This is a genomic window from Sphingopyxis sp. (assembly GCF_050725655.1).
Lineage (GTDB): Bacteria > Pseudomonadota > Alphaproteobacteria > Sphingomonadales > Sphingomonadaceae > Sphingopyxis.
In genome coordinates this window covers 1-50,685 of sequence record NZ_JBOHHT010000049.1, presented here as the reverse complement: position 1 = coordinate 50,685, position 50,685 = coordinate 1, and the positions used below count along the sequence as shown (strand labels likewise).

At 65.8% G+C, this 50,685-nt stretch carries 49 protein-coding genes and 1 tRNA gene; 30 read left to right on the top strand and 20 right to left on the bottom strand.

Translation table 11 applies throughout. The annotated features are described in order from the left end of the window. The 3 genes from ACREBX_RS06480 to ACREBX_RS06470 form a co-directional block, all read left to right on the top strand. The coding region (locus ACREBX_RS06480; RefSeq protein WP_431560934.1) for a YjbE family putative metal transport protein at nucleotides 1-496 on the top strand (496 nt) is incomplete at its 5' end. A gap of 86 nt (nucleotides 497-582) precedes the next feature. Next, the gene (locus ACREBX_RS06475) at nucleotides 583-966 is read left to right on the top strand and encodes a hypothetical protein (protein WP_431560933.1); all 384 of its coding nucleotides are present in this window, start codon (nucleotides 583-585) and stop codon (nucleotides 964-966) included. Nucleotides 967-997: 31 nt separating this feature from the next. After that, nucleotides 998-1,399, top strand: a complete 402-nt coding sequence (locus tag ACREBX_RS06470; RefSeq protein WP_431560932.1) for a DUF1489 family protein — start codon at nucleotides 998-1,000, stop codon at nucleotides 1,397-1,399. On the opposite strand, the gene ACREBX_RS06465 is transcribed toward ACREBX_RS06470, so the two are convergent. Further along, on the bottom strand, nucleotides 1,396-1,797 hold the full coding sequence (locus tag ACREBX_RS06465; RefSeq protein WP_431560931.1) for a nuclear transport factor 2 family protein: 402 nt from the start codon (nucleotides 1,795-1,797) through the stop codon (nucleotides 1,396-1,398). The two genes, ACREBX_RS06470 and ACREBX_RS06465, sit on opposite strands and share 4 nt — an antisense overlap. After that, entirely contained in the window at nucleotides 1,794-2,492 is a 699-nt protein-coding gene (locus ACREBX_RS06460; protein ID WP_431560930.1) for a dienelactone hydrolase family protein, read from the bottom strand. The genes ACREBX_RS06465 and ACREBX_RS06460 overlap by 4 nt, the downstream gene beginning before the upstream one ends. Nucleotides 2,493-2,599: 107 nt before the next feature. Between ACREBX_RS06460 and ACREBX_RS06455 the strand changes: the two genes are divergently transcribed. From ACREBX_RS06455 to ACREBX_RS06415, 9 genes are all read left to right on the top strand, one after another. Continuing rightward, nucleotides 2,600-2,896, top strand: coding sequence for a DUF6489 family protein (locus tag ACREBX_RS06455; RefSeq protein ID WP_431560939.1), 297 nt, complete (start codon nucleotides 2,600-2,602; stop codon nucleotides 2,894-2,896). Nucleotides 2,897-2,904: 8 nt separating this feature from the next. Beyond that, nucleotides 2,905-4,224, top strand: coding sequence for a tRNA uridine-5-carboxymethylaminomethyl(34) synthesis GTPase MnmE (gene mnmE, locus ACREBX_RS06450; protein ID WP_431560938.1), 1,320 nt, complete (start codon nucleotides 2,905-2,907; stop codon nucleotides 4,222-4,224). A 75-nt stretch (nucleotides 4,225-4,299) separates the two neighbouring features. Continuing rightward, nucleotides 4,300-6,168 (top strand): tRNA uridine-5-carboxymethylaminomethyl(34) synthesis enzyme MnmG, encoded by a 1,869-nt coding sequence (gene mnmG / locus ACREBX_RS06445; protein ID WP_431560929.1) that lies wholly within the window; start codon nucleotides 4,300-4,302, stop codon nucleotides 6,166-6,168. 33 nt (nucleotides 6,169-6,201) lie between these two features. Continuing rightward, complete coding sequence (gene rsmG, locus ACREBX_RS06440) at nucleotides 6,202-6,861, top strand: 16S rRNA (guanine(527)-N(7))-methyltransferase RsmG (RefSeq protein WP_431560928.1); 660 nt, start codon at nucleotides 6,202-6,204, stop codon at nucleotides 6,859-6,861. Beyond that, nucleotides 6,858-7,640: a ParA family protein gene (locus ACREBX_RS06435; protein WP_431560927.1), complete on the top strand. Its 783-nt coding sequence runs from the start codon at nucleotides 6,858-6,860 to the stop codon at nucleotides 7,638-7,640. Before rsmG ends, ACREBX_RS06435 begins: the two co-directional genes overlap by 4 nt. Continuing rightward, nucleotides 7,641-8,606, top strand: coding sequence for a ParB/RepB/Spo0J family partition protein (locus tag ACREBX_RS06430; protein ID WP_431560926.1), 966 nt, complete (start codon nucleotides 7,641-7,643; stop codon nucleotides 8,604-8,606). A gap of 285 nt (nucleotides 8,607-8,891) precedes the next feature. Next, nucleotides 8,892-9,389 (top strand): DUF4402 domain-containing protein, encoded by a 498-nt coding sequence (locus ACREBX_RS06425; RefSeq protein ID WP_431560925.1) that lies wholly within the window; start codon nucleotides 8,892-8,894, stop codon nucleotides 9,387-9,389. A 191-nt stretch (nucleotides 9,390-9,580) separates the two neighbouring features. Beyond that, nucleotides 9,581-10,405, top strand: coding sequence for a fimbrial biogenesis chaperone (locus ACREBX_RS06420; RefSeq protein ID WP_431560924.1), 825 nt, complete (start codon nucleotides 9,581-9,583; stop codon nucleotides 10,403-10,405). A gap of 34 nt (nucleotides 10,406-10,439) precedes the next feature. After that, nucleotides 10,440-13,223, top strand: a complete 2,784-nt coding sequence (locus ACREBX_RS06415) for a carboxypeptidase regulatory-like domain-containing protein (protein WP_431560923.1) — start codon at nucleotides 10,440-10,442, stop codon at nucleotides 13,221-13,223. A 371-nt stretch (nucleotides 13,224-13,594) separates the two neighbouring features. On the opposite strand, the gene ACREBX_RS06410 is transcribed toward ACREBX_RS06415, so the two are convergent. Beyond that, nucleotides 13,595-14,557 carry a patatin-like phospholipase family protein gene (locus tag ACREBX_RS06410; RefSeq protein ID WP_431560922.1) on the bottom strand — a complete coding sequence of 321 codons (963 nt, stop codon included), beginning with the start codon at nucleotides 14,555-14,557 and terminating at the stop codon, nucleotides 13,595-13,597. A 226-nt stretch (nucleotides 14,558-14,783) separates the two neighbouring features. Here ACREBX_RS06410 and ACREBX_RS06405 point away from each other — a divergent pair, with 226 nt between their 5' ends. The 4 genes from ACREBX_RS06405 (at nucleotide 14,784) to ACREBX_RS06390 (ending at nucleotide 20,549) form a co-directional block, all read left to right on the top strand. Then, a complete protein-coding gene (locus tag ACREBX_RS06405) occupies nucleotides 14,784-16,622 on the top strand; it encodes a hypothetical protein (protein ID WP_431560921.1) in 1,839 nt (612 codons plus the stop codon). Nucleotides 16,623-16,688: 66 nt separating this feature from the next. Then, on the top strand, nucleotides 16,689-18,224 hold the full coding sequence (locus tag ACREBX_RS06400; protein WP_431560920.1) for an NAD(P)/FAD-dependent oxidoreductase: 1,536 nt from the start codon (nucleotides 16,689-16,691) through the stop codon (nucleotides 18,222-18,224). A gap of 34 nt (nucleotides 18,225-18,258) precedes the next feature. Further along, nucleotides 18,259-18,681, top strand: a complete 423-nt coding sequence (locus ACREBX_RS06395; RefSeq protein WP_431560919.1) for a GtrA family protein — start codon at nucleotides 18,259-18,261, stop codon at nucleotides 18,679-18,681. Next, on the top strand, nucleotides 18,678-20,549 hold the full coding sequence (locus ACREBX_RS06390) for a hypothetical protein (RefSeq protein WP_431560918.1): 1,872 nt from the start codon (nucleotides 18,678-18,680) through the stop codon (nucleotides 20,547-20,549). Before ACREBX_RS06395 ends, ACREBX_RS06390 begins: the two co-directional genes overlap by 4 nt. Nucleotides 20,550-20,555: 6 nt before the next feature. On the opposite strand, the gene msrB is transcribed toward ACREBX_RS06390, so the two are convergent. The 4 genes from msrB to ACREBX_RS06370 form a co-directional block, all read right to left on the bottom strand. Continuing rightward, entirely contained in the window at nucleotides 20,556-21,041 is a 486-nt protein-coding gene (gene msrB / locus ACREBX_RS06385) for a peptide-methionine (R)-S-oxide reductase MsrB (protein WP_431560917.1), read from the bottom strand. 43 nt (nucleotides 21,042-21,084) lie between these two features. Continuing rightward, nucleotides 21,085-22,320 carry a cytochrome P450 gene (locus ACREBX_RS06380; RefSeq protein WP_431560916.1) on the bottom strand — a complete coding sequence of 412 codons (1,236 nt, stop codon included), beginning with the start codon at nucleotides 22,318-22,320 and terminating at the stop codon, nucleotides 21,085-21,087. 90 nt (nucleotides 22,321-22,410) lie between these two features. Beyond that, on the bottom strand, nucleotides 22,411-23,709 hold the full coding sequence (locus ACREBX_RS06375) for an ABC transporter permease (RefSeq protein WP_431560915.1): 1,299 nt from the start codon (nucleotides 23,707-23,709) through the stop codon (nucleotides 22,411-22,413). Then, on the bottom strand, nucleotides 23,706-24,662 hold the full coding sequence (locus ACREBX_RS06370) for an ABC transporter ATP-binding protein (protein ID WP_431560914.1): 957 nt from the start codon (nucleotides 24,660-24,662) through the stop codon (nucleotides 23,706-23,708). The genes ACREBX_RS06375 and ACREBX_RS06370 overlap by 4 nt, the downstream gene beginning before the upstream one ends. 67 nt (nucleotides 24,663-24,729) lie before the next feature. Here ACREBX_RS06370 and queG point away from each other — a divergent pair, with 67 nt between their 5' ends. Then, nucleotides 24,730-25,782, top strand: a complete 1,053-nt coding sequence (gene queG / locus ACREBX_RS06365; RefSeq protein WP_431560913.1) for a tRNA epoxyqueuosine(34) reductase QueG — start codon at nucleotides 24,730-24,732, stop codon at nucleotides 25,780-25,782. Nucleotides 25,783-25,789: 7 nt separating this feature from the next. Here queG and ACREBX_RS06360 read toward each other — a convergent pair whose 3' ends face one another. Together ACREBX_RS06360 and ACREBX_RS06355 are read right to left on the bottom strand one after the other, a co-directional pair. Continuing rightward, the gene (locus ACREBX_RS06360) at nucleotides 25,790-26,167 is read right to left on the bottom strand and encodes a hypothetical protein (protein ID WP_431560912.1); all 378 of its coding nucleotides are present in this window, start codon (nucleotides 26,165-26,167) and stop codon (nucleotides 25,790-25,792) included. Continuing rightward, complete coding sequence (locus ACREBX_RS06355) at nucleotides 26,164-26,847, bottom strand: EI24 domain-containing protein (protein ID WP_431560911.1); 684 nt, start codon at nucleotides 26,845-26,847, stop codon at nucleotides 26,164-26,166. The genes ACREBX_RS06360 and ACREBX_RS06355 overlap by 4 nt, the downstream gene beginning before the upstream one ends. Before the next feature lie 109 nt (nucleotides 26,848-26,956). Between ACREBX_RS06355 and ACREBX_RS06350 the strand changes: the two genes are divergently transcribed. Both ACREBX_RS06350 and ACREBX_RS06345 read left to right on the top strand, forming a co-directional pair. Beyond that, nucleotides 26,957-27,955, top strand: a complete 999-nt coding sequence (locus ACREBX_RS06350; protein ID WP_431560910.1) for an adenosine kinase — start codon at nucleotides 26,957-26,959, stop codon at nucleotides 27,953-27,955. Between the two features lie 55 nt (nucleotides 27,956-28,010). Beyond that, nucleotides 28,011-28,268: a hypothetical protein gene (locus ACREBX_RS06345; protein ID WP_431560909.1), complete on the top strand. Its 258-nt coding sequence runs from the start codon at nucleotides 28,011-28,013 to the stop codon at nucleotides 28,266-28,268. A gap of 3 nt (nucleotides 28,269-28,271) precedes the next feature. Here the strand turns inward: ACREBX_RS06345 and ACREBX_RS06340 are convergent, their stop codons facing one another. The 3 genes from ACREBX_RS06340 to tsaD all read right to left on the bottom strand — a co-directional run bounded on the left by ACREBX_RS06340 (nucleotide 28,272) and on the right by tsaD (nucleotide 31,928). Continuing rightward, nucleotides 28,272-29,813: a lipopolysaccharide biosynthesis protein gene (locus ACREBX_RS06340; RefSeq protein ID WP_431560908.1), complete on the bottom strand. Its 1,542-nt coding sequence runs from the start codon at nucleotides 29,811-29,813 to the stop codon at nucleotides 28,272-28,274. 76 nt (nucleotides 29,814-29,889) lie between these two features. After that, nucleotides 29,890-30,897: an NAD(P)H-dependent glycerol-3-phosphate dehydrogenase gene (locus ACREBX_RS06335; protein ID WP_431560907.1), complete on the bottom strand. Its 1,008-nt coding sequence runs from the start codon at nucleotides 30,895-30,897 to the stop codon at nucleotides 29,890-29,892. Further along, nucleotides 30,894-31,928 carry a tRNA (adenosine(37)-N6)-threonylcarbamoyltransferase complex transferase subunit TsaD gene (gene tsaD / locus ACREBX_RS06330; protein WP_431560906.1) on the bottom strand — a complete coding sequence of 345 codons (1,035 nt, stop codon included), beginning with the start codon at nucleotides 31,926-31,928 and terminating at the stop codon, nucleotides 30,894-30,896. The genes ACREBX_RS06335 and tsaD overlap by 4 nt, the downstream gene beginning before the upstream one ends. 64 nt (nucleotides 31,929-31,992) lie before the next feature. On the opposite strand from tsaD, the gene hemC reads away from it, so the two are divergent. From hemC to ACREBX_RS06305, 5 genes are read left to right on the top strand one after another with little or no spacing between them, the layout of a single operon-like run. Then, nucleotides 31,993-32,940, top strand: a complete 948-nt coding sequence (hemC, locus tag ACREBX_RS06325; protein WP_431560937.1) for a hydroxymethylbilane synthase — start codon at nucleotides 31,993-31,995, stop codon at nucleotides 32,938-32,940. After that, nucleotides 32,937-33,626: a uroporphyrinogen-III synthase gene (locus tag ACREBX_RS06320; protein WP_431560905.1), complete on the top strand. Its 690-nt coding sequence runs from the start codon at nucleotides 32,937-32,939 to the stop codon at nucleotides 33,624-33,626. The genes hemC and ACREBX_RS06320 overlap by 4 nt, the downstream gene beginning before the upstream one ends. 19 nt (nucleotides 33,627-33,645) lie before the next feature. Next, a complete protein-coding gene (locus ACREBX_RS06315) occupies nucleotides 33,646-34,542 on the top strand; it encodes a mitofilin family membrane protein (RefSeq protein WP_431560904.1) in 897 nt (298 codons plus the stop codon). 40 nt (nucleotides 34,543-34,582) lie between these two features. Continuing rightward, nucleotides 34,583-35,785, top strand: a complete 1,203-nt coding sequence (locus ACREBX_RS06310) for an acyl-CoA dehydrogenase (RefSeq protein ID WP_431560903.1) — start codon at nucleotides 34,583-34,585, stop codon at nucleotides 35,783-35,785. 19 nt (nucleotides 35,786-35,804) lie between these two features. Next, nucleotides 35,805-36,914, top strand: coding sequence for a CaiB/BaiF CoA transferase family protein (locus ACREBX_RS06305; RefSeq protein ID WP_431560902.1), 1,110 nt, complete (start codon nucleotides 35,805-35,807; stop codon nucleotides 36,912-36,914). A 47-nt stretch (nucleotides 36,915-36,961) separates the two neighbouring features. On the opposite strand, the gene ACREBX_RS06300 is transcribed toward ACREBX_RS06305, so the two are convergent. Continuing rightward, nucleotides 36,962-39,322, bottom strand: coding sequence for a TonB-dependent receptor (locus tag ACREBX_RS06300; protein ID WP_431560901.1), 2,361 nt, complete (start codon nucleotides 39,320-39,322; stop codon nucleotides 36,962-36,964). A 193-nt stretch (nucleotides 39,323-39,515) separates the two neighbouring features. Between ACREBX_RS06300 and ACREBX_RS06295 the strand changes: the two genes are divergently transcribed. Then, nucleotides 39,516-40,151: a TetR/AcrR family transcriptional regulator gene (locus ACREBX_RS06295; protein WP_431560900.1), complete on the top strand. Its 636-nt coding sequence runs from the start codon at nucleotides 39,516-39,518 to the stop codon at nucleotides 40,149-40,151. A 1-nt stretch (nucleotide 40,152) separates the two neighbouring features. On the opposite strand, the gene metW is transcribed toward ACREBX_RS06295, so the two are convergent. Next, nucleotides 40,153-40,737, bottom strand: coding sequence for a methionine biosynthesis protein MetW (gene metW / locus ACREBX_RS06290; RefSeq protein WP_431560899.1), 585 nt, complete (start codon nucleotides 40,735-40,737; stop codon nucleotides 40,153-40,155). Further along, nucleotides 40,737-41,858 (bottom strand): homoserine O-acetyltransferase MetX, encoded by a 1,122-nt coding sequence (gene metX / locus ACREBX_RS06285; protein WP_431560898.1) that lies wholly within the window; start codon nucleotides 41,856-41,858, stop codon nucleotides 40,737-40,739. Before metX ends, metW begins: the two co-directional genes overlap by 1 nt. Nucleotides 41,859-41,937: 79 nt before the next feature. Here metX and hisC point away from each other — a divergent pair, with 79 nt between their 5' ends. Continuing rightward, nucleotides 41,938-43,053, top strand: coding sequence for a histidinol-phosphate transaminase (hisC, locus tag ACREBX_RS06280; RefSeq protein ID WP_431560897.1), 1,116 nt, complete (start codon nucleotides 41,938-41,940; stop codon nucleotides 43,051-43,053). Further along, nucleotides 43,050-43,955 carry a prephenate/arogenate dehydrogenase family protein gene (locus ACREBX_RS06275; RefSeq protein ID WP_431560936.1) on the top strand — a complete coding sequence of 302 codons (906 nt, stop codon included), beginning with the start codon at nucleotides 43,050-43,052 and terminating at the stop codon, nucleotides 43,953-43,955. The genes hisC and ACREBX_RS06275 overlap by 4 nt, the downstream gene beginning before the upstream one ends. A 98-nt stretch (nucleotides 43,956-44,053) precedes the next feature. On the opposite strand, the gene ACREBX_RS06270 is transcribed toward ACREBX_RS06275, so the two are convergent. Genes ACREBX_RS06270 through ftsE form a run of 4 tightly spaced genes read right to left on the bottom strand, consistent with a single transcriptional unit; the run spans nucleotide 44,054 to nucleotide 46,956 of the window. Continuing rightward, nucleotides 44,054-44,785, bottom strand: coding sequence for a lysophospholipid acyltransferase family protein (locus ACREBX_RS06270; RefSeq protein ID WP_431560896.1), 732 nt, complete (start codon nucleotides 44,783-44,785; stop codon nucleotides 44,054-44,056). Then, nucleotides 44,782-45,312: a YdcF family protein gene (locus tag ACREBX_RS06265; RefSeq protein WP_431560895.1), complete on the bottom strand. Its 531-nt coding sequence runs from the start codon at nucleotides 45,310-45,312 to the stop codon at nucleotides 44,782-44,784. The genes ACREBX_RS06270 and ACREBX_RS06265 overlap by 4 nt, the downstream gene beginning before the upstream one ends. After that, complete coding sequence (locus ACREBX_RS06260) at nucleotides 45,309-46,214, bottom strand: cell division protein FtsX (protein ID WP_431560894.1); 906 nt, start codon at nucleotides 46,212-46,214, stop codon at nucleotides 45,309-45,311. The genes ACREBX_RS06265 and ACREBX_RS06260 overlap by 4 nt, the downstream gene beginning before the upstream one ends. A 10-nt stretch (nucleotides 46,215-46,224) precedes the next feature. After that, complete coding sequence (ftsE, locus tag ACREBX_RS06255; RefSeq protein ID WP_431560893.1) at nucleotides 46,225-46,956, bottom strand: cell division ATP-binding protein FtsE; 732 nt, start codon at nucleotides 46,954-46,956, stop codon at nucleotides 46,225-46,227. Nucleotides 46,957-47,115: 159 nt separating this feature from the next. On the opposite strand from ftsE, the gene ACREBX_RS06250 reads away from it, so the two are divergent. Next, nucleotides 47,116-47,895, top strand: a complete 780-nt coding sequence (locus ACREBX_RS06250; protein ID WP_431560892.1) for a zinc-ribbon domain-containing protein — start codon at nucleotides 47,116-47,118, stop codon at nucleotides 47,893-47,895. 31 nt (nucleotides 47,896-47,926) lie between these two features. Here the strand turns inward: ACREBX_RS06250 and ACREBX_RS06245 are convergent, their stop codons facing one another. Beyond that, complete coding sequence (locus tag ACREBX_RS06245; protein WP_431560935.1) at nucleotides 47,927-48,961, bottom strand: YeiH family protein; 1,035 nt, start codon at nucleotides 48,959-48,961, stop codon at nucleotides 47,927-47,929. Nucleotides 48,962-49,091: 130 nt separating this feature from the next. On the opposite strand from ACREBX_RS06245, the gene ACREBX_RS06240 reads away from it, so the two are divergent. Both ACREBX_RS06240 and ACREBX_RS06235 read left to right on the top strand, forming a co-directional pair. Continuing rightward, nucleotides 49,092-49,168 (top strand) — tRNA-Arg (locus tag ACREBX_RS06240). Nucleotides 49,169-49,521: 353 nt separating this feature from the next. Continuing rightward, on the top strand, nucleotides 49,522-50,670 hold the full coding sequence (locus ACREBX_RS06235) for an IS30 family transposase (protein WP_431560891.1): 1,149 nt from the start codon (nucleotides 49,522-49,524) through the stop codon (nucleotides 50,668-50,670). Nucleotides 50,671-50,685: the final 15 nt, after the last annotated feature.

The window sequence follows — 50,685 nt, the reverse complement described above, 5'->3', positions numbered from 1 at the left end:
GATCGGCGTGCTCGCCGCGCTGGTGCTGCGGATTGCCTTTGCGCTCGTGGTGCAGCAATTGATGGGGATCGTCGGGCTGATCTTCATTGGCGGCCTGCTGCTCGTCTGGGTCGCGTGGAAAATGTGGCGCGAGCTGCGTCACACCGGCCAGTCGCACGGTTCGCCCGAAATTGAAGGCGACGAGCATTCGGGGCTGAAGCCTGCAAAGAGCTTTGCCGGCGCCGCTTGGGCAGTCGCTATTGCCGACGTGTCGATGAGCCTCGACAATGTGCTCGCAGTCGCCGGCGCAGCGCGCGAACATCCGGGCATCATGATCGTCGGTTTGATTTTTGCCGTCGCCCTGATGGGCCTCGCGGCGAACATCATCGCCAAATATATCGAGCGCTACCGCTGGATCGCCTATGTCGGCCTCGCGGTGATCGTCTATGTCGCGGTCAAGATGATCTACGAAGGCTGGGTCGACCCCGGCGTCGGGATCGGAACTTTGTTCGGCTAGACAAGCTGCGAGGATCGTCGCATCGTCGGAGCATGTCCGACGATGCGATGGTTCCCATTGCCCATATATTGGGACGCGGTGAAGCCTTGACCGTCGCCGCGATGCTCGATGCGGCGGGTATCATCGTCCATGTTGGCAGCGAGCATTACACAAGCGTCGCGCCTGACCTCATTGCCGTAGGCGGCCTCCGCCTGACCGTCCCGGCGTGGCAATTCGACGATGCATCGCTCGTCCTTTCCGAAATGCTAGCAGCGCCCGCGCCCGTGCCGAACGACTACACGGTTCGGGCGCTCGGGCGATTCGCGCTGGCGACGATCGGGTTCGTCGGCGCTATCGCAATTCCATATGCATTTCTGCTGGGAATGAAGTCTTTTCTGGCCATTTTATACACGCCGTTGCTGCTCTTGCAGGTCCCGGCGAACGTCCAGGGGCGCAGCGAATATTATCACGTGGCCGCGCCGGGCGATTGAACCCCGGTCACGCTTCCCCATCTTGAGATCCATGCCCGCACTCCACATGACCCGCGTCGCCGTCGGCTGCGCTGACTATCCGGCGCTGGAGGCGCGGATCGCCAACTTTGCCCAGGATGGCGAAATCCGTTTCTCGACGCGATTTCGACCCAAACGCGCTGATGAGTTGGTCGGCGGCAAGTTGCACTTCATCGTGAAGCATACGCTCGTTGCGCGCGTTGAAATCCTGCGCTTCGACGATCGCAGCGACGGTCGCGTTGACATCGTGTGCGTCGCCGATCTCGAGCGCGTGCATCCGCAGCCGAAGCGCGCGCATCAGGGCTGGCGTTACCTGGCCGACGCCGATGCGCCAAAGGGCGTTGACGATCAAAGCGGTGTTGGCGCGCTACCGCCCGAACTCTATCGCGAGCTCGCCGAACTGATGCTGATCTAGCTCGCGCCTTGCGCCGCGAGCATCTCGCCCATTTTCTCCCAGACTTTGTTGATCGCCTTGAGGGGGCGAACCATCACCTTGAAATCGCTTATCTTTCCTTCTTCGTTCCAGGTGATGATGTCGACGCCGTTGATCTGGATTCCGTCGAGGACGCTCTGGAACTCGAGGCAAGCCTGGTTGCCGTCGACGATTTCGCGCAGATAGCGGAAATCGTCGCCGCCGAGGACCTGGCTCGCGGCATGGAGATAGGCGAAGACCTTGTCGCCACCTTCCTGCGGCGTGTGGACGACAGGCGAATGGAACACCGCACCCTCGGCGAGCAGGTCGCGAAGCGCCTGCGGGTCGCCGCCGCCCGCCATATGGGCGTGCCAGGCGGCGAGACCGGGATGGCCGCTCATCCGAGATGCTCGGCGAAGAAGGCGCGGGTGCGGCCGTCGGCGAGCTGTGCGCCTTCCTCATTGCGGCGATTGCCCATCGTCGCGGCAAAGCCGTGATCGAGACCCTGATAATCGTGGAGCGTCACCTTCGGATGCGGATCGAGCCCTTCGTGGATCTTCTTTTGCGCGTCATGGTCGACAAGATGATCCTCGGTCGGGATGTGGAGCATCAGCGGATGCGCGATGGCGTGGCTTTCGTTCAACATCTGGTCGATCATCACGCCATAATAGCCGACCGACGCATCGATATCGGTGCGCGCCGCCGTCATATAGGCGAGCCGGCCACCGAGGCAGAAGCCGACCGCGCCGACCTTGCTCGCGCCCTGGCTGTGGAGCCAGCGGATCGCGGCCTCGATATCCTTGACCCCGTCGTCGGCGTCATATTGGCCGAAGTAGCCAAAGGCTTCCTGCAGCTCGGCCTCGACATCGGGGTTGAGTTCGACGCCCGGCGCGAAACGCCAGAAGATGTCGGGCGCGATCGCCAGATAACCTTCGGCTGCCCAGTCGTCGCATTTCTTTCGAATACCCGCATTCACGCCGAAAATTTCGGGGATGACGATGATCGCGCGCGGGCTGTCGGCGTCGGGACGCGCGACATAGGCGGGGATTGTGCCGGCGCCATCGAGCGTCGGGATGTCGGTGTTCGTTGCGGCCATGTGGGGAGCTCTCCTGACTCTTGCTTCTTTGCGGTGAAAGCGCGAAGCTAGCGGCGCTGCGGGCGTGGCTCAAGCGGCTTACCGGCATTTCGGGGCGGAGACAGGCGATGAAGTTCAATATCGAGATCGATTGCACCCCCGAAGAGGCGCGGCGCCTGTTCGGCCTTCCCGACCTCGAGCCGCTGCACGACATCTATCTCGACCGCGTCAAGGAGTTGATGGCGAAGGGCATCACCCCCGACATGGTTCAGTCGATGGTCAAGACCTGGGTGCCGATGGGCGGCAGCGGACTCGAACTCGTCCAGTCATTGCTTGGTCAGTTCGGCGGCGGATTGATGGGCGGCGGGTCGAAATCGGCCGACAAGGACGACGACGACAAGTCCGCCAAGGGGCGCAAGAGCTGAACCAAGACATTGTAAGCGATACGATTTTTGCGTTGTCGAGCGGGATGCCGCCGGCAGCGATCGGCGTCGTGCGCATCAGCGGGCCTCAGGCTGGAGCGGCACTGAAAGCGCTGGCGGGGCGGTTGCCCGAACCACGTCATGCCTCACTCGCCGCGCTCAAAAACACCGATGGTACGCCGCTCGATAACGCGTTGATCCTGTGGTTCCGGGGCCCGCTGACGGCGACCGGGGAAGATCTCGCCGAACTGCATCTGCACGGCGGGCGAGCGGTGGTCGCGGCGGTCGAGGCGGCGCTTGGCGCGCTTCCGGGTCTGCGGCCCGCGGTCGCGGGGGAATTTACGCGGAGGGCGTTCGACAATGGCCGGATCGACCTTGCCGAGGCTGAAGGGCTTGCCGACTTGCTTGCTGCGGAGACCGAAAGCCAGCGGGTGCAGGCGCTCGGCATGGCGAGCGGGCATGTATCGCGCGCGGTCGCTGCGTGGCAGGAATCGCTGCTCGCGCTGATGGCAGGTGCCGAGGCCGAACTCAATTTTGCCGATGAGGATGATGTCGAAGTTGGCGAAGCTGTCGCGCAGCGTTTGATTGCGGGGATGGCGGCACTTTCGGGCGAGCTGGGTCAGTGGTTGGCGCGGCCGGCGGCCGAGGTGATCGCCGAGGGGCTGTCGGTGGTGATCGCGGGGCCGCCGAATGCCGGAAAATCGACCTTGATCAATGCCTTGGCGCAGCGCGAGCTGGCGATCGTGTCGCCGATCGAAGGAACGACGCGCGACGTGATCGAAACGCCGCTCGCGCTCGATGGGATTGCGATGCGCTTTTCGGATACGGCGGGGATTCGCGGTGAGGCGGCGGATGGTATCGAGGCGATCGGGATCGACCGCGCGAGGGCGGCGGTCGAGGGTGCCGACATCCTGTTATGGCTCGGCTCGCCGAAGGAGGCGCCTGCGCATGCACGGGCGATCCTGATTGCAGCGCAGGCCGATCGGTGGCGCGGCGATGCGGCGGCAGAGGCCGAAGCGGCGCATTGCGATCTCATCTTGTCGGCGGCGACGGGTGAGGGGATGGAAAAGCTCCACCATTATATCGTCGACATGGCGCGGACCTTGTTGCCGCGCGAGGGCGAAGCGGCGCTGCGCCAGCGTCAGCGCGCCGCGCTCGCTGAGGCGCGCGATTGGTTGACCATCGAGGCGGGATCGCGCGAGGCGCGCGATTTAGTCCTGCTCGCTGAGAGGCTTAGGCTCGCTGCGACGGCGCTCGATCGGATCACCGGGCGCGCCGGAGTTGAGGACATGCTCGACGCGCTGTTCGGGCGTTTCTGCATAGGGAAATGATGTTCCACGTGAAACATCGCGTCGGACGCAGCGCGGTGGATTCGATGCGCGCTTTGCGCTAAAGGCGCGGCAATCATGCAGAGTAAAGCGATTTTCGATGTCATCGTCGTCGGCGGTGGGCACGCTGGAACCGAGGCTGCGGCGGCCGCCGTGCGGCTCGGTGCGCGCGTCGCGCTCGTCAGTTTCGATCCCGCGCTGATCGGGACGATGTCGTGTAACCCGGCGATCGGCGGGCTCGGCAAGGGCCATCTGATGCGTGAGGTCGACGCGCTCGACGGGTGGATGGCGCGCGCCGCCGACAGCGCGGCGATCCATTACCGCATGCTCAACGCGTCAAAGGGTGCAGCGGTGCAGGGTCCGCGCATCCAGGCCGACCGGAAACTTTATCGCGAGGCGATCCAGAAATTGCTTGCGGCCGAGGGTGGTGTGACGGTCGTAGAGGGCGAGGCGGCCGCGCTGCGGCTGTCGGAGGATGGATGCGTCGAAGGGCTCGATCTTGCGGACGGCTCTGTTTTGAATGCCGGCGCGGTCGTGCTCGCAACGGGGACATTCCTCGGAGGCCGACTCTTCCGCGGCGAAGAGCGAATGGAAGGCGGGCGCATCGGCGAAGCGGGCGCGCACCGGCTTGCCGAACAATTGCGCGCGGCCGATCTGCCGATGGCACGGCTCAAGACGGGCACGCCGCCGCGCCTCGACGGGCGGACGATCGACTGGGCGCGGCTCGAGGAGCAGCCCTCGGATAGTGTAGAAAGGGCGCGCTGGACCTGTTCCACGTGGAACAGCGAACGGACGGTGCCGCAGGTTTTTTGCGCGATCACGCGCACCAATGCCGAAAGCCACGCGATCATCGCGGCGAATCTCGATCGCTCGCCTTTGTTTACCGGTGCGATCGGTGCGGCAGGGCCGCGTTATTGCCCGTCGATCGAAGACAAGATCCATCGCTTCGCCGATCGCGACGGCCACCAGGTGTTTTTGGAGCCTGAGGGTCTCGACTCGTTCCTCGTCTATCCGAACGGGATTTCGACCTCGCTGCCCGCCGACGTGCAGCTTGCGATGCTGCGCACGATGGAGGGGCTTGAAGCGGTCGAGATGGTCGTGCCGGGCTACGCGGTCGAATATGATCATATCGATCCGCGCGCGCTCGACCGGACGCTGCAGGTTCGCGCGATGCCCGGGCTCTGGTGCGCCGGACAGATCAACGGCACGACCGGGTATGAGGAGGCGGCGGCGCAGGGGCTGGTCGCCGGCGCGAATGCTGCGCTCGCCGTGCAAGGCCGCGATCCGCTGATCCTCGACCGATCCGAATCCTATATCGGCGTGATGGTCGATGATCTGGTGTTGCAGGGGGTGACCGAGCCCTATCGTATGCTCACCGCGCGCGCCGAATACCGGTTGCGACTCCGCGCCGACAATGCCGCAACGCGACTGACGCCAAAGGGGGTCGCGCTGGGGCTGGTGCGGTCCGCGACCGCCGCGCTGTTCGCGGCACGGCAGGCCGAACGGGCGCGAGCCGAAGCGTTGCTCGAAACGCCGGTCACGACCGCCGATTATGCCGCGCTCGGGCTGGCGCTTCCGGGCGACGGTATCGCGCGAAAGCGGATCGACCTGCTGCGCTATCCCGATATGACGATGGCCCGGCTCGGCGTGCTCGCACCCGAACTCGATCCGATCGATCCGGCGATCCTGTCCGAGATCGCCGAGGACGCGCATTATGCGCCCTATATCGCGCGGCAGGATGCCGAGCTGCGTGCGCTCGCCGCAAACGAGGCGATCACGCTCGATCTCGCGCTCGATTATGCCGCGATCGGCGGGCTGTCGCGCGAAATGGTCGAGCGGCTGACGAAAGCGCAGCCCGAGACACTGGGGCAGGCGGCACGGATCGACGGGGTGACGCCCGCGGCGCTGACTGCGATCATGGTGCATAGCCGGCGGCGCGCGGCATGAGCCTGTCGGCGTTCGAAAGCAGAGGATATGCGTGTGTCGGTTGAACTGCTCGATAATGAGGACGCGGCGCGCGCCTGGATCGGCGAGGCTTTTGAACCGACCGCCGGTCAATGGAAACAGCTTGAGCGGTTCATTGAACTGTTGATTGCCGAAAGCGCGCAGCAGAATCTGATCGCGTCATCGACGATCCCGACGATGTGGGTCCGCCATATCGCCGACAGCGCGCAGCTTTTGCCCTTCGACATCCGCGACGGTGACGGCCTCTGGATCGATCTGGGGAGCGGCGCGGGGCTGCCGGGGCTGGTTGTCGCCATATTGAGCGCACGCCCGATCCTGCTTGTGGAATCGCGAAAACGACGCTGCGATTTCTTGCGGACCGTCGCTGCGGAGCTTGGCCTTGCAAATGTCGAGGTCGTCGAAGCGCCCTTGGAGCGGATCGAGACGCGGCCTGCGGCGTCGATCAGCGCCCGCGCTTTTGCTCCGCTCGACAAGCTGCTCGACTTGTCCGCGCGTTTTTCCACCGAATCGACGCGCTGGCTGCTGCCAAAAGGCCGAAACGCGGTTAAGGAACTGGCTTTGCTGCCCCAGCCATGGCAGAGAATGTTCCACGTGGAACAGAGCCGTACGGACGCCGAGAGCCAGATATTGGTCGGCTCCGGAAAAATCGTGGCCAAACAGCGAGGAAAGCGATGATCCGCATTGCCGTGGCGAACCAGAAGGGCGGGGTCGGCAAGACGACGACTGCAATCAACCTGGCCACCGCGCTCGCGGCAACCGGCTGGCGCACGCTGATAATCGACCTCGATCCGCAGGGCAATGCGTCGACAGGACTCGGAATCAAGCAGTCGCAACGCGAATGTTCGAGTTATGAACTGCTGCGCGGCGACGCGACGCTCGCCGAGTGCGCGATTCCGACCGCGGTGCCGCGGCTCGACATCGTCACCGCGACGGTCGACCTGTCGGGGGCGGAGATCGAGCTGATCGAATTTCAGGATCGGCTGCACCGCCTGCAACAGGCGCTGTCGGGCGCCGAGGCGGGGCAGTGGGATATCTGCCTCATCGACTGTCCGCCGTCGCTTGGTATGCTGACGCTCAACGCGCTGATCGCCGCCGAATCGTTGATCGTGCCGCTGCAGTGCGAATTTTTTGCGCTCGAGGGGCTGAGCCAGCTGCTCACCACGGTCGAGCGCGTGCGCGAACGCTTCAACCAGAAATTGTCGATCCTGGGGGTCGCGCTGACAATGTTCGACCGCCGCAACCGGCTGACCGACCAGGTGTCCGACGATGTGCGCGAGGTGCTCGGCCCGGTCGTGTTCGAAACGGTGATCCCGCGCAACGTCCGCCTGTCCGAAGCGCCCAGCCATGGCTTGCCGGCATTGATCTACGATCATCGCTGCGCCGGATCCGCGGCCTATATCGCGCTCGCGCGCGAGATGATCGACCGGCTTCCTAACGTCCGCAAGGCTGCATAAATGCCTGATAATAAAGACGAAACGGGACCAGATTCAACACCAGCGCGCAAGCGCCCTTCGGGTCTCGGCCGCGGGCTCAATGCCCTGTTCGGCGATGTCGCGGTCGAGGCACCAGTGCTCGCGACCCCCGGGGCGGCGGCGAAGGCAACCCCGGTGACGGGCGATTCGGTGCAGCATGTCGCCGTCGGGGCGATTCGCCCGCTGCCGGGCCAGCCGCGCCGCCATTTCGACGAAAATGCGATCGCTGAGCTCGCCGATTCGATCGGACTGCGCGGATTGCTGCAACCGATCATCGTCCGCCGCTCGCCCGATGGTGAGGGGTATCAGCTCGTCGCCGGCGAACGGCGCTGGCGCGCCGCGCAGCGCGCGGGGCTGCACCAGATTCCCGCGCTCGTGCGCGAACTCGACGATGCCGCGACATACGAGATCGCGCTGGTCGAGAATATCCAGCGCCAGGACCTCAACGCAATCGAAGAGGCGAGCGCCTATCGCCGCCTGATCGAGGATTTCGGGCATAATCAGGAAGCGCTGGCGAAGCTGGTCGGCAAGTCGCGCAGCCATGTCGCGAATCTGATGCGCCTGCTCGACCTGCCCGAGAGCGTGCAGACGCTGGTCGGCGACGGATCGCTCGCGATGGGCCACGCACGCGCGCTGATCGGCGCCGCCGAAGCCGAGGCGATCGCACGCCGCGTCGCGAAGGAGGGCCTGTCGGTCCGCGCGGTCGAGGCGCTGGTGCGCGCGGGCAAGGGCGGCGATGCGCCGCGCAAGGCGCAGCTCGAGTATAAGAGCGCCGACGGCGGGCGCGATCCCGATATCGTCGCGGTTGAGCGGCACCTGTCCGAATTGCTCGGAATCGGTGTCGCGATTCAATATGCCGGCGAGGGCAAGGGCGCGTTGACGCTGAAATTCGCATCGCTCGACCAGCTCGACATGATCTGCCAGCGGTTGTCGGGCGAATCGATCTGATTTGCGCCTTGCCAGTGCGCTCGCGTTTCCTGTCCGGCGCCGCTTAATTTGTGCCAGTCCGGGCCGTTAATGAAGGGAACGCGGTCCCTGCGACCCGGTTTGTAAGGCGCTAAAGCCTTGATTTCGCCAGGTTACCTTGCGTGACGCGGGCCAGTCCTTGTTGCGCTGTTAACCAAGCTTGCTGTGAAAGCCTGAACAGGTCGCGCCGTAAAGGGGGCGGCGAATGGGGTGGGATATCCATTCGAATTTCGACTTCCAATTTTCGAAATCAAGGGACCAAATCATATGCGCAACTTTGGAATGAAGCGCGCCCTGCTGGGCGCCGCGATTGCTGCCGTCGCCATGAACGCCTCGGCGGCGCATGCAGCGTCGGCCACGGGTACGGCGACGGCCAAGATCCTGCGCCAGATCACGCTCACCAAGACGAGTGACCTGCAATATGCGACGATCATCAGCGGCGCGACCGCCTCGACCGTCGCAGTGTCGACCGCTGGCGCCGCGACCTGCGGCGCGGGCCTGACCTGCACGGGAACGACGACGGCGGGCAGCTATAATGTCCAGGGCACCAACGGCGCCGTGGTGCTGGTCGGCGGCGATTCGAGCGTCACGCTCAACGGTTCGCTCGGCGGCACGATGTCGTCGACGCTGACCTATTCTTCGCCGAACATCACGCTGGGCACCACCGGCGGCAGCTTCCAGGTCGGCGGCACGCTGAGCGTCGGCGCCAACCAGGCGTCGGGCGACTATTCGGGGACATTCAACGTCACCGCAAACTATCAATAGGGGTTGGGGGGCCTGGCGGGCCAAGATCCGCCAGGCGTTAAAATGGGGTCGCCGGGCATTGATCTGGCGACCCCTTTTTTGCGCAGGGCGCCGCGATGGTTAGCGAAATATCAACCATGTAAGTGCAGGCAGGATGCGACCATCGGGACGGTGTGGGGCCGTTTCCCGGACGATTGTGGGGATCGTATCCAATGCTTCGCTTTTTGAAGGCCGTTGGCCTGTTTACCGCGGCTGCGCTCGGCACCGCGGCATCGCCCGCAGAGGCGGCGGGCGACCTGCTCGTCGCGCCGACGCGCGTCATCCTTGATGGTGCGCGCGGGACCGAGGTGGTGCTGAACAATATCGGCACCGAGCCCGCGACCTATCGCATCAGCCTCGAGATCAAGCGGATGACCGCCGAGGGCGGGCTCGACGAGGTCGCCGAAGAGAATGTGACCGCGGCCGAGCGCACCGCGCTCGACATGATCGTGTTCAGCCCGCGCCGCGTCACCCTGCCGCCGAACCAGCCGCAGGTCGTTCGCGTCGGGGTGCGTTTGCCCGAAGGGACGCCGCCGGGCGAATATCGCGCGCATATGCTGTTCCGTGCGGTGCCCGACGCAGCGCCCGCGACCGCCGAGCCCAAGTCGGCGAGCGAGGGCGTGTCGATCGCGCTCACGCCGATTTACGGGATCACGATCCCGGTGATCGTCCGCGTGGGCGACCTCGGCGCCGAGGCGTCGATCGGCGAGGCGTGGGTGAGCGAGACGCAAGATGGGCCGGCGTTCAATTTCGACCTCGCGCGCACGGGAAACCGATCGGTCTATGGCGATATCGAAGTGACGCGGCCGGGGGTCGCCGAGCCCTTGCTCGTCGCGCGCGGCATCGCGGTCTATGCCGAGGTCGGTGCGCGCAAGGTATCGCTCCGCGTTCCGTGCGAGCTGGCGGCGAAGCTGAAGGGGCCGGTGCGTATTCGCTATACAGAGGATCGCGAAATCGGCGCCGGCACGATCGACGAGGCCGAGCGGGTGGTGAAGTGACGACATAGGCGCGCGGAGCGAAACGGGCGGGACGATGATCCGCGCGGCGCTCTCCCAATGGAAGCCGGCGATACTCGCCGGGCTGGCGCTGGCGGGGCTGCTCCCTGCCGGCGCCGAAGCTGTCGAGAAAAAGCCCGTTTCCATCGCGAGCGATAGCTGGGCGCCGAACGAGGACGACAGCTGGCTGTTCGATGTGCGCTCGGGGCCATATCGGCTCGGCGACGGGGTGAGCGGCTATCAGACGCCGCAGGGGATTTGCGTCGACCTGGGCGATGTCGTGCTCGCGCTCGACCTGGCGGTGCGCGTCGACAAGAAGTTGCGCCGCGCAACCGGCTGGGTGTTCGACGAGCGGCGGAGCCTGACGATCGACCGCGACGCCGGCGAAGTGCGTGCGGGAAGCCAGAGTTTTCGCCTGAACGCGACGACGATCCGCGACACGCCCGCGGGCTGGTGCGTCGACCTCGACAGCCTCAACAATTGGCTCGGCGTGCCGCTTGCCGCCGATCTATCGAATGCGGTGCTGCGGATCGATTCGAAGGACAAGCTGCCGTTCCAGCTCGCCGCCGAACGCCGCGCGCGCGCGGCTTCGATCCGCCCGCAGGCGCAGTTCGACCTCGCGAGCCTGCCGCAGGCGGCGCGGCCGTATCAGGCGTGGGCGACGCCGTCGGTCGACGTCGTCGCCTCGGCGGGCGTGGTGTCGGACAAACGCGGTGGATCCTATGTGCAAGGGCGCTACGAGATATTCGCAGCGGGCGAGGTTGCCGGCCAGAGCTTCGACGCGCGGCTGTCGTCAGACAATGAGGGCGTGCCCGACAGCCTGCGGATGCGGCTCTATCGCACCGATCCGCAGGGGCGGCTGCTCGGGCCGCTGAAGGCGACGCATTATGGGCTGGGCGATGTCAGCCTGCTCTCGACCGGCATCGTCGCGGCGTCGGCGCCGGGGCGCGGCGCGGTGCTCACCAATCGTCCGATCGAGCGGCCCGACGCCTTCGACAAGACGACCTTCCGCGGCGACCTGCCCGCCGGCTGGGATGCCGAGCTGTATCGCAACGGGCAATTGCTCGCTTTCACGAGCCCGAACGGCGACGGACGATACGAGTTCATCGACGTGCCGCTGCAATATGGCGCGAACCGCTTCGAGATCGTGCTGTACGGGCCGCAGGGCCAGATACGGCGCGAAATCCGGCAGGTGCAGGTGGGGATGGATTCGATTCCGCCACAGCAGACCTGGTATTGGGCGGGCTTCGCGCAGGAAAATGCCGACCTGATCGAATTCGGAGGCCAGCGGCGCGGGGCGTTCCGGCGCGGCTGGCGCGGGGCGATGGGGATCGAGCGCGGGTTCGATACGCGCACGTCGGTCGCGGCCTATTTCCACAGCCTGCTGATCGAGAATGTCCGGTACAATTATGGCGAGGTCGCGCTGCGCCGCTCGATCGGGCCGACCTTGCTCGAGGTGGGGGGCAGCTATGCCGACAATGGTGGCTTGGCCGCGCGCGCGACCTGGCTTGCGGCATTCGGGGAGACCTATTTGCGTGCCGATGTAATGCGCGGCTGGGGCGGATTCGTCTCGGACCGTTTGATCAATAATATTAATGGCATCTATTCGGTGTCGGTCGACCAGTCGGTCAAGCTGGGGCGAACGGTGCTGCCGCTGCATTTCGACGTGCGGCAGGTCGAACGATGGTCGGGAGTCGACAGTCTGGAAGCGAGCGCGCGTGCGTCGGCGAGTTTTCGCGCGCTGACCTTCACGGGGCAATTCGACTGGAGCCGGACCAAGGTGGCGGTCGGCCCCGATCCGTCCGACAATCTGACCGCCAGCCTGCTCGCCAACGCCCGCATCGGGCGCGTTCGCGTCCGTGGCGAGGCGCGTTTTGCGCTGTCGGGCGCCAATGCCGATTCGCGCATGACCTTGATCGGCGAATGGGCGGGCGCTGGACAAAGGGGGGGCGACGCCGAATGGCGCACCGAACTCGGCTATGACCGCGGGCTCGACCGCGCGCGGGCGGGGGTCGGATATACGCGCCGTTTCAACAAGTTGCAGCTGACGGGATTCGGCGAGGTCGCGAGCGACGGATCGGTCGCGGCGTCGCTGGCGATCGCTTTCAGCTTTGGGCCGAAAACAAACGGCGGCTGGCGCGTGTCGAGGGAGAAGCTCGCGAGCCGCGGGCAGGTGGTCGCCGAGGTGTGGATGGATGACAACGGCGACGGCGTCCGCCAGCCGGGGGAAGCGGTGCTGCCCGGCGTGCCGCTGACTGCGGGCAATGCCGTTATCGACGCGGCGACCGACAAGGCGGGGCGCGGCGCGATCGACGGGCTCGAGCCCTTCCGGCCCGTGATGATCGGCATCGACGTCGGCAGCCTGCCCGATCCCTATGTCCAGCCCGCGCTGCCAGGGGTTGTGGTGACGCCGCGGCCCGGTGTCGCGACGCGCGTGCTGCTGCCGATGGCGGCGGCGGGCGAAATCGAGGGCACCGTGCGGCGCGACGGCGGCAATCCGGTCGAGGGGCTGGGCGTCGAACTCGTCGACGCCGAAGGCCGCGTGCGCGCGACGACGCTGACCGAATTCGACGGCTATTTCCTGTTCGAGGGCGTCGCTTACGGGCGATATACGGTGCGGCTGGGCAAGGCGTCGGCGGCGGCGCTGCGGCTCGATGCGCAGTTCGCGGTGAGCGCGGTGCCGGGCAAGGCGACCCCGCGCGTCCGGCTCGGCACGCTGGTGCCGAAGCCGCTGCGGCGCGAGGTCGCGTTGCAGGATGAAGCGTCCGATGGTGCCAATAGTGCGCGCGGACCACCGGGCGAGGGTGATGGCGCGCGATAGATGCGTTGGCTGCATTGGGGTGGATAGTTGCCGTTCGCCTCAATTGATGATCGGCGTTTGTCCGGTTATTGCGTGGTGCGCCCAACAGTAGAGCGGTATCTGTTCCAGCACACCCGCTTCAGCAAGGGCTGCGATTTGATACTTACTAAACCAGTAAGTGACATTTCCGTCCGTTCTCGGTTCCCTATAGACCGGTATGATCGACGCTTGATCGAATAACGCCTCAACCTCGGCTTGGTGAACGGGCTTGATCCGAACCCGCGCTCCAATAGTCCGCTCCGAAGGCTTCTTATCTGCTGATCCGCTCATTTCTGAACCCTACTAGTTTGACTGCGTGTCCGCAATTGGTCGATTGCGGCCGTCTATCAATCTTAGCTTAGCAGTGGTTCCAGCGCGTCCCATTCGCGGTCGACCGCGCGGCGGCCGGCGTCGATTGCGGCGCGGATCTTGGCCGGGTTGAACTCGAGCGTTTCGGCGACTTCTTCCTCGGGTTCGATGATGCGGATCGGCGCAAAGCGGTAGCGCGCGATCTGGACGTCGAGCGGGCGGAGGATGCGCGCCGCCTGCGCGCCGCCGATGCCTTCGTTCTGGAGCGCGCGAAGCTGGCCTTCGCGCGCCGCGATCAGGTCGTTGATCAGCGCGGCGCCGGCGAGGTCGTTCGCCGACACTTCGGATTGCAATATGTCGACCGCACGCAGCCCGATTTTGATGAGATTGGGGAAGGTGCGTACCGGGCCGGGGCGCGGCGCGGGCGACGCGCGCACCGCGATCACCCCGCGCGGGTTCATTTCGAGCGCGGAGCTTAAAGGCGTCACGTCGCGCACGCCGCCGTCGACCCATTGCTCCTCGGTCCCGTCGCTCGCGCGGGTCTTGAGCGGATCGAAGAAGAGCGGCATCGCGCAGCTCGCATAGACCCAATTGTGGATGCCGGGCACGCTTTCGTCGATGCTGCGGTACGTACCGGTGCCGAGATTGACGACGCCGAGCAGCAGCTTGCGCCCTCTTGCGCGCAGTTTTGCGTCGTTTGCGAAGCCCTTGAGCAGGCGTTTGAGCGGCGCGGTGTCGTAGAGCGCATCCTCGCCGAGAAGTCCGCCAATGACGCCCAGCGGGCGCTCCTTGTAGATCGAGCTGTTGCCGCGGATGGCGAGCCAGGTGTCGAGCAGCTCGGGCACATCGTCCTGCGCCACCGCCAAAGCCTGGATCGCGCCGGTCGATACGCCGGCGACGATGTCGAGGCAAACGCCGCGATTGACGACGAGTTCGTGGACGACGCCGACCTGAAAGGCGCCTTTCGCGCCGCCGCCGCTCAATACGATTGCCAGACCGCCTGCCATGCCTGCGTCTCCTTGATCGGCGCCAGTTTACCGCAAGCCGAGCCGCGCCCCAAGGGCCGAAGCGGCGCTTAGCGCAGAAATCAGGGGTGCCGATAACCGATTCTTAGCCATGATCGGCAGGGGAAGAGCCACCGCGCACAGCCATCGCTACCACGATATTAACCAGTCTTTAGCGCGCAATAGCTATGGAGAGCGGCGGGGCTGGATGTGGCCATAGGAGAGACGGATGGCCGCGACGGTGGAAAAAACGCGCAATGATGCGGGTTCTGCCGCCGCGCTTTCGCCCGATCGGCTGGCGCTGATCCTGTGGCTGGGCTTCGCCGTGGCCAGCCTGTTTCTGCATCGCGACGCGATCGCGAACCTGGCCTTTTCCGATCCTGACAATGCGATGCGGCTGGCGCAGGTTCGCGACCTGGTTGGCGGGCAAAATTGGTTCGACACGGCGCAATATCGCACGAATCCGGGCGACGGGGGCGGGCCGACGCATTGGTCGCGGTTTATCGATGCGCCGATCTTCGGACTGATCGAGTTGTTCAGCCTGTTCGTCGATTCGCAAACGGCCGAGCGCTGGGTGCTGGCGATCTATCCCCCGCTTCTGGCGCTGCCGTTGCTGCTCGTGTTTTCACGGATATTGCAGATTTTGGGCGATCGGCCGTTCGTCTTCATCGGCCTCGCGATCGCGGCGACGACGATCAGCTATCTCCATCATTTCGCCCCGCTCAATATCGATCATCACAATTGGCAGGTGTTGCTCTCGGTCATTCTTCTGTGGCTCGCGCTGCGGCCGGCGAGCTTTGCGAACGGATTATTGTCGGCGCTCGCCGCGAGCATATATGTCGAGATTTCGCTGGAAGGGTTTCCCTTACTGGGCCTTTTCTGGGCGCTCTTTGTCTTCGACTGGCTGCGCGATCCGGCCAAGGCGAGCCGACTCCGCGGTTTTTCGGCCGGGATGATCCTGCTCCCCGCTCTTTGGTCGCTGCCGTTCCGTGGTGCGACCTATCTCTCGACCGTTTTTTGCGACAGCTTCTCCTTGCCTTATCTCGTTGCGACAGCCTCGGCCGGGGCGGTCTTCCTGATTGCGTTGACCGCGCCGCCCCGCTGGACCGCCTCGCTTGGGCGGCGCGTGTCGATCGTCGGGGCGGCGGGGATCGTCTTTGCGGCGGGCTTTGTCCTGACGGGCACCGCCTGCCTCGCCGGCCCTTTTGGCGAACTCGAACCGCTTGTCCGCACTTATTGGTATGAACCGATTCTCGAAGGACGGCCTTTGTGGGAGCAGGTGCCCGCGCGGAGGGCGGCGTATATCGTTCCCACCATCGTCGGCTTGGGAGCGGCCTTGTGGGCCTGGCGCCGGGCGCGGGGGCGTCCCGAAGCTGAAAATTGGGGGCGCCTCGGATTAATGATCCTGTTCGGCGCGATCATGGCAGTCCTGGTGATACGGACGCTCGCCGTTGCCCATGCCTATATGGTCCCGGCTTTTGCCGCCCTCGCGCTGGCGTTTTGGCGCTGGGGCGATGCGGGATCGAGCATTTGGCGCCGCCTCTGCGGAACGTTGCTCCTTTTACTGTCGATTCCGACGATGGACATGGCTTTGGGCTTTAGATTGTCGTTGTTGACGGCAAGGTCGGCGGCGGCGAGCGGCAGCGACCCGGTCTGCCTGTCGCAAGGACCTCCGGCTCTTGCCGACGAACCTCCGGCGCTTCTCTTTGCATCGATCAATATTGCGCCGACCCTCTTAGTCAGCACGCCGCACAGCGTGGTGACAACGGGCCATCACCGCAACCATGCAGCGATCAACCGCGTCCTGTCGACCTTTCTCGTCCCGCCCTCCGCCGCGTGGCCCTTGGTCAGCGAGGGAGGGGCGCAATATCTGGTGTTCTGCGAAAAGGACATCGCGCTTCTGGCGACCGCCAGCCCGCACGGATTGGCGGCGACCCTGCTGCACCGCCAGCCGATCGATTGGCTGGAACCCCAGCCGAGGCTCTCCTCGGGCACCTTCCATGTGTATCGCATCGTCGCGTCCGCCAAGGAAAGCCCGCGATCGGCGCGAAATCCGACCTTGCATTAACCGTTTCTTATCCACGTTTCGTCCATTGCGACGGACAGCAATTTGCCTGTGTGGGGGAATATTCAAGTGACCAACGCTCAAGTGTCGAAAAGCCGTCCGACGAGCGCCGATGTTGCCATCATCGGCGCCGGCCCGGCGGGGCTGACCGCCGCCTATCAGCTGACCCAGCAGGGTTACAGCGTGACGGTGATCGAAAAGGACCCGGTCTATGTCGGTGGGATCAGCCGCACGGTTGAGCATGAGGGCTTTCGTTTCGACATCGGCGGGCATCGCTTCTTTTCGAAGAGCCGCGAAGTCGTCGACCTGTGGAACGAGATTCTGCCCGACGATTTCATCGAGCGCCCGCGGATGAGCCGCATCTATTATGAGGGCAAATTCTATTCCTATCCGCTGCGCGCGTTCGAGGCGCTGTGGAACCTCGGCATCGTGCGTTCGACGCTCTGCATGGTGAGCTATGCGCAAGCGAAGCTGTTTCCGAACAAGAAGGTCCGCAGTTTCGAGGACTGGACGATCAACCAGTTCGGGCGGAAGCTCTATTCGATCTTTTTCAAGACCTATACCGAGAAGGTGTGGGGCATGCCGTGCGACGAAATGTCGGCCGACTGGGCGGCGCAGCGCATCAAGGGGCTTAGCCTCGGCGGCGCGGTGATCGACGGGCTGAAGCGCAGCCTCGGGCTGAACAAGCGTCCGAACGACGGCATGGCGACCAAGACCCTGCTCGAAACCTTCCGTTATCCGCGGCTCGGCCCCGGCATGATGTGGGATGCGGCGCGCGACAAGGTCGTCGCGGGCGGCAACCATGTGCTGATGGGTCACAGCTTCAAGCAATTGACGCAGGACCAGAAGACGGGCCGCTGGCGGATGACCGCGACCGGCCCCGACGGCGATGTCGTGATCGATGCGGGCCATGTCATCAGCTCGGCGCCGATGCGCGAGCTCGCGGCGCGTATCCATCCGCTGCCGGCATGTGCGCTGGGCGCGGCCCCAAACCTCAAATATCGCGACTTTCTGACCGTCGCGCTCAAGATTCGCTCGGAAGACCTGTTCCCCGACAACTGGATCTATATCCACGACAGCAAGGTGCAGGTCGGCCGGGTGCAGAATTTCCGCAGCTGGTCGCCCGAAATGGTGCCTGACCCCGAACTCGCGTGCGTCGGGCTCGAATATTTCTGTTTCGAAGGCGATGGACTCTGGTCGGCGACGGACGAGCAGCTGGTCGCGCTCGCGACGAGGGAAATGGAAATTCTGGGCCTTTGCGATCCCGAAGATGTCGTCGGCGGCGCCGTGGTGCGGCAGGAAAAAGCCTATCCGGTCTATGACGATGATTATGCCAAGCACGTCGAAACGATGCGCAGCGAGATCGAGGCGCGGTATCCGACGCTGCACATGGTCGGGCGTAACGGCATGCACCGTTATAACAACCAGGATCATGCGATGATGACCGCGATGCTGACCGTGCGCAACATCGTCGCGGGCGAAAAACTCTATGATATCTGGGGCGTCAACGAGGATGCCGAATATCATGAGAGCGGCACCGAGGGCGAACAGGCGGCGCTGGCTTCGGTCCGCGACGTGCCCGCGCGTGTGGCGAAGGCTGCCTGAGGGTTTGGCCGGGGGGATCGGCGCTATGTTACCGGTGACCAACTTGATCGCGTCGGTGCGGCGCGGCGAAATTCGCTGGCTGAACTATCTGCTCGCGAGCGTACTCGCACTCGGCAGCGATGCGGGGCTTTTCCTGCTGTTGCTCGACGCCGGACTGTCGCCCGTAACGGCCTCTGCGACCGGCTATTGCGCCGGGATCCTCGTGCACTGGATGGTGTCGAGCCGGCTCGTCTTTGCCGACGGCGCCGCGGCGCGCGGCACCGGTGAACGTCATCGCCAGAAATTGCTCTTCGTCGGGTCGGCGCTCGTCGGTCTCGCCGTCACGACGGCGATCGTCGGCGGGGGCAGCGCGCTCGGCCTCGATCCGCGCCTCGCAAAACTCGCGGCGATCGTCGTCAGCTTCCAGACGACCTATTTGCTGCGCCGTCATATCGTGTTCCGGACCGCGGCGGCATGAGCGATGCACCCGCGCTTCCCGCGGGCGTGGAGCCGTCGGTTCGCGCACCGGAATCCGGCGGTATCGTGCTGGGCCCGTGGTTCACGCCGGTCCGGATCGCGCTGATCATCTGGGGACTGATGAGCCTCGTCGCCATCGTCGCGAAATGGCAGGCGATCGGTGCGCTCGATCTGTCTGACACCGACGACGCCATGCGCATGGCGCAGGTCCGCGACCTCCTTGCCGGGCAAAGCTGGTGGGATCTCTCGCAATATCGCGTCAATCCGGCGGGCGGCGGGGTGCTGATGCACTGGTCGCGCATCGTCGATGCGCCGCTGGCTGCGGGTATCCTGCTGCTGAAACCGCTATTCGGGCAGGCGATGGCCGAACGGATCGTGATGACCTTGTGGCCACCGCTGCTCGGCGCGGCGCTTAGCGTCGCCTGTGTGCTTGGTTATCGCAATTTGTCCGATCGGCGGATCGCGTACGTCGTGCCGCTCTTCCTGATCATGTCGGGTTACATATTGGTGCAGTTCCGCCCGCTTCGGGTTGACCATCACGGCTGGCAGATTTTCTTCGCGATGCTGATCATGGCGCAGGCGCTTCGCCCCGCGACCTGGCAGGCGGGCCTGCTCGGCGGATTGTTCGCCGCGGCGCTGCTCGCAATATCGATCGAAGGGCTGCCGATTGTCGCGCTGTTCGCCGGCCTTGCGGCGCTGCGCTGGGCACTGCACGGGCGCGCCGAAGATCGCGCGCGGCTGTGCGGCTATATGGGGGCGCTCGCGGGCGGCGCGCTGCTGCTCCAGTTTGCGACGCGCGGCCCCGTCGGCCTGCTCGGCAACTGGTGCGATTCGCTTTCGGCGCCCTATATGGCGGCGTTCGCCGCCGCCGCCGCGGTCAGCTTCGCCGCCGCGCGGGCCAATCCGGGCCAGCCGTGGGTTCGCTTCCTGCTGCTGGGACTGGCTGGCCTGGCGGCGGCGGGGGCGCTGGTGTGGACCGAACCGCAATGCGCGAACGGTCCCTTTGCCGCGCTCGATCCGATCGTGGTGAAATATTGGTATCGCAATGTCCTCGAAGGCCAGCCTCTGTGGGTATCGGGGCCGCACGATGCGATCCATGTGCTCGTGCCATCGCTGATCGGTCTCGTCGGGTCGTTGCTCGCGCGGCGGAGTTGCTCGGCGGCGGTCGATCGCAGGAATTGGACGACGATCATCGTCGCGCTGCTCGGGGCGGCGGCGCTGTCGCTGCTCGTCCTGCGCAGCGTTTCGACCGCGCACGTCTTTGCGTTGCCGGGCTGTGCGTGGCTCGGCCTGCGCGCCTGGGCGCGGGCGCGGACGATTCCATCGACCTTGCCGCGCATTCTTGCGTCGGCCGCCGCCGCGCTGACGCTGCCGCTGCTCGGCAGCATGGCGGTGGCGGCTGGGCTTGGCCTGGTCGTCCCGTCGCTGAAAGCCGAAGAGGACAAGGCTACCGAACAAGCTGCCGCCGCAAATCCCGATAAGGCGAATTGTCTCGATCCCATGGCGATCTCCGACCTCAACCGCCTGCCGACGACGACGATCCTGACCCCGATCGATCTGGGCGCACCGGTGATTTTCTGGACGCGCCACAGCCTGGTCGCGACGCCGCATCACCGCAACAAGGAGGCGATGGCGGACTCGATCCGCGTCTTCGCCGGCGATCCCGGACAAGCCGAGGCGCTGGTGCGCAAGCAGGCGGCGACACTGATCGTGTTTTGCCGCACCGCCAACGACTTCGCCAAATATCGCCGTGCGCGAAAGGATGCGCTCGCGGCGCAGCTTTACGCGGGAACGCCGCCGACGTGGCTCGAAGCGGTGCCGATCGCGTCGCGCGCCGGGCTGTCGGTGTGGCGGGTGAAGCCCGAGTAAAAGGCGTCAGGCGGGGCGGAAGGTCAGCGCGGCACCGTTCATGCAATAACGCTTGCCCGTCGGTTTCGGCCCGTCGTTGAAGACGTGGCCGAGATGGCCGCCGCAGCGTTTGCAATGCACCTCGGTGCGCGCATAGCCGAGCTCATGGTCGGTTGCGGTGCCGATGCCGCCCTTGAGCGGCGCCCAGAAACTTGGCCAGCCGGTGCCGCTGTCGAACTTGGTCCTGCTCGAATAGAGCGGGAGCGCGCAGCCGGCGCAGTCGAAGGTCCCGGCACGCTTTTCCTTGTCGAGCGGGCTGGTGAAGGGGCGCTCGGTCGCGGCTTCGCGCAGCACGCGATATTGCAGCGGCGACAGGCGCTTTTCCCATTCGGAATCGGAAAGCTGCCAGCCGGTCTGCGCTTTCGGGCGCGACGATTTAGCGAAGAGCATCGGCGCGCCGATGATGGCGCCGCCAAGCGCGAGTCCGCCGAGGAGATAACGACGTTCGATCATATTCTCGATACGTACGCCTTGGCCGAAGGGTTACAAGCCTACGTCAATATTTCTCGATCTGGACCGGGATCGACCGGAAACCGTGGACGAAGCAGGCGTGGACGCGCTCGGGTTGGCCAACGACCGTCACACGCATGCGCCGCGCCGCCATTTCCTCGAGCAGGATGCGCAGTTGCAATTCGGCGAGGCGGGCGCCGACGCAGCGGTGAACGCCGTAACCGAAGGATAGGTGCCGCCGGGCGTTTTCGCGGCTCAGATCGATGTCGTCAGCATCGTTGAACACGCTTTCGTCGCGGTTGCCCGACAGATACCAGAGGATCAGCTTGTCGCCCTTGGCGATCTTGTGCCCGAACAGCTCGGCATCGGCGAGCGCGGTGCGCCGCATATGCGCGAGCGGGGTCTGCCAACGGATGATCTCGCTGACCGCATTGGGAATCAGCGCCGGATCGGCCTCGAGCTTCGCGCCCTGCTCGGGAAATTGATCGAGGCCGTAGGCGAGCCCCGACATGGTATTGCGCGTCGTGTCGTTGCCGCCGACGATCAGCAGCACGAGGTTGCCGATGAACTCATATTTGTCCATGTGGCTCATCGCTTCGCTGTGCAGCATCATCGAGAGCAGGTCGGGGGTCGGCGGCTGGTTCGCCTTATCCATCCACAATTTCTGGAAATAGACGAAGGCTTCCTCGAGCACCGCGCGGCGCTGTTCCTTGAGTTCGGGTTTCTGCGCGAGCTCGACGTCGCCCATCCAGTCGGACCATTCGGACAGCTTGCGGCGATCTTCCCACGGAAAATCGAACAGGATCGCGAGCATCTGCGTCGTGAGTTCCATCGACACGCGGTCGACCCAGTCGAACGTCTCGCCCCACGGCAGCCCGTCGAGCACTTCGCCGGTGCGGTTCCTGATGTCTTCGGACAGGCGCGTCATTTCCGCGGGAGTGAAAGCCGGTGCGACGGTGCGGCGCTGGTCGGTGTGCTGCGGCCGGTCCATCGCGATGAACATCGGCAGGCGGAAATCCTCATCCTCGTCGCGTTCGAGAATCGTGATTCCGCCATATTCCCACGACGAGCTGTAAATGTCGGGTAGCGCCTCGACATGCTGGATCGCCTGGTGACTCGCGATATTCCAATAAGGCCCGTGCGCGCTGTCCTCGCACTTCACGATGCCGCCCAATTTGCGGAGTTCGGCGAAAGGCTCCTGCCAACGATCCTCCGAATAGATCGCGGCGGGGCTCATGTCATAGGCATGGGTGACAGGCTGGGGCTTCGCTGCAGTCGCCATCGGGGGGCCTCCTCTCTTTGCAAGGGACTCGCCGCGACGCTTGCCGCCGTCGGCGAAATCAGTTGCAGAATGCCACTGCTAACAGCTTTGTCAATGAGACTGGGACGAAGCGCCCGTCACAATCGCCGCCGCAGCCGCAACAGCCTTGTTACGGCGCCAGAATTTCCAGCCGCTGCCGCCGCTGAGCACGCCCGCGCGGAAGAGGCGCACCGAGAGGAAGATGACGAGCGCGACCCAGATCGCCTGCCAGCCGAGCGCAAGTAGGTGAACCGCCTTGGCATCGTCGCTTGCAGCGCGCGCCGCCATCGCGAGTGGCGAGGAGAAGGGGAATATCTGTGCGAAGGTCGCGAGGCCGCTGCCCGGTGCGCTCGCCGCGGCGGCGGACAAGCTGAACATTCCCACCTGGAAGATGGTGATCGGCAGACTGAGCATCTGGATTTCACGCACCGATCCCGCCTGCGCGCCGACGCCGAGGAAGACCGCGCCGAGCAGGAGGAAGGACAGGACGAAATAGGCAAAGCCGATGCCGAGAAAGAAGGGCCAGCCCGTCGCGGGCATCGATGCCAGCGCGGCGGTCGCCTGGCCGGCCTTGCTCGCGGCGGTGATCGCGGCGGGATCGACCTGCGTCGCGGCGATCAGCCCACCCCCCATCGCGACGATCATCCAGAAGGCGATAAAAAGCACGGCAACGCCAAGCATGCCGAGCAGCTTGCCGAGAAAGACGCTTTCGAGCGGCACCGCGGCGGCGAGGATCTCGATGACCTTGTTGCCCTTTTCCTCGGCGAGCGAACTCACCGTCTGGCCCGCGAGCAGCAGGGTCAGAAGGAAGATGATGAAGACCGCCCCGAAACCGAGCGACTGTTGCACCGCGATGCTGGTGCCGCCGCGCTGGATGCTTTCGAAGCGCGGCTTCACCGGGGCGACCTCGCCGGCAGCGCGGTCGCGCAGCACCTGGTTTGCGAGCAGGGTCAGGTAGCGTCCCGAGCTGCCCTCCGCATTGCGCTCCACGATGCGCGGACTTTCGAGCGGGCCGCTCATCACCGCATAGGTGTCGGTGCCCTTTTCGCGCGTGATCGCGAGCGGGTCAGGCGCGCCTTGTTCTGCGATCCGGAATTCGAGCGGCGGCGGGGCTTCGCCGCGCGTAAAGGCATCGCGCAGGCGGCGGTCGGCGACGCGCAGCGCCTCCACGTCCGCCGCGTCGGCGATCGCGACGATGCGCCCGGCACCGCGCGCGCTGTCGGCAAGCTGCGACGCGCCCATGCCGCCCGCGAGGCCCATCGCGACCATGAACAAGGGTGCGAGCAGGAACAGGAGGAAGGTCGGGGTCGCGACGATCGCGAGAAAATCGCGCCGCGCGACGACGAACATGCTGCGGATGAAGGGGGTCATGCGCTGGCCTCCTCGACCGCGTCCTCGGTCGCGTCGGCGTCGAACCCCGCGTCGACTTGGCGGACGATATGGACAAACGCGTCGTGAAGCGCCGGGCGGCTGATCGACAGGCCGGTGACGCCATGACCGCTCGCGGTGATGCGCGCGAGCAAAGGTTCGACGTCGGCGTCCTGAATCGCGAAATGCCAGGCGTCGCCGCGCAGTTCGGCACCGACGGGCAGGTTGGCGGCAACCGCGGTAGGATCGCCCGTGGTTCGCGGTGTGTAACGCACCTGCATCGGCAGCATCGCGCGCGCCTCGTCAACTGTGCCCTCGAACCGGCGCGCCGAGCGCGCGATGATCGCGATGCGGTCGCAGAGGCGTTCGGCATGCGCCATGACGTGGGTCGAGAAGAGGATCGTCGCACCGCGGTCGCGCTCGCGCCGCACGAGCATTTCGAGCCGCTCCTGATTGACGGGATCGAGCCCCGAGAAGGGTTCGTCGAGGACGATGAGATCGGGGGCGTGGACGATCGATCCGATCAGCTGGATCATCTGCGCCATGCCCTTCGACATTTTGCGGATCTTTTCGTCGATCACGCGTTCGAGCCCGAGTTCGGTCATGAAGCCCGCAGCGCGGCGGCGCCCTTCCGACCAGTCGAGGCCGCGCAGCGCGCCCATGAACGCGATCGCCTCGCGCGCTTTCATCCCCGGATAGAGGCCGCGTTCCTCGGGAAGATAGCCGATGCGGTGGCGCACCGACTGCGGGCGTTGTCCGCCAAGGAGACGGCTCGTCCCCTCATCGGGGTCGATGATGCCCAGCGTCATGCGCAGGCTTGTCGTCTTGCCCGCACCATTGGGGCCGAGCACGCCATAGATGCTGCCCGTCGGCACCGCGAGGGACACATGATCGACCGCCTTGTAATTGCCGAAATATTTGGTGAGGCCATTCGCCTCGACGCTGAAATCGTTCAAACCCGGGTCCCCAATCTTGCGCTCACCAAACTATGGCACGGCGAGGCCGCTCGCGTATAGAGCGGCAATGGTTGCCGAAGCCTTGCCTTCTCTGGAAGAGCGCCTCGAAGCGGTCGCGCGTGAGCACGGGTTCGCAGCGTTCGGGATCGCGCACGCCGACGCGGCGCCGCAAACCGCGGCGCGGCTCGACCAATGGCTGGCCGAAGGGCGCCACGGCGACATGATCTGGATGGAAAGCCGTGCGGCGCAGCGCGGATCGCCCAAAGGGCTGTGGCCTGAGGTCAAATCGGTGATCGCCTTGGGCATGAGCTATGCCCCCGCGCTTGATCCGCTGGCCTTGGCCGATCACCCCGAGCGGGGGCGCATTTCGGTCTATGCGCAGGGCGGCGACTATCATGACGTCGTCAAAAAGGCGCTGAAGGCGGTCGCGCGCTGGCTGGTGGCCGAAGTCAAGGATGCCGAGGTCAAAGTGTTCGTCGACACCGCGCCGGTGATGGAAAAGCCGCTGTCGGCGGCGGCGGGGCTTGGCTGGCAGGGCAAGCACACCAATCTCGTCAGCCGCGACCATGGCAGCTGGCTGTTCCTCGGCGCCATCTACACGACGCTCGACCTCACGCCGTCGACGCCCGGGCGCGATACGTGCGGCAGCTGTTCGGCGTGCCAGGACGCATGCCCGACGCAGGCGTTTCCGGCGCCGTACCGGCTCGATGCGCGGCGCTGCATTTCTTACCTCACGATCGAGCATAACGGCCCGATCCCCGTTGCACTGCGGCGCGGGATCGGCAACCGCATTTACGGCTGCGACGATTGTCTTGCGGCGTGCCCGTGGAACAAATTTGCCGAAACCGCGCGGGCGCATCGTGCCTTCCTGCCGCGCGCCGAACTGGCGGCACCATCGCTTTCCGACCTGCTCGCGCTCGATGATGCGGATTTCCGCCAGGTGTTCGCCGGGTCGCCGATCAAGCGGATCGGCCGCGGGAGGATGGTGCGCAATGCCGCGATCGCGGCCGGAAACAGCGGCGACGTCCGGTTTATGCCGGCGCTCGAACGACTGGCGAAGGATGAATCGCCGATGGTCGCCGACGCCGCGCTATGGGCGCTGGCCGAGCTGGCGTCATGACGCCCGGTCAGCGTTGAAACGACTGGGCGCAGCTGTTCACTTCGGCGTTGCGGCCATCGGGGGTACGGGCATCGACATGCGTCGCGACGGGATTCGCGCCGGCGCGCGGGGCGTAGAAATAGATATCGAGGACGCAGTTCGTCCCGGCGAACTGCAGCTTGCGGCCGGCGCCTTCGGTGACATCGAGATGCGGCTTGCCGAACATCCGGCTGATTGCATCGGCGCTGCTGCCGATCAGCGCGTTGTTCTGTACGGGCCGGACCACCGTGGTCGGCGGTGGGGTTGCGGCGGATGGGGTCGATGGGCGCGGGATCGCGGGGCCCGCGCACGCACCCAGCGTCAAAGCGAGACCGGCAATGGCGGCCAGGCGGCGGTTTTCGATCATCTTTTTTGGTCCCCATTGCGCAGATGCAGCATGTGCACGGCCATAGCCGCGCTCAGAATCGGCGCCAACAGATTGGCGACAGGCACCACGAAGCTTGCGGCAGACAGCAGACCCATCGACCAACGCGCGGCGCGGTCGAGCCGCGGCCGGTCCGGATGGCGCGCGAGAACCATCGCCTCAAGATCGCGGCCGAGCAGCGCTGCGTTGACGAGCAGGGCGAAGATCGGCGTGCCGATGCCGGTGACGAGCAGCAGGATGTAGATCGGCAGCGCGAGCAGGTTGCCGCCGATCAGCCGTACCAGCGAAGCGAGCGCGAGGCCGATATTCTGACGCCAGCCGACATCGACGGCGTGCTGGGCGGCGGCGGGATAGTGGCGCCCCTCGACGTCGGCGACAATGCTGTCGGCGAACAGACCGACAACGACGATCGCAACGGCGCGGAAGAGCAGCCAGCTTCCCGCGACGATGGCAAGGATGACCAGGATACCGGCCATGTCGAGCTGCGCTTCGTCGACCCATTTCCAGTGCGCAAGCGCCCAGCGCGTCGCGAAAAAGATCGCGGCGCCCGAGACGGCGAGGAGCAGGAGCGTGAGCGCGAGGCTTTGCGCCAGCACGCGCATCACGCGGGGCTGGGGCAAGTCCCCTAGCGCGAGCAGGAATGCGTGGACGGCGCGGGCCATGGTCAGGGGATGGTGGGCGCGCGCGCGCGGGTCAAGCGTTATGCTTGCCTTGGCGGCCCCCGCCGACTAAGGCGCGCGGCAGCTTTTTCCACGCATCACAGGATATTTCATGGCCTCCACCGCCCGTTTCGACGTTGTCGCCATCGGCAACGCCATTGTCGACGTCATCGCCCGCGCCGACGATGCGCTGATCACTGCCGAAGGTCTGACCAAGGGGTCGATGCGGCTGATCGACGCCGAAGAGGCAGAACGCCTTTACGCGGCGATGGGACCCGCGATCGAAATGTCGGGCGGTTCGGCGGCCAATACATTGGCGGGGATGGCTGCGCTCGGCCAGCGTTGCAGCTTTATCGGCCAGGTTGCCGACGACCAGCTCGGCCATGTTTTCACGCACGACCTGCGCGCGCTCGGCGTCGCGTACGAAACCCCGCCGCTGAGCGAAGGCGCGCCGACCGCGCGCTGCTTGATCCTCGTCACCCCCGACGGCCAGCGCACGATGAACACTTTCCTCGGCGCGAGCCATTTGCTCGAGCAGTCGATGATCGACGAAGCGTGGATCGCCGATTCGGAAATCCTCTATCTCGAAGGCTATCTGTGGGATCCCGAGCTGTCGCGCGCGGCGATGCGGCGCGCGATCGACGTGTCGCGCGCGGCGGGGCGCAAGGTCGCCTTCACGCTGTCCGACGCGTTCATCATCGACCGTCACGGTGCAGATTTCCGCAATTTGATCGCCGAGGGGCTGTTCGACATTCTCTTCGCGAACGAGGTCGAGATTTGCGCGCTCGCCGAAACCGAGAATTTCGAAGCCGCCGTCGCCGCGGTTGCGGCGCAGGTGCCGCTGCTCGTCGTCACGCGTGGTTCGCATGGCGCGATCGCCCTGACCGGCGGCACGCGCACGGAAGTCGGCGCCGAGCCGATCGAAACCGTCGTCGACACCACCGGCGCGGGCGACCTGTTCGCGGCGGGTTTCCTGTCGGGGCAGGCGCAGGGCCGCCCGATTGCAGACTGCCTGACGATGGGCGCGGTGTGTGCGCGCGAAATCATCGCGCAGGTCGGCCCGCGCGCGCAGACCGATCTCAAGGCCAAGATCGCCGAACGGCTGGGCTAGGAACCTTCCTCGGCCCTGAAGCCTCCTATGCGCCAGACAGCATAGGAGGCTTCATATGGCCGACGAAATTCACGAGACACGCGATCCCGACGGGACGACACACACGACCACGGTCATCGACCGCGAACCGCGCCGCGGCGGCGGGTTCGGGATCGGGCTGATTTTCCTCGTCGCGATTCTGGTCGCGGCCTTTTTCGCCTTCCAGTTCCTTGCCAACGACAAGGCGCAGAGCGGCGCGGTCACTGAAGCGGCGCAAAAGGTCGGCGATGCCGCCGAGAATGTCGGCGACGCGGCGCAAAAAGCGGTCGAGTAACGATCAGCCTGCGGGCGCCGCGGCGGGTTCGGGGTGCTTCCTGAACAGTTCGCGGTCCGCCGGGCCGAAGCCGCGCGTCCAGATCAGCCAGCCGTAGATGGCGAGGATGAAGGGCACGCCGATCAAGAGTTCGGCCCATTCGGGAAGCTGTGTGGCGCCCCAACCGAGCACGGTCGCGCCGGCGGTTGCCCAGACGAGCGCCCAGCGAAGGCTGTTCACCGGCGCGCCGAGGATGCGCGCGAGCAGGCGCGCCTTCACCAGCGATGCGAATCCGAGCGCGAGCATCAGCGCGAGCGCGACGGCCCCGGCATAAGTGATCGGCGGCAGGCCCATCGACTTGGCGATCAGGATCAGCGCGACGCTGAGCCCCGCCTGCAGCGCGAGCGTCGCGATGCTGATCAGCAAATTGCGATGGCGCGCGACATAGACGAGCGCCGCCTCGCTGACGACCGCGGTCGCTGCGACGACCTCGGCGGCGAGCAGAAAGGCGAGTGCGGCGGTGCCGCTGACGAATTCGGGGCCGACGAGGCCCATCACCGCCTCGCCCGGAATGCCGAGCGCGAGCGCGACGCCGGCCTGCGCCGCGATGATCCAGAACCCGACCTGACTCACTTGCGCGGCCACGGCGGCAAGCCGGTTTTCGGCGAGGTTGCGCGTGATCACGGGGCCGAGGATCGGCTCGAAGCTGGTCTTGAGCTTCTGCGGCAGCGAGGCGACCTGCTGCGCCATATAATAGATGCCGTAGATCGTCGGCGAAGTGAACTGGCCGAGAATGAACAGGTCGAGGCGCCGCGTGCCCCATTCGATCGCGTCGGCGGCGGCGAGCGGTGCGTTGCGCCGCGCAACTGCGATCAGATGCGCCGGATGCGGTTGCCAGCCGTGCGGCCCGCCATAATGACGCAACATCGGGACCAGTGCCGTGAGGAAGGCGCCAAGCATCGCGGCTGCATAAGAGAGCATCAGCCCGTCGCGCTTCGACACAAAGAAGAAGGCCGCCGCGCCGATGCTGATGACCCACGGCTCGACCACCGCCCGGGCACGAACCGTGGCGCCGACGTCGAATTTATAGGCGCAGGCGGCCAGCGCGATATCGGTGCCCGCGATCGCAAAGACGAGCAGCGCCATCCAGCGATCGGCGCTGTCGATGCCGCCCGATGGGAACATCAGTTGCGGCAGCAGCACCAGCAGCAACGAGCCGGCGGCCGACGCGATGAAGGCGACAAACATGCCGTCCCATACGACGGTGCGCTGATCGGCGCCCGGCGCGCTCAGCTGTTCGGCAAGGCCGCGCTTGAGGCCCAGCGTCGCGAGCTGCGCGACGAGTTCGATGACGAGCACGGCGAAGGCAAAGCGGCCCACGGCTTCGGGCCCGTACCAACGGCCCGCCACATAAAGGAAAGGCAGGCGGGCAACGAGGCGGAGGATGAAACCCAAGAAATTGGTGCGTCCGCCCTTGGCAAGCGCGGCGGTGTCCGCGTCCCCTGAGGGCACGTCCGGCGAAGCGGGGGGCGAAGAGGGCGCGGCTGCGCTGTCGGTTTGGCTCAAGCCTCGCGCCCCTTCTGCTGCTCCCCGAAGCGCAGTCTAGCGCGGCGGGGGAGTGCACGCAATTGGTCGAAACATTTCATCGCCCTTCGGATCGCAGCGGCCGGCTGAGCAATGCCTGAATGGCGTCACCGACGCGCGTTTCGCCGGCTACTAGCCGCGCAACGGTGTCGGTAATCGGCATGTCGATGCCGTCGGCGCGCGCCGCGGCGGCGACCACCGGCGCGCTGAACGCGCCCTCGGCGACGGTGCGGCGGTCGGCCATCAGCGCTTCCGCCGGCTCGCCGCGCCCGAGTCCCTGACCGAGCGCGAAGTTGCGCGAATTCGCAGAGGTGCAGGTAAGGACGAGGTCGCCGAGGCCCGCAAGGCCCGCGAGCGTTTCGGCCTGCGCGCCGCGCGAGAGGCCGAAGCGCGTCATTTCGGCGAAGCCGCGGCTGATCAGCGCCGCGCGCGCGTTGAGCCCGAGCCCGGCGCCGTCGACGATGCCGCAGGCGATCGCGAGGATATTCTTCACCGCGCCGCCGATCTCGGCGCCGATGACGTCGGTCGAGACATAGGGGCGGAAATGCGGGCGAGCGAGCGCCTGCGCGATTTCGGCGGCGAGATCGGCATCAGCGGCGGCGAGGGTGATCGCGGTCGGCAGCCCCGCAGCGACTTCGTGCGCGAAGGTCGGCCCCGAGAGGACCGCGTGCGGGCGCTGCGGCGCGAGATCGCGCGCCATGTCGATCGGGAAGGCGAAGCTGCCCGCCTCCATGCCCTTGCTGCAGAAGATCAGCGGCGCGTCGCCCGGCGGCAGTTCGGCGAGAACGGCGCGCAGGAAGGGTACTGGGACGACGACGAGCAGGGCGTCGAGATCGGCCATGTCGGTAAGGTTGTCGGTTGCGGTCAGCGAAGACGAGAGCGCGGCGCCGGGCAGGAAAACCGGATTGCAATGCTCGGCGTTGATTGCCGCAACGACGTCTTCCTCGCGCGCCCACAGGCGGACAGGGGCGCCATCGGCGGCAAGAAGCTGTGCCAGCGCGGTGCCCCAGGCGCCGCCGCCGATCACCCCGAACCGCGTAAAGCGTGTCATGCTTTCACCTGTCATGCTTTTACTCCAGCGCCGCGCACCGCTTCGGCTTCGGGATCGAGCGGCCAGCGCGGGCGCGCGGCGGTATCGAGCGGATCGGTGAGGCCGGCCGCGAAACGCTCGGCGCCCGCCCAGGCGATCATCGCGCCATTATCGGTGCAGAGCCAGAGCGGCGGCGCGACGAAAGACTTGTGGAAGCGCGTTGCGAGATCGGTCAGTGCACCGCGAATCGCGCCGTTGGCGGCAACCCCGCCCGCGACGACGAACGCGGTCGCATCGGGGCAGGCGGCGAGCGCGATGCGGCTGCGGTCGACGAGGCAATCGACAACAGACTGCTGGAAGGAGGCGGCGAGGTCGGGGACGCTGTGCTGGCCGCTCGCGGCGGCGCGCGCGACCGCGCTCTTGAGGCCGGCGAAGGAGAAATGCGGCTCGGCGCTGCCGACGAGCGGGCGCGGCAACGGGACCGCATGGGGATTGCCTTCCTTCGCAATGCGCTCGACTGCGGGGCCGCCGGGGTAGCCGAGGCCGAGCAGCTTTGCGGTCTTGTCGAAGGCTTCACCCGCGGCGTCGTCGATCGTCGTGGCAAGGCGGCGGTAATCGCCGACGCCCCTGACGAGCAGCAACTGGCAATGGCCGCCGGAGACGAGGAGCAGCAGATAAGGAAATTCAAGGCTCGGTTCGATCAGGCGTGGGCTGAGCGCATGGCCCTCGAGATGATTGACCGCGATCAGTGGCTTGTTCGCCGCGTGCGCGAGCGCCTTGCCGGTGACGAGCCCGACCATTACGCCGCCGATCAGCCCCGGCCCGGCGGTCGCGGCGATCGCATCGACATCGGCGAGCGACACGCCGGCATCGGCGAGCACGCCCTCGACGATCGGGGCGAGCCGGTCGACATGCGCGCGCGCGGCGATCTCTGGAACGACCCCACCATAAGGACTGTGCTCGGCCTCCTGTCCGGCAACGCGATGCGCCAAAATGCGCCGGTTGCTGTCGACGAGCGCTGCCGCGGTTTCGTCGCAGCTCGATTCAAGGCCGAGGATCAGGGTCATATTATTGCGCGTTCCTTTACCCGCCCCTTTATCGGCAGGGCAAGCCGCGCTAGCAGCGGGCATGATGAATAGGCTTCCAACCCCCGAAAACCCGCTGCGTATCGGCACCCGGGCCTCGCCGCTCGCGATGGCCCAAGCCCATATGGCTGCTGCGGCGCTGATTGCCAGCCATGGCATCGACATGGCGGCGCTCGAAATCGTGCCGATGACCGCGACCGGCGACAAGATCCAGGACCGCGCGCTCGCCGAGGTGGGCGGCAAGGCGCTGTGGACGCGAGAACTCGACGCCGCGCTCGACGCGGGAGCGATCGATATTGCGGTCCATTCGCTGAAGGATGTCGAAACGATCCGCGATGCGCGCTTTTTCCTCGGCGCGATGCTCGAACGCGCCGACCCGCGCGATCGGCTGGTGGTGCGCGAGGGTATCGCGGCGACAACGATCGCCGACCTGCCGCAGGGCGCACGGATCGGGACGAGCAGCCCGCGCCGTGCGGCGCAGGTGAAGCGGATTCGCCCCGACCTCGAAACCGTGCTGCTGCGCGGCAATGTCGCGACGCGGCTCGCCAAGATTGCAGGCGGCGACGCCGATGCGACCCTGCTCGCGGCGGCGGGGCTCGAGCGGCTGGGGATGCACGACGTCGGCACGGTGCAGGAGGCGAGCCTGCTGCTTCCCGCGGCGTCGCAGGGGGCGATCGGCATCGAATGCCGCGCCGACGACGCGGCGACCCGCGCGCTGCTGTCGGCGATTGATCATGCTCCGACGCATCGCGCCGTTGCGGCCGAGCGCGCGTTTTTGGCGGCGCTCGGCGGCGATTGCCGCTCGCCCGTCGCGGCGCATGCGCGGTGGCAGGACGACGGCGCGCTGCGCCTCGATGCCGAAATTTTCTCCGAAGATGGCGCCGATCATGCGACGGGACATGTCATCGTCACCGATGCTGCGACTGCGGCGGCGTTGGCACGTCGGTTGCTTGATGAAGCGCCCGACAGCGTCCGGCGGCTGTTCGCGGCATGACCGATGGGCCGCCGCTGATCGTTACGCGGCCCGAGCCGGGCAATGCAGCGACGGTGGAGCGGGCGAGGGTCATGGGGTTCGACGTCCATGCGATGCCGCTTTTTGATGCGCGTGCAATCGACTGGAGTCCCCCGAAACCCGCAGATTTCGACGTGCTGCTGCTAACCAGCGCCTTTGCCGCAAGACTGGCGGGGCCGGGGCTGGCCGGTCTGGCGTCGCTGCCCGCCTATGCCGTCGGTGCAGCGACCGCGCGGGCGGCCGAGGCCGCGGGCCTGACGGTGGCGATGACCGGATCATCGTGCGCGCAGCGACTTCTTGACGATATGACGTCAGAAAATATCCACAATATTCTGTGGCTTTGCGGACGCGACCGGTCGGAATTCGACGCACGGGCGGCATCGCTCACGGCGCTGCCCTGCTATGCCGTCGATCCCGCCCCGGTGCCGGGCGAATGGGACGCGCTGATCGCCGCCCCGGCGATTCTGCTCGTGCATTCGGCGCGCGCCGCGCAGCGAATTTCCCAGCTGGTCGGCGATTCGCGCGCGCACCTGTCGCTAGTCGCGATCAGCCCGGCGGTGGCGGCCGCCGCCGGCGACGGCTGGCGCGATCTGGCCATTGCGGGACATCCCGACGACGTCGCAATATTGGCACAAGCGCGTGCTTTGTGGCACAAGGGTGCAAAATAGGGTCGTTCGAAAGAGAAACATGGCAATCGACAGCATCGACACGTCCTCGTCGGCGGACGAGGTGGTACCCGAAAGGGGACTATCGTTTCGCGCTCTCGCCATCGGTGCCTTCCTGCTGCTCCTGATCGGTATCGCCGGCGGCGGATGGGCGGTGAATCGTTGGCTTACGGGCAGTAATTTACCACCGACGGCGAAAATGATCGCGGCGCCCGTCGGGGCCGCCAATCCGCTTGCCGCAAAGGGCGGAGCCAATGCGGCGCCGCTGATGGTCGCGCCGATCGACGGCGCCAACGCGCTCGCGGCACGCGTCGCCGAACTCGAACAACGCCTCTCGCGGATCACGCTCGAGGCCGAATCGGCGTCGGGCAACGCATCGCGCGCCGAGGGTCTGCTCGTTGCTTTCGCCGTGCGCCGCGCGCTCGATCGCGGGCTGTCGCTCGGTTATCTCGACGCCCAGCTTCGCCTGCGCTTCGGCGACGACCAGCCCAATGCGGTCAAGACGATCGTCGACACATCGCGCGAACCGGTGACGCTCGAACAGCTTCGCGCCGAACTCGACACGCTGGCGCCGCAGCTTGTCGGGCGTGGCGGCGAGGGTAGCGGCAGCCTGTGGACCGGGCTTCGCCGCGAGCTGGGCGAATTGTTCGTGGTGCGCGCCGCGGGAACCCAGTCGCCGCGCGCCTCCGAGCGGCTCGACCGCGCCCGGCGCTATCTCACGGCCGGGCAAGCCGATCTTGCGATCGCCGAAGTCGAGGCGATGCCCGGATCGGAGGTCGCGAGCGAGTGGCTGATCGATGCGCGGCGTTACCATGAGGCACGGCGCGCGCTTGACCTGATCGAAACGGCGGCGATATTGGAACCGCGCGACAGCCCCGCTGCCGCGATGGCCCGCAAAACGGCCGAACCGACCCCGTAACGACCCGATGCATGGGTCGTTTCTTGAAGAAAGCAGACCCATGGCCCTCGCCGATCCGCAGCGCATCGAAGCGCTCGACCCGCTCGATCCCCTCCAGCTCGATGCCGAGCTCAGCGAAGAGGAACGGATGGTGCGCGATACCGCGCGCGCCTATGCGGAGGGCGAGCTGTTGCCGCGCGTCACCTCGGCGTTTCTCGACGAGCGTTTCGACCGCGAGATCATGTCCGAAATGGGCGCGCTCGGACTGCTCGGCGCGACGATCGATCCCGAATATGGCGGCGCGGGGCTGAATTATGTCAGCTACGGGCTGATCGCGCGCGAAGTCGAGCGGATCGATTCGGGCTATCGTTCGGCCTGTTCGGTGCAAAGCTCGCTCGTGATCCACCCGATCAACGCCTATGGCAGCGAGGAGCAGAAGCGGAAGTTCCTGCCCGGGCTGACCTCGGGCGAACTCGTCGGCTGTTTCGGCCTGACCGAGCCCGACGCCGGCAGCGACCCTGGCGGGATGCGCACGCGCGCCGAAAAGATCGAAGGCGGCTACCGCCTCAAGGGCGCGAAAATGTGGATCACCAACTCGCCGATCGCCGACGTCTTCGTCGTGTGGGCGAAGTCGGAAGCGCATGACGGGGCGATTCGCGGCTTTGTGCTCGAAAAGGGGATGAAGGGCCTGTCGGCACCGAAGATCGAGGGCAAGGTGAGCCTGCGCGCCTCAGTCACCGGCGAAATCGTCATGGATTCGGTCGAGGTCGGCGAGGATGCGCTGTTGCCGCATGTGTCGGGCCTCAAGGGTCCGTTCGGCTGTCTCAACCGCGCGCGTTACGGCATCGGCTGGGGGGCGATGGGCGCTGCCGAATTCTGCTATGAAGCGGCGCGCGATTATACGGGCGAACGCAAGCAGTTCGGGCGGCCGCTCGCGGCAAACCAGATCGTGCAGCTGAAACTTGCCAACATGCTCACCGAAATCGCGCTTGGCCTGCAGACGGCGCTGCGCGTCGGCCGGTTGATCGACGAAGGCCGGCTCATTCCCGACGCGATCAGCCTCTTGAAGCGCAACAATTGCGGCAAGGCGCTCGATATCGCCCGCGTCGCGCGCGATATGCACGGCGGCAACGGCATTTCGGCCGACTATCATGTCATCCGCCACGCGGTGAACCTCGAGACGGTGAACACCTATGAGGGCACGCACGACGTTCATGCGCTGATCCTTGGCCGCGCGATCACCGGTATTTCGGCCTTTGCCTGAGCCCGAGGGCTTAAAACCTTTGCGGGGCATCCGCGTCGTCGAACTGGCGCGGGTGCTCGCAGGGCCGTGGTGCGGGCAATTGCTCGCCGACCTCGGCGCCGAGGTGGTGAAGGTCGAGCGGCCGGGCGCGGGCGACGATACGCGCGAATGGGGTCCGCCTTTCGTCTCCGGTGCGGATGGCGAAAATCTCGGTGCCGCCTATTATCATAGCTGCAACCGCGGCAAGCACAGCGTCGCGATCGATATCGCGCGTGCCGACGGGCAGGCCGAAGTGCGCGTGCTGCTGGCCGACGCCGATGTCATCATCGAAAATTACAAGGTCGGCGGGCTCGTCAAATATGGCCTCGACCCGGCGCGGCTGCGCGCCGATTTCCCGCGGCTCGTCGTCTGTTCGATCACCGGCTTTGGGCAGACCGGCCCTTATGCGCATCGTGCGGGGTATGATTATCTCGTCCAGGCGATGAGCGGCTTCATGTCGCTGACTGGCGAGCCCGACGGGCCGCCGCAAAAGGCAGGAATCGCCTATGCCGACATCTTCACCGGCATGTATTCGGCGGTCGCGATCCTCGCCGCGCTGCGACGCCGTGACGTCACCGGCGCGGGCGCGCACATCGACATGGCGTTGCTTGATTCGCAGGTCGCGGTGCTGGCGAACCAGGCGGCCAACTACCTCGCGAGCGGCGTCGCGCCGAAGCGGATGGGCAATGCGCATGTCAATGTCGTGCCCTATCAGGTGTTTGCGACCGCCGACGGCCAGCTCGTCATCGCGGTCGGCAACGACGGACAATATCGCAAGCTCTGCGCGATTCTGGGCATGCCAGAATGGGCCGACGATCCGCGTTTCGTGAACAATGCCGCGCGGCTGGCGAACCGGGCCGAGCTGATCCCGCTGCTTGCGGCGAAGATCGCCGCATGGGACGCGCAGCCGCTGTCGCTGGCGCTCGAGGCCGAAGGCGTGCCCGCAGGACCGATCAACGACCTTGCCGCCGTCTTCGCCGGCCCGCAGGTGGTGTCGCGCGGAATGCGGTTCCGGCCCGAGGGGGCATTTATCGACGGCGTGGCAAGTCCGATCGTCATCGATGGCGAACGGATGGTCGCCGCGACCGGCGCGCCGCCACTCGCCTCATAGAAAAGGGGCGCCGCAACGGACGCCCCTCTCCCCCTTTTATCCGAAGATCAGAACTTCACGGTGCCGGTGACGAAAACCTGGCGCGGGTTGCCGTAGAAGGCGGTGAGCGTGCCTTCGCGGCCGAGCGCCGAGGTCGGAAGGCCGCCCGGGCCCGGAAGGATCGCGCCGGTCGTCGGGTTGACGTTCACGAACGTATAGCCCGACGTCTTATATTCCTTGTTCGTCAGATTCTTGCCGAATACCCCAAGGCTCCAGCGATCGTCGGGCGCGGTGTAGACGAGGCTCGCATCCCACAGCGCGAAGCCATCCTGGTCGATATAGGGGTTCGGGATTTCGAACTGATGGGTCTTGCTGCGATACGACAGCGTCGTGCCGAAGCTCATGTCGCCGTCGCCGACCGGGGTCGAGTAAGCGAGCGTGCCGCTGGCGGTCCATTTGGGCGTGTTCTGCACCTCGCGGAAATCCGACACATCGGTCGGTGTCGGCCGGAGGGTGACCGGGTCGGGAATGTTGGCGATGAACTTCTTATATTGCGCGTCGATAAAGCCGACCGCGGTCGACAGCGTCAGCCGGTCGCCCGCGGTCGCAATATCTTCGCCGAGGCGCGCGCGGCCTTCGAATTCGACGCCCTTGAACGTCGCCTTGCCGGCGTTCGAGACGACGCCGCAGAAGCTCGGCAGGCCGCTGGCCGTGCAGGCGACCGAGCCCGGGATCTGGACGTCGGTATAATCGGCATAGAAGGCGGCGAGCGCGACGTTGACCGCGCCGTCCATCAGGCTGCCCTTGTAGCCGACCTCATAGCTTTCGACCTTTTCGGGGCGGAAGCTCAGGAAGGAGGCGACTTCGGCATCGGTCGGCGCGCCCGGAATGGCGGCCGGTGCGTTGACGCCGACCCCGCGCGGATCGAAGCCGCCGCCTTTGAACCCCTGCGAATAGCTGGCGTAGAAATTATGGTCGGGGGTCGGCTTGAACGACAGCGAGGCGCGCGGCGTGAATTTGTTGAAGTTGCGCTTACCCTCGAAATTGGTGCCCGGCGCACCTGCGGCGACGCCCGCACCGCCGAACACCGGCGATCCGCCGCCGAGATAATTCTGGCGCAGGATTGACGCTTCGCGCTCGTCCCATGTGTAGCGACCGCCGACCGACAAGCTGAGCTGTTCGCTGAAATCATAAGTGAAATCGCCGAACACCGCGAAGGTCTGGGTATCGACATCGGCCTCGGTAAAGGCGGTCAGGCCCGCGAGATTGTTGAAAATGCGGACGTCGAACAAGGTGTCGGCGGTCGCGTCGAGATAATAGAAGCCGAGCAGGCCCTTCAGTCTGTCGCCTTCGTAGAGCAGCTGGAATTCCTGGCTGATCTGCTCGTTGAAATAGAAACCGGGGACGTCGATGTCGACGCCGGGCAGCGCGTCGAAATCGATCGGGGTCGCCGACGTGTCCTTGCGCCAGGCGCTGATCGACCGGATCGTCACCGAGTCGGACAGCTCGGCGGTAACGTTCATCGCAAGACCGTAAGCCTCGATCTCCTGCTTCGGATCGTCGAGGCCGCCGCGGCTGTCGAACACGTCGTCGAGGACGGGGGCGTTGGTCAGCAGCGACGAGATCAGGCGGTGGCCGCCGCGCGGATCGCTTTTGTCCTTCGAATAGTCGCCCGAAATGCGGATCAGCACCGGCGCGCCATAACCGCCGAGTTCGACGGTGGCGCGGCCTGCCCAAACGTCCTTGTTGTAATTTTCGCGGCCGGTGGTGAGATTGTCGCCGAAGCCGCCGCGCGACAGGCGGGCGACCGAACCGCCGACGCGGAGCAGATCGCCGATTGGCGCGCTCGCGGTGACGACGAGGTCGGCCTGATCGTAGGTGCCGAGCGTGCCCTTGATTTTGAGCGAGAATTCCTCCGGAAGCTGCTTGGTTACATATTTGACCGCGCCGCCGATCGTGTTGCGGCCATAAAGCGTGCCCTGCGGCCCGCGCAGGATTTCGATGCGCTCGACATCATAGATGTCGAGCACCGCGGCCTGCGGGCGGTTGAGATAGACGTCGTCGAGATAGATGCCGACGCCCTGTTCGAAGCCCGACACCGGATCCTGCTGGCCGACGCCGCGGATGAAAGCGCTGAGCGTCGAGTTGGTCCCGCGCGAAACCTCCAATGTGGTGTTCGGGGTCGTCTGCCCGACGTCGGTGATGTCGATCGCCCCGGCTTTAGCCAGCGCCTCGCCCGAATAGGCGGTGATCGCAACGGGCACGTCGATCAGTCGTTCGTCGCGGCGGCGTGCCGTCACGATGATCTCGTTATCGCCGGCGTCGGTCGTGCCCGCTTCCTGCGCGAAAGCAGCGGGAGCGAAGGCGATCATGGAAAGCGCGCTGGTGGCAAGGATGGCACGACGCAGCGAGCGGGCGAAAGGACGCATATGACTCTCCCATGTGGCGGGTGACCCCTCGCCACCCTGTTTGCTTTTCTTGGGCTGGTGCTTGCCAAGCCGCGGCGCATCCAATAATGAAACATGAACCAAGTTTCAACTTGGAATGTGAAGCCGTCGTTTTTTGCTTGCCAGTGGTGCGGAAAAGCCACGATGCAGTGACGGAGGGAGGCAAGGGGCAGTCATGGATCAACCGCCAGTCGAGACAGACAATGTCGGGAGCGAACCGCGCGACAAGACACCGCGCACCGAGCGCGGACGCCGCACGCTGCGCAAACTGCTCGATGCCGCCGCCGTCGAATTCGGCGAGCGCGGGTTCCACGAGGCGTCGATCAGCGCTATTACGCGCCGCGCCGGGACTGCACTCGGAAGCTTTTACACCTATTTCGATTCGAAGGACGAGATTTTCCAGGCGCTCGTCCGCTATATGAGCGAACAATTGCGCGACCATGTCACGCCGTTGGTGCAGGCGGCGGCCGACGAGATCAGCGCCGAACGGATCGGGCTCGAATCCTATCTGGGCTTTGTGCGCGCGCACAAAGAGATTTACCGCATTATCGATGAGGCCGAGTTCGTCGACTATGCGAGCTATCGCAGCCATTATGAAACGACGGTCGCGCGCGTCCGCCAGCGGCTCGAGGGTGGCGCGGCGCGCGGGGAGATTCGTCCCGACATCAGCGAGGTTCACGCCTGGGCGATCGGCGGGATGAACGTGTTTCTGGGGATGCGTTATGGATTGTGGGATGAAGAGGCCGACATCGCCGAGATCGCGCGCGTCGCGAACGACCTGCTCGCGAACGGGCTGAAGAAGCGCGACTGAGCTAGCGCGAAATCAGGAAGATCGCATGTTCGGCGCGCCAGCTGGCGGCGGCGTCGCTCGTCGGCCTGTCGCCCGAAAGGTGCCAGACGCGCTCGACCCTGATGCCCCTGGCGCGGACGAGGTCACGAAAATCGCTGACCGTGACATGGTGAATGTTCGGCGTTTCGTACCACGCGACGGGCAGCAGGCGAGTGACGGGCATCCGGCCGTTCCACAGCAATGCAAGCCGCACGCGCCAATGGGCGAAATTGGGGAAGCTGACAAAGGCGCGCGGCGCGATGCGCAGCAATTCGCTCACCACGCGGTCGGGGCGCTCGGTCGTCTGCAGCGTTTGCGACAGGATCGCATAGTCGAACGCGTCGTCGGGATAGTCGGCGAGGTCGCGATTGGCGTCACCCTGCACGACCGACTGGCCGCGCGCGATCGCGGCGGTGACGTTCGCCGGGTCGATCTCCAGCCCGCGCGCGTCGACGCCCTTGTTGCGCAGCGCAACCATCAGCTCGCCGTCGCCGCAGCCGACGTCAAGCACGCGCGACGTCGTGGGCACGGCATTGGCGATGATCGCGAGATCGGGGCGCAGCGCCATCAGAAACCCGAACCCAGGGCGCCGGCGACGAGGCGGTCGAGCGCGGGGACGTCGAGAAGGAAGCTGTCGTGGCCGAAGGGCGCCGACAGTTCGACGAAGCTCGCGGCGGCGCCGACGCTTTGCAGCGCCTGCACGACGCGGCGCGATTCGGAGGTCGGATAGAGCCAGTCGGTATCGAAGCTGACGAGCGTGAAGCGCACATCTTTCGCGCTCGCGAACGCCCCCGCGAGGCGGCCGTCGTGCGGGTCGGCGAGGTCGAAATAGTCCATCGCGCGCGTGATATAGAGATAGGCGTTGGCGTCGAAGCGGTCGGTGAAGGCAAGCCCTTGGTGCCGCAGATAGGATTCGACCTGGAAATCGGCATCGAAGCCGAAGCTCTTGATGTCGCGCGCCTGCAGGCGGCGGCCGAATTTTTCCGTCAGCCCTTCCTCGGAGAGATAGGTGATGTGCGCCGCCATGCGCGCGACCGCGAGGCCCTTGGTCGGCGCACGCGCGCTGCCATAATATTGGCCGTCCTGCCAGTCGGGGTCGGCCATGATCGCTTGCCGCCCGACCTCGTGGAACGCTATGTTCTGCGCCGAATGGCGCGCCGCGCTCGCGATGACGAGCGCCGAGGCGAGACGGTCGGGATAGGCCGCGGCCCACGCGAGCGTCTGCATGCCGCCCATCGACCCGCCGACGACGGCATGAAGTCGCGAAATGCCGAGATGATCGAGCAGCATCGCCTGCGCGCGCACCATGTCGGCAATCGTGATGACGGGGAAGGCCATGCCGAGCGGCGCGCCGGTGGCGGCGTCGGGCGAGGCCGGCCCGCTCGTCCCCATGCAGCTGCCGAGGACATTGGCGCAGATGACGTGGAACCGGTCGGTGTCGATCGGCTTGCCGGGCCCGACCATGCGCGCCCACCAGCCGGGCTTGCCCGTCGCCGGATGGTCGCTCGCGACATATTGGTCGCCGGTCAGCGCGTGGCAGATCAGCACCGCGTTCGACTTGTCGGCGTTGAGCGCGCCATAGCTTTGATAGGCGATCGTCACAGATGGCAGCAGCTGTCCGCTGTCGAGCGGCAGCGGCGCGGCGATCGTCACGCTGTGATGCTGGATATCGTGGAGCAGGCTCGCCATGGTTCGCGCGGGGCTAAGCGGGCGCGCGCACCCTGTCAACGTACTGGACTCGCGCAGCACAGCCGTTAAACGGCGCGGCATGACCGATCGTAGCGCCACTCTCACTCCGAAGCCGTGGATCAGCGGCATCGCTCCCTATGTTCCCGGCAAGTCGGCCGGCGCCGACGGCCGCCCGCTGATCAAACTGAGCGCAAACGAAAATCCGCTCGGAACGGGAGAGAAGGCGCGCGCGGCCTTCGCTGCGGCGCAGGGCGCGGCCGACGCTTTGTCGCGCTATCCTGACCCCGGTTCGATCGAGCTGCGCGAAACGATCGCGGCGAAGTTCGGGCTCGATCCGGCGCGGATTATTTGCGGCAACGGATCCGACGAATTGCTCCACCTCGCGGCGGGTACCTATGCTGGCGCGGGCGACGAGATTCTGTACGTGCGATACGGCTTTGCGGTCTATGAAATCGCGGCGCGGCGCGTCGGAGCGGTGCCGATCGAGGCTGATGATAAGGATTATGCGACCGACGTCGATGCGCTGCTCGCCGCCGTGACTGACAAGACGCGCGTCGTCTATCTCGCCAATCCGAACAATCCGACCGGCACGCTTGCAACGCGCGAAGAGGTTGCGCGGCTCTACGCCGGGCTGCCGAAGAATATACTGTTCGTGATCGACCAGGCATATTCCGAATATCTGTCCGACGCCGAGGATGATGGCGGGCTCGAACTCGCGAAGACGCAGCCGAACGTTTTCATCACGCGCACCTTCTCGAAGATCCACGGCCTTGCCGCCGAACGCATCGGCTGGGGCTATGCCGCCGCCGAAGTGATTTCGGCGCTGCACCGTATCCGCCTGCCGTTCAACGTCACGCGCGCGGGGCAGGCGGCGGCGGTCGCGGCGCTCGGCGACGAGGAATTCGTGGCGCATAGCCGCGAGCATAATGCGACATGGCGCAGTTGGCTGGCGGGCGAACTCGAAAGCCTCGGCAACCATGGCCTGCGTATCGTGCCGTCGGCGTGCAATTTCCTGCTCGTGCTGTTCGAAGGCGATGTCAGCGCCGAGACCGTCTATAACCGGCTGATGGAGGCGGGCTATATCGTCCGTTGGCTGCCGGGGCAGGGGTTGCCAAATGCGCTACGCATGACGATCGGCACCGAGGATGAGACGCGCGGGCTGGCGGCGGCGATCCGCGCCGCGCTGAACGGCTGATGCCAATCGCGCGCGTCGCGATTGTCGGGTTGGGCCTGATCGGCTCGTCGATCGCGCGCGCGATCAGCGAGCGGCTGCCGCAGGTCGCGGTGACCGGCCATGACGCCAGCGCCGAGGTGCGCGAGCTCGCGCGCGAACTCGGCCTTTGCGATACGATTGTCGATGACCCGGTCGCCGCGGTGGCGGACGCCGACCTCGTCATTCTGGCGGTGCCGGTGGGCCGCATGGCTGAAGCGGCGGTCGCGATCGCGCCGGGGCTGAAGCCCGATGCGATCATTTCCGACGTCGGTTCGTCGAAGGCGGGCGTTGCGGAGGCGCTGGCAAAGGCACTGCCCGATCATATCGTCATCCCGGCGCATCCGGTTGCGGGGACCGAGAATAGCGGCCCGGCGGCAGGCTTTTCGACGCTGTTCGAAGGCCGCTGGTGCATCGTCACGCCGGGCGCAGGCGCGCCCGAAGACGCCGTGGCGGCGCTCACCGGCTTCTGGCAGGCGCTGGGCGCCAAGGTCGACATCATGGACGCCGCGCACCACGATATGGTGCTCGCGGTGACGAGCCATTTGCCGCACCTCATCGCTTACACGATCGTCGGCACCGCGAGCGAGCTCGAGGAAGTCACCGAGAGCGAGGTGATCAAATATTCGGCGGGCGGTTTCCGCGATTTCACGCGTATCGCGGCGAGCGATCCGGTGATGTGGCGCGACGTGTTCCTCGCGAATAGGGATGCCGTACTCGCGACCTTGCAGCGCTTTAACGAGGATCTGACGGTCTTGCAGCAGGCGATCCGCCGCGGCGATGCCGACAAGCTCGAGGACTGGTTCACGCGCACGCGCGCAATTCGCCGTTCGATCATTGCCGAGGGGCAGGACGATCCGGCACCCGATTTCGGGCGCAAGCACTAACCGAACCTCAATTTCCGTTCGTGTCGAGCGAAGTCGAGACACCCGGCGGGATAGCGCAAGGCCGAGGGGCATCTCGACTTCGCTCGATGCGAACGGAATTAGTTGGTTTGCTTAGCTTCCAGCAATGCCTCAGGCGGGTTCAGTGCATTGATCGCGACGCGCACGCGTGTTTCGGCGTCTTCGCGCGGCAGCCCGGCGGGGATCGTTTCGCCGACCTTGTAGGTGATCGTGCCGGGCCATTTGACCCAACGGCGCGGCGGAAAGGCGAGGCCGCTGTTCACCGCGACGGGGATCACCGGAATATTGAGCAGGCGGTACATGCCGGCAAAACCGGGGCGTAGTTGCGGCGCTTCGCCGTGCGGGACGCGCGTTCCTTCGGCGAACAGCACCAGCGGACGGCCCGCGGCGAGCGCGGCCTTCGCCGCGCCGAGCATCGCGCGCATCGCCTTGCCGCCGCCGTCACGGTCGACCGGGATCAGGCCGTAAAAGCGCGCCGCCTGACCCCAGACGGGGATCGAGAACAGCTCTTCCTTCGCGAACACCGCCGGATGCCTGAACAGCATCGGCTGCTCGACCGTTTCGAACGCCGATTCATGCTTGAAGACATAGAGGACCGGAATGTCGGGCATCTCGCCGTCGACGACGATCGTCTGGCCGAGCAGGAAACGGCAGAAGATCCGGTGCGCCTGCGCCCATATCCGCACGAAGAAGATCGTGCCGCGGTGCGAGATCGGCAGCGCGATCACCCCGCCGATTGACGAGATGCTGCTCATCACGAAAAAGGCGATCCAGAACAGGATCGAGCGGACCAGGGCGATGGTATATCTCACAGGCCGAGCAGCCCGCCCGCCAGTCCGGCCAGATATTTGTGATATTCGCGGAACAGTGTCGCGAAATTGGGCTGGCTGCGCACCGCGTCGGGCAGGATGGTCACCTTGTCGCCGACCGCGCGGCCGATTTCATATTCGGCGCGGCGCATATGCCAGTCGGTAGTGATCAGCCGGATGCTCTTGTACTTGCGGCGCTGCGCCCAGGTCGCGACCTCGGTCGCGTTCGAGCGCGTATCCTCGGCCTCGAACCCCAGCGCGATGCAGCAGTCGAACAGCGAAACCGGGCGCTTGTATTCGGCCGCGAGTTCGCGCGGCTTCACCTCGCGCGCAACACCGCTGATGAGGAGGCGCTTGGCATCGCCCGCCTCGAGCCGTTCGAGCGCGCGGTCGATGCGTCCCGGGCCGCCGGTGAGTACGACGATCGCGTCGGTCTTTTGCGCCTCTGCGGGCAGCGGCAGCAACAGCGCGAACCATGCGAAGCCGAGCATCCAGGCCAGGAACAACAGGGAAATCAGGCGCTTGATCATAAAATCTTCTTGAGCGCCGCGAGCAAGGTCTGGCGCGCGGTGAGGGCTGCGAGCGCGATAGCCAATAGCGGCAGCGCCAGCAAGAGCGCCCAGCCGGCGGGGCCGAACGAGGCGGTTGCCGCAAGTCCCGATGTGACACCCGCCCATTGCCAGCCGATCAAGAGCAGGAGCGCGGCGGCGACGACGGTGCCGAGCGCGATGCCATAAGCGGTGTCGATCGCGATGCGGCGCTGGAACAGCCGCGTAATCTGGCGATCGGTCGCGCCAATCAGGTGGAGCATCTCGATCGTCGGGAAATGCGTTGCGAGCGCGGCGCGCGCGGTCATGATCACCACCGCGGCACTGGCGAGCGTCATCAGCAGCACCATGCCGCCCGCGATCCACGCCAGCGAGCGGATCAGCCGCGCGACCGGGCCAAGCCATTCGGCGTGCGGAATGATCCGCGCGCCGGGCGCCTCGCGCGCGACCAACGCCTGCAACTGGCGCATAGGACCGGTGCGGTCCTCGCCGACAAAGTCGATGTCGACGAGCGCGGGCAGCGGCAGCGATTTCAGCACCGGATCGTCACCCTCGGCTGCGCCGAACCATTGGCCCAGCGTCGCCTGCAATTCTTCCGGCTCGACCGCGCGCGCCGAGAGGACGAAGGGCTGCGCGGCGGCGGCACGGCGGAGCGCCGCGGCCTGTTCGGCGCGCGTCACCGGGTTCGCGGTGACGATCTGCACCGTCACGCGTCCGGCGATCGCGGCGCCGATTGCGTTTGCTGAGCGGGCCAGCCCGACTCCGGCGGCGGCGGCGAGCAGGGTCAGCATCATCAGGATCGCGATCACCCACGGGGTCGGGCCCGACAGGCGGCGGTCGGGAAGCAGGCGGCGATGCTGGACGGGAACGCGCGGGATGATCATGGGCGCCCCGCTATGTCCTGTTCGCCGGCGGGTAGCGCAGCGCGCCGGTGGGGTCGGACAGGCGCCCCCGTTCGAGTCGCATCATCTGCGCATTCTCGATACGGCTGATCAGGTGGATATCGTGGGTCGCGACGACGACCGTGGTGCCGAGGCGGTTCAATGCCTCGAATAATCCCAGCAAGCGCATCGCCATTTCGGGATCGACGTTCCCCGTCGGTTCGTCGGCGACGAGCAATTGCGGCCGCGCGATGACGGCGCGCGCGATCGCGACGCGCTGTTGCTCGCCGCCCGACAGCGTCGCGGGGCGGGCGTCGGCGCGATCGCCGAGGCCGATCCAGCTCAGCATTTCGCCGACCGGGCCCGACAGATCCTCTTCGCTGACCCCCGCGATACGCAGCGGCAGTGCGATATTGTCGCGCGCCGAAAGGTGCGGGATCAGGCGGAAATCCTGGAACACCACGCCGATACGTCGGCGAAAGCCCGGAAGGCGGTGGCGCGGCATCGCGACCAGATCCTCGCCGAACAGGCGGACGATCCCGCGGCTCGGCCGCTGCGCGAGATAGAGCATCTTCAAGAGCGAGGTCTTGCCCGCGCCCGATGCGCCGGTGAGGAAATAGAAGCTGCCGGGTTGGAGGTTGAAGCTGATGTCGCTCAAAACCTCGGCATCGGGGCCATAGCGGAGGCCGACGCCGTCGAATTCGACCATCGCGCCGCCGGGCCGCGCCGGAGAGACGTCCGTCATGGCGTCGCCCGCGCGCGATGGCGCGCCAGCGTCGGGTCAAAGAACAGGGGCGCTGGTCCGCTCATCAGCCAGCATCTCGCACGGCTATCCACAGAGGACAAGACGGGAGTGGGCACGCGGCGCTTGCAACGCGCGAATCGGCGTGTTTAGAGGGAGCCCATGATCCTTGCCTGCCCGTCCTGTCACACGCGCTATGTCGTTCCCGATACGGCGATCGGACCCACGGGCCGCACTGTGCGTTGCGCCAATTGCCGCCATAGCTGGTTTCAGGAGCCCGCCGCAACGCCGGTAGGGGCCGTGGTCGCGCCCGTTCCAAGTGCGCCGGAACACGCCGCGGCGCCTGCACCGGCACCGGCTCGCGAAGCAGCGCCGGGATCGGCCGCGGCCTATTCCGATTTTCCCGAACCCGATCCTGCGCCCGCGCGGGCTCCGCCGAGCTTTACTGCCGAGCCCCCCCCGCGCGCCGTGTCCGTGATCGACGATGCGCCCTTGCCGTTCCGCCGTCCGCGGCGCAATCCCGCGAAGCGCTGGACGATTATCGCCGCGAGCGCGGCGGCGCTGATGCTCGCGGCGACCGCGGGGCTCATGTATTTCGGCCTGCCGGGCTGGGCGCAGGGCCTCGGCCTGCCGGGCGGGGTCGACGAGCCCGACCTGGTGATCGAGCTGCCGCCGAACCAGGATCATCGCGAGCTGGTCGACGGCACCATCTATTTCGCCGCGTCGGGGGTGATCATCAACCCGACTGATCGCGAACAGCGCGTTCCGCCGATCCTCGCCGAACTGCGCGATGCACAGGGGACAATCGTCTATAGCTGGACGATCAAGCCGCCGGTGCGCATGCTGCCACCCAATGAAAAGGTCAATTTCAGCGAGGCGAAGCTCGATATTCCGCGCCGCGCGACACAGCTGACCGTCAGCTGGGCGCTGCCGAAAGGCTGAAATATAAACCCGTTAGGGCGACGTCACGGCGTCACAGGCTGAGCGCGGCGGCGAGCGAGAGCAGGAAACTCGTCAGCGTTGCGACGATGATTGGCGCGAAGCTCCGCCATCCCTGATCAAGCAGCAGGTGCAGCCGCGCTTTCATCGCGGTCGCGACGATGGCGAGCAGCAGCAGTGCCTGCGCGCCTGTAGCCGCTGTGTCTTGAGCGATTTGCGGGATGGCGATGAGCGAATTGAGCGCGGCTACGCCAAGGAAGCCGAGAATGAACCACGGCAGGCGCAGTGGAATCCGCGTCTTGCTGTCACCTTCGCCGCTGCGGCCGAGCCAGAGCGCGACGAGCATCAGCATCGGCGCGAGCAGCGCAACGCGGGTCAGCTTGACGATCGTCGCGACCTCGCCCGCCGGCTGTGAAAAGGAAAAGCCGCCGCCGATCGCCTGCGCGACGTCATGGATCGACGCGCCGATCAGGAATCCCGCCTGCGCATCGGTCAGGCCGAGCTGCGCAGCCAGCACCGGATAGAGCGTCATTGCGAGCGCGCTCGCGACGGTGATCCCGACGAGCGTCAGCGTGAAACGCGCCTGGTCGACGCGCTTGTCGCCGATCAATGAATAGAGCGCGAGCGCGGCCGATGCGCCGCAAATGGCGGTCGCGCCGCCCGCGAGCAGCGCGGCGTGCCGGTCCTGCGCGAACCACCGCGCGCTTGCTACGGTAACCAGAATGACCGCGAGCATGATCAGCACAAGCAGCGCGAAGGGCAAAGGCCCGAGTTCGACGAGCTGTTCGGCGGTGATCCGCGCGCCGACGAGCACGATGCCAATGCGCAGCGCGGTCTGCGACATCAGGTCGAGTCCCGCGTGGGTGCGCTTGTCTTGCGAGAGGAAGCTCATCGCGAGGCCGATCAGCAACCCCATCAGCACCAAAGGCGCAGCATAATGGTCGGCGAGCCACGCAGCGGCGAGCGCCGCGATGGCGGTGACAAGTACGCCGGGCATATAGTCGCGCCAGCGCCGCCTTGCGGGCGGATGCGCCTCAAGCTGCATCTCGCCATAAAGATCGGCGGCCATCGGCCAGCTTTGTTCGGATGACCTCACGCTATGTTCCCGATGCCCATGGCGCCGCTTCGCACATCGCCGCCCTCTGGTCGATAGGCCATTGCTGGCACGGCGCGGGCTTGCTAGAGGCCGCGCTCTATCAGCACCCGTAGCTCAGCTGGATAGAGCGCTGCCCTCCGAAGGCAGAGGCCAGGGGTTCGAATCCCTTCGGGTGCACCATTTTTCCTTATATTTCAGTTGGTTGATAGCGCTTGAAAAACTCGGTCTAGCGGCCGGATTTTTCGGCGTAAGCATTTCGTACGCATTGCGAGGGCGATACTCGCGTTTTTTGATCTACTGCGGCCCGAATCGACTGGTATTAATTGATATGATTCCAGTGCTTTAGAAAATTCTCGGAAAAAGCCCGGGACTGACATCTGCCTTCGTTGCAAATGGGTCTAAGTGCGCAGGCTGTAGCCAGACCTACCAAGTGATAGCCGCTAGTTGCTTCCACTTGGGCGTGGCTGCTTTCCACCGGCGGGTTCAACGGGTCATCGCAACACGTTCTATCATGTCAGATGCGGAGAACGGTGATGGTGACGTCGCGTGTGTGGTTTACGTTGGAGCAGAAGGCGGAGCTTTGGGATCGCTGGCGGAAGGGCGAGGGCATTCCGGCCATTGCGCGCGCGTTAGAGAGGAGGAACAAGTCGGGCGTTCAGCGGATTGTCTCTCTCCACGGGGGGATCGCGCCTTTGGCCCGGCGCAGGGCGAAGGCGGCGCTTCGGCTGGAAGAGCGTGAAGAGATTTCCCGCGGCGTGGCGGCAGGTCGATCGATCCGCAGGATTGCACGCGATCTGGGTCGCTCGCCATCGACGATCAGCCGGGAGATCGGCCGCAATGGCGGATGCCGGACCTATCGCGCGACCCTGGCCGACAAGGGCGCCTGGGACCGGGCATTGCGCCCGAAGCCATGCCGTCTCGCCTGCCGTGCCAGGTTGCGATGGCGTGTCGCCCGCAAGCTTGCTTTGCAATGGTCGCCGGAGCAGATTTCGGGTTGGCTGAAGCGGGCGTTCCCGAACGACGAGGACATGCGCATATCTCACGAAGCCATCTATCGCAGCCTCTTCATCCAGGCCCGCGGCGTGCTGAAGAAGGAACTGACCGTTCACCTGCGCACGCGGCGGCAGATGCGCCATGCCAAAGGCGCGAGGATCAAGACCGGACAAGGGCAGATCCTCGATATGGTATCGATCCGCGAACGACCGGCAGAGACGGAGGATCGCGCCGTGCCTGGCCATTGGGAAGGCGACCTTCTGACCGGGGCGAACGGCAGCCACATCGCCACGCTCGTCGAGCGCCACAGCCGCTTTACGATGCTCGTCAAATTGCCGAAGCGGGACTCGGCAACGGTCGTCGCCGCGCTCGCACAGCATATCCGCAAGCTTCCGAAGGAACTGCGCCGATCCCTGACATGGGACCAGGGCAAGGAGATGGCCGCCCACAAAAGCTTCACCGTCGCCACCGACGTGCAGGTCTATTTTTGCGACCCCCGCAGTCCCTGGCAACGCGGCACCAACGAGAACACCAATGGCCTGCTACGCCAATATCTGCCGCGCGAGACCGACTTCTCCTCCATCCCTCAGAACGGCCTCGACGCCATCGCCCTGCGCCTCAATCAGCGACCGCGAAAAACCTTGGACTTCGAAACTCCCGCAGATAGTATCCAAGCCGTGTTGCGATGACACGTTGAACCCGCC

Excerpts from the sequence above, each read along its gene's own strand:
- ACREBX_RS06465 (WP_431560931.1), bottom strand. The coding sequence starts at position 1,797 with ATGAGCGGCCATCCCGGTCTCGCCGCCTGGCACGCCCATATGGCGGGC.
- ACREBX_RS06350 (WP_431560910.1), top strand. The coding sequence starts at position 26,957 with ATGGCCTCCACCGCCCGTTTCGACGTTGTCGCCATCGGCAACGCCATT.
- ftsE (WP_431560893.1), bottom strand. The coding sequence starts at position 46,956 with ATGACGGACGTCTCTCCGGCGCGGCCCGGCGGCGCGATGGTCGAATTC.
- ACREBX_RS06430 (WP_431560926.1), top strand. The coding sequence starts at position 7,641 with ATGCCTGATAATAAAGACGAAACGGGACCAGATTCAACACCAGCGCGC.
- ACREBX_RS06410 (WP_431560922.1), bottom strand. The coding sequence starts at position 14,557 with ATGGCAGGCGGTCTGGCAATCGTATTGAGCGGCGGCGGCGCGAAAGGC.
- metX (WP_431560898.1), bottom strand. The coding sequence starts at position 41,858 with ATGGCGAGCCTGCTCCACGATATCCAGCATCACAGCGTGACGATCGCC.
- ACREBX_RS06265 (WP_431560895.1), bottom strand. The coding sequence starts at position 45,312 with ATGATCAAGCGCCTGATTTCCCTGTTGTTCCTGGCCTGGATGCTCGGC.
- ACREBX_RS06460 (WP_431560930.1), bottom strand. The coding sequence starts at position 2,492 with ATGGCCGCAACGAACACCGACATCCCGACGCTCGATGGCGCCGGCACA.
- ACREBX_RS06335 (WP_431560907.1), bottom strand. The coding sequence starts at position 30,897 with ATGACAGGTGAAAGCATGACACGCTTTACGCGGTTCGGGGTGATCGGC.
- ACREBX_RS06415 (WP_431560923.1), top strand. The coding sequence starts at position 10,440 with ATGATCCGCGCGGCGCTCTCCCAATGGAAGCCGGCGATACTCGCCGGG.
- ACREBX_RS06380 (WP_431560916.1), bottom strand. The coding sequence starts at position 22,320 with ATGGCGACTGCAGCGAAGCCCCAGCCTGTCACCCATGCCTATGACATG.
- queG (WP_431560913.1), top strand. The coding sequence starts at position 24,730 with ATGGTTGCCGAAGCCTTGCCTTCTCTGGAAGAGCGCCTCGAAGCGGTC.
- ACREBX_RS06435 (WP_431560927.1), top strand. The coding sequence starts at position 6,858 with ATGATCCGCATTGCCGTGGCGAACCAGAAGGGCGGGGTCGGCAAGACG.
- ACREBX_RS06295 (WP_431560900.1), top strand. The coding sequence starts at position 39,516 with ATGGATCAACCGCCAGTCGAGACAGACAATGTCGGGAGCGAACCGCGC.
- ACREBX_RS06310 (WP_431560903.1), top strand. The coding sequence starts at position 34,583 with ATGGCCCTCGCCGATCCGCAGCGCATCGAAGCGCTCGACCCGCTCGAT.
- ACREBX_RS06245 (WP_431560935.1), bottom strand. The coding sequence starts at position 48,961 with ATGGCCGCCGATCTTTATGGCGAGATGCAGCTTGAGGCGCATCCGCCC.
- ACREBX_RS06320 (WP_431560905.1), top strand. The coding sequence starts at position 32,937 with ATGACCGATGGGCCGCCGCTGATCGTTACGCGGCCCGAGCCGGGCAAT.
- ACREBX_RS06345 (WP_431560909.1), top strand. The coding sequence starts at position 28,011 with ATGGCCGACGAAATTCACGAGACACGCGATCCCGACGGGACGACACAC.
- ACREBX_RS06250 (WP_431560892.1), top strand. The coding sequence starts at position 47,116 with ATGATCCTTGCCTGCCCGTCCTGTCACACGCGCTATGTCGTTCCCGAT.
- tsaD (WP_431560906.1), bottom strand. The coding sequence starts at position 31,928 with ATGACCCTGATCCTCGGCCTTGAATCGAGCTGCGACGAAACCGCGGCA.
- hisC (WP_431560897.1), top strand. The coding sequence starts at position 41,938 with ATGACCGATCGTAGCGCCACTCTCACTCCGAAGCCGTGGATCAGCGGC.
- mnmG (WP_431560929.1), top strand. The coding sequence starts at position 4,300 with ATGCAGAGTAAAGCGATTTTCGATGTCATCGTCGTCGGCGGTGGGCAC.
- ACREBX_RS06420 (WP_431560924.1), top strand. The coding sequence starts at position 9,581 with ATGCTTCGCTTTTTGAAGGCCGTTGGCCTGTTTACCGCGGCTGCGCTC.
- ACREBX_RS06390 (WP_431560918.1), top strand. The coding sequence starts at position 18,678 with ATGAGCGATGCACCCGCGCTTCCCGCGGGCGTGGAGCCGTCGGTTCGC.
- ACREBX_RS06360 (WP_431560912.1), bottom strand. The coding sequence starts at position 26,167 with ATGATCGAAAACCGCCGCCTGGCCGCCATTGCCGGTCTCGCTTTGACG.
- metW (WP_431560899.1), bottom strand. The coding sequence starts at position 40,737 with ATGGCGCTGCGCCCCGATCTCGCGATCATCGCCAATGCCGTGCCCACG.
- ACREBX_RS06470 (WP_431560932.1), top strand. The coding sequence starts at position 998 with ATGCCCGCACTCCACATGACCCGCGTCGCCGTCGGCTGCGCTGACTAT.
- ACREBX_RS06260 (WP_431560894.1), bottom strand. The coding sequence starts at position 46,214 with ATGATCATCCCGCGCGTTCCCGTCCAGCATCGCCGCCTGCTTCCCGAC.
- ACREBX_RS06355 (WP_431560911.1), bottom strand. The coding sequence starts at position 26,847 with ATGGCCCGCGCCGTCCACGCATTCCTGCTCGCGCTAGGGGACTTGCCC.
- ACREBX_RS06425 (WP_431560925.1), top strand. The coding sequence starts at position 8,892 with ATGCGCAACTTTGGAATGAAGCGCGCCCTGCTGGGCGCCGCGATTGCT.
- ACREBX_RS06235 (WP_431560891.1), top strand. The coding sequence starts at position 49,522 with ATGGTGACGTCGCGTGTGTGGTTTACGTTGGAGCAGAAGGCGGAGCTT.
- ACREBX_RS06300 (WP_431560901.1), bottom strand. The coding sequence starts at position 39,322 with ATGCGTCCTTTCGCCCGCTCGCTGCGTCGTGCCATCCTTGCCACCAGC.
- hemC (WP_431560937.1), top strand. The coding sequence starts at position 31,993 with ATGAATAGGCTTCCAACCCCCGAAAACCCGCTGCGTATCGGCACCCGG.
- ACREBX_RS06375 (WP_431560915.1), bottom strand. The coding sequence starts at position 23,709 with ATGACCCCCTTCATCCGCAGCATGTTCGTCGTCGCGCGGCGCGATTTT.
- ACREBX_RS06315 (WP_431560904.1), top strand. The coding sequence starts at position 33,646 with ATGGCAATCGACAGCATCGACACGTCCTCGTCGGCGGACGAGGTGGTA.
- ACREBX_RS06405 (WP_431560921.1), top strand. The coding sequence starts at position 14,784 with ATGGCCGCGACGGTGGAAAAAACGCGCAATGATGCGGGTTCTGCCGCC.
- msrB (WP_431560917.1), bottom strand. The coding sequence starts at position 21,041 with ATGATCGAACGTCGTTATCTCCTCGGCGGACTCGCGCTTGGCGGCGCC.
- ACREBX_RS06455 (WP_431560939.1), top strand. The coding sequence starts at position 2,600 with ATGAAGTTCAATATCGAGATCGATTGCACCCCCGAAGAGGCGCGGCGC.